This window comes from Janthinobacterium agaricidamnosum NBRC 102515 = DSM 9628 (genome assembly GCF_000723165.1).
Taxonomy (GTDB): Bacteria; Pseudomonadota; Gammaproteobacteria; order Burkholderiales; family Burkholderiaceae_D; genus Janthinobacterium; species Janthinobacterium agaricidamnosum.
Genome location: NZ_HG322949.1, coordinates 5,579,995 through 5,636,999 on the forward strand (window position 1 = coordinate 5,579,995; position 57,005 = coordinate 5,636,999).

Annotated in this window: 53 protein-coding genes and 1 tRNA gene (1 of these 54 running past the window's edge); 28 read left to right on the plus strand and 26 right to left on the minus strand. The window is 62.2% G+C overall.

Annotation, left to right across the window (positions count from 1 at the left end):
* Positions 1-192: 192 nt before the first annotated feature.
* The gene (locus tag GJA_RS24145) at positions 193-1,110 is read right to left on the minus strand and encodes a LysR family transcriptional regulator (protein WP_038497563.1); all 918 of its coding nucleotides are present in this window, start codon (positions 1,108-1,110) and stop codon (positions 193-195) included.
* 147 nt (positions 1,111-1,257) lie between these two features.
* Here GJA_RS24145 and GJA_RS24150 point away from each other — a divergent pair, with 147 nt between their 5' ends.
* From GJA_RS24150 to GJA_RS24165, 4 genes are read left to right on the plus strand one after another with little or no spacing between them, the layout of a single operon-like run.
* Entirely contained in the window at positions 1,258-1,647 is a 390-nt protein-coding gene (locus GJA_RS24150) for a tautomerase family protein (RefSeq protein ID WP_038500983.1), read from the plus strand.
* A gap of 27 nt (positions 1,648-1,674) precedes the next feature.
* Positions 1,675-2,535 carry a fumarylacetoacetate hydrolase family protein gene (locus tag GJA_RS24155; RefSeq protein ID WP_038497565.1) on the plus strand — a complete coding sequence of 287 codons (861 nt, stop codon included), beginning with the start codon at positions 1,675-1,677 and terminating at the stop codon, positions 2,533-2,535.
* A 49-nt stretch (positions 2,536-2,584) separates the two neighbouring features.
* Entirely contained in the window at positions 2,585-3,625 is a 1,041-nt protein-coding gene (locus GJA_RS24160; protein ID WP_422567923.1) for an alpha/beta fold hydrolase, read from the plus strand.
* A gap of 53 nt (positions 3,626-3,678) precedes the next feature.
* Positions 3,679-4,596, plus strand: a complete 918-nt coding sequence (locus tag GJA_RS24165) for a LysR substrate-binding domain-containing protein (protein WP_051781295.1) — start codon at positions 3,679-3,681, stop codon at positions 4,594-4,596.
* A 585-nt stretch (positions 4,597-5,181) separates the two neighbouring features.
* Here GJA_RS24165 and GJA_RS24170 read toward each other — a convergent pair.
* Both GJA_RS24170 and GJA_RS24175 read right to left on the minus strand, forming a co-directional pair.
* Entirely contained in the window at positions 5,182-5,658 is a 477-nt protein-coding gene (locus GJA_RS24170; RefSeq protein ID WP_038497567.1) for an FKBP-type peptidyl-prolyl cis-trans isomerase, read from the minus strand.
* Between the two features lie 130 nt (positions 5,659-5,788).
* A complete protein-coding gene (locus GJA_RS24175; protein WP_038497569.1) occupies positions 5,789-7,666 on the minus strand; it encodes a potassium transporter Kup in 1,878 nt (625 codons plus the stop codon).
* Between the two features lie 295 nt (positions 7,667-7,961).
* Here GJA_RS24175 and rarD point away from each other — a divergent pair, with 295 nt between their 5' ends.
* From rarD to GJA_RS24205, 6 genes are all read left to right on the plus strand, one after another.
* On the plus strand, positions 7,962-8,834 hold the full coding sequence (gene rarD / locus GJA_RS24180; RefSeq protein ID WP_038497571.1) for an EamA family transporter RarD: 873 nt from the start codon (positions 7,962-7,964) through the stop codon (positions 8,832-8,834).
* Positions 8,835-8,917: 83 nt separating this feature from the next.
* A complete protein-coding gene (ettA, locus tag GJA_RS24185; protein ID WP_038497572.1) occupies positions 8,918-10,585 on the plus strand; it encodes an energy-dependent translational throttle protein EttA in 1,668 nt (555 codons plus the stop codon).
* An 82-nt stretch (positions 10,586-10,667) separates the two neighbouring features.
* A complete protein-coding gene (locus GJA_RS26370; protein WP_051781296.1) occupies positions 10,668-11,156 on the plus strand; it encodes a DUF6265 family protein in 489 nt (162 codons plus the stop codon).
* 96 nt (positions 11,157-11,252) lie between these two features.
* Positions 11,253-11,810: a DUF6265 family protein gene (locus tag GJA_RS28030; protein WP_174525965.1), complete on the plus strand. Its 558-nt coding sequence runs from the start codon at positions 11,253-11,255 to the stop codon at positions 11,808-11,810.
* Between the two features lie 79 nt (positions 11,811-11,889).
* Complete coding sequence (relB, locus tag GJA_RS24200; RefSeq protein ID WP_038497574.1) at positions 11,890-12,078, plus strand: type II toxin-antitoxin system RelB family antitoxin; 189 nt, start codon at positions 11,890-11,892, stop codon at positions 12,076-12,078.
* A gap of 66 nt (positions 12,079-12,144) precedes the next feature.
* Entirely contained in the window at positions 12,145-12,420 is a 276-nt protein-coding gene (locus tag GJA_RS24205) for a type II toxin-antitoxin system RelE/ParE family toxin (RefSeq protein WP_038497576.1), read from the plus strand.
* 121 nt (positions 12,421-12,541) lie between these two features.
* Here GJA_RS24205 and GJA_RS24210 read toward each other — a convergent pair whose 3' ends face one another.
* Positions 12,542-13,123 (minus strand): outer membrane beta-barrel protein, encoded by a 582-nt coding sequence (locus GJA_RS24210; protein WP_038500997.1) that lies wholly within the window; start codon positions 13,121-13,123, stop codon positions 12,542-12,544.
* Positions 13,124-13,299: 176 nt separating this feature from the next.
* Between GJA_RS24210 and GJA_RS24215 the strand changes: the two genes are divergently transcribed.
* Entirely contained in the window at positions 13,300-13,881 is a 582-nt protein-coding gene (locus GJA_RS24215; RefSeq protein ID WP_038497578.1) for a putative pterin-binding protein, read from the plus strand.
* A 7-nt stretch (positions 13,882-13,888) separates the two neighbouring features.
* Here GJA_RS24215 and GJA_RS24220 read toward each other — a convergent pair whose 3' ends face one another.
* From GJA_RS24220 to GJA_RS24245, 6 genes are all read right to left on the minus strand, one after another.
* A complete protein-coding gene (locus tag GJA_RS24220; RefSeq protein ID WP_038497580.1) occupies positions 13,889-14,251 on the minus strand; it encodes a hypothetical protein in 363 nt (120 codons plus the stop codon).
* Positions 14,252-14,477: 226 nt separating this feature from the next.
* Entirely contained in the window at positions 14,478-15,323 is an 846-nt protein-coding gene (locus GJA_RS24225) for a Rossmann-like and DUF2520 domain-containing protein (protein ID WP_038497582.1), read from the minus strand.
* Positions 15,323-15,907 carry a DUF924 family protein gene (locus GJA_RS24230; protein WP_038497584.1) on the minus strand — a complete coding sequence of 195 codons (585 nt, stop codon included), beginning with the start codon at positions 15,905-15,907 and terminating at the stop codon, positions 15,323-15,325. Before GJA_RS24230 ends, GJA_RS24225 begins: the two co-directional genes overlap by 1 nt.
* 14 nt (positions 15,908-15,921) lie before the next feature.
* Positions 15,922-16,665 (minus strand): MgtC/SapB family protein, encoded by a 744-nt coding sequence (locus GJA_RS24235; RefSeq protein WP_038497586.1) that lies wholly within the window; start codon positions 16,663-16,665, stop codon positions 15,922-15,924.
* On the minus strand, positions 16,652-16,915 hold the full coding sequence (locus GJA_RS24240) for a hypothetical protein (RefSeq protein WP_038497588.1): 264 nt from the start codon (positions 16,913-16,915) through the stop codon (positions 16,652-16,654). The genes GJA_RS24235 and GJA_RS24240 overlap by 14 nt, the downstream gene beginning before the upstream one ends.
* Before the next feature lies 1 nt (position 16,916).
* Entirely contained in the window at positions 16,917-18,731 is a 1,815-nt protein-coding gene (locus tag GJA_RS24245; protein ID WP_038497590.1) for an aminopeptidase P family protein, read from the minus strand.
* A 542-nt stretch (positions 18,732-19,273) separates the two neighbouring features.
* Here GJA_RS24245 and GJA_RS24250 point away from each other — a divergent pair.
* The 7 genes from GJA_RS24250 to GJA_RS24280 all read left to right on the plus strand — a co-directional run bounded on the left by GJA_RS24250 (position 19,274) and on the right by GJA_RS24280 (position 26,934).
* Positions 19,274-21,208, plus strand: coding sequence for an AMP-dependent synthetase/ligase (locus GJA_RS24250; protein WP_038497592.1), 1,935 nt, complete (start codon positions 19,274-19,276; stop codon positions 21,206-21,208).
* Entirely contained in the window at positions 21,205-22,017 is an 813-nt protein-coding gene (locus GJA_RS24255) for an ABC transporter ATP-binding protein (protein WP_038497594.1), read from the plus strand. The genes GJA_RS24250 and GJA_RS24255 overlap by 4 nt, the downstream gene beginning before the upstream one ends.
* Positions 22,018-22,030: 13 nt before the next feature.
* Positions 22,031-22,933 carry a branched-chain amino acid ABC transporter permease gene (locus tag GJA_RS24260; protein ID WP_038497595.1) on the plus strand — a complete coding sequence of 301 codons (903 nt, stop codon included), beginning with the start codon at positions 22,031-22,033 and terminating at the stop codon, positions 22,931-22,933.
* Between the two features lie 18 nt (positions 22,934-22,951).
* Complete coding sequence (locus GJA_RS24265) at positions 22,952-24,010, plus strand: branched-chain amino acid ABC transporter permease (RefSeq protein ID WP_038497596.1); 1,059 nt, start codon at positions 22,952-22,954, stop codon at positions 24,008-24,010.
* Positions 24,011-24,033: 23 nt separating this feature from the next.
* Positions 24,034-25,353: an ABC transporter substrate-binding protein gene (locus tag GJA_RS24270; RefSeq protein ID WP_038497597.1), complete on the plus strand. Its 1,320-nt coding sequence runs from the start codon at positions 24,034-24,036 to the stop codon at positions 25,351-25,353.
* Positions 25,350-26,168 carry an ABC transporter ATP-binding protein gene (locus GJA_RS24275; RefSeq protein WP_038497598.1) on the plus strand — a complete coding sequence of 273 codons (819 nt, stop codon included), beginning with the start codon at positions 25,350-25,352 and terminating at the stop codon, positions 26,166-26,168. The genes GJA_RS24270 and GJA_RS24275 overlap by 4 nt, the downstream gene beginning before the upstream one ends.
* A gap of 184 nt (positions 26,169-26,352) precedes the next feature.
* Positions 26,353-26,934 (plus strand): hypoxanthine-guanine phosphoribosyltransferase, encoded by a 582-nt coding sequence (locus GJA_RS24280; protein WP_038497599.1) that lies wholly within the window; start codon positions 26,353-26,355, stop codon positions 26,932-26,934.
* Positions 26,935-27,088: 154 nt separating this feature from the next.
* Here the strand turns inward: GJA_RS24280 and GJA_RS24285 are convergent, their stop codons facing one another.
* The 3 genes from GJA_RS24285 to GJA_RS24295 all read right to left on the minus strand — a co-directional run bounded on the left by GJA_RS24285 (position 27,089) and on the right by GJA_RS24295 (position 29,373).
* Entirely contained in the window at positions 27,089-28,042 is a 954-nt protein-coding gene (locus GJA_RS24285; RefSeq protein WP_038497600.1) for an NAD(P)H-dependent flavin oxidoreductase, read from the minus strand.
* Between the two features lie 195 nt (positions 28,043-28,237).
* Positions 28,238-29,152, minus strand: coding sequence for an MBL fold metallo-hydrolase (locus GJA_RS24290; protein ID WP_038497601.1), 915 nt, complete (start codon positions 29,150-29,152; stop codon positions 28,238-28,240).
* On the minus strand, positions 29,149-29,373 hold the full coding sequence (locus GJA_RS24295; protein WP_038497602.1) for a DUF1289 domain-containing protein: 225 nt from the start codon (positions 29,371-29,373) through the stop codon (positions 29,149-29,151). The genes GJA_RS24290 and GJA_RS24295 overlap by 4 nt, the downstream gene beginning before the upstream one ends.
* A gap of 164 nt (positions 29,374-29,537) precedes the next feature.
* Here GJA_RS24295 and GJA_RS24300 point away from each other — a divergent pair, with 164 nt between their 5' ends.
* Together GJA_RS24300 and GJA_RS24305 are read left to right on the plus strand one after the other, a co-directional pair.
* Positions 29,538-29,951, plus strand: a complete 414-nt coding sequence (locus GJA_RS24300; RefSeq protein ID WP_038497603.1) for a CopG family transcriptional regulator — start codon at positions 29,538-29,540, stop codon at positions 29,949-29,951.
* Between the two features lie 61 nt (positions 29,952-30,012).
* Positions 30,013-31,254 (plus strand): extracellular catalytic domain type 1 short-chain-length polyhydroxyalkanoate depolymerase, encoded by a 1,242-nt coding sequence (locus GJA_RS24305; RefSeq protein WP_242404619.1) that lies wholly within the window; start codon positions 30,013-30,015, stop codon positions 31,252-31,254.
* A gap of 3 nt (positions 31,255-31,257) precedes the next feature.
* Here the strand turns inward: GJA_RS24305 and GJA_RS24310 are convergent, their stop codons facing one another.
* From GJA_RS24310 to GJA_RS24325, 5 genes are all read right to left on the minus strand, one after another.
* Positions 31,258-32,403 (minus strand): response regulator, encoded by a 1,146-nt coding sequence (locus GJA_RS24310; RefSeq protein WP_038497604.1) that lies wholly within the window; start codon positions 32,401-32,403, stop codon positions 31,258-31,260.
* Between the two features lie 5 nt (positions 32,404-32,408).
* Entirely contained in the window at positions 32,409-35,513 is a 3,105-nt protein-coding gene (locus tag GJA_RS24315) for a response regulator (protein ID WP_038497605.1), read from the minus strand.
* 284 nt (positions 35,514-35,797) lie between these two features.
* On the minus strand, positions 35,798-35,995 hold the full coding sequence (locus GJA_RS26930; RefSeq protein WP_081905555.1) for a cysteine-rich CWC family protein: 198 nt from the start codon (positions 35,993-35,995) through the stop codon (positions 35,798-35,800).
* The gene (locus GJA_RS24320; RefSeq protein WP_038497606.1) at positions 35,992-36,234 is read right to left on the minus strand and encodes a zf-HC2 domain-containing protein; all 243 of its coding nucleotides are present in this window, start codon (positions 36,232-36,234) and stop codon (positions 35,992-35,994) included. Before GJA_RS24320 ends, GJA_RS26930 begins: the two co-directional genes overlap by 4 nt.
* 22 nt (positions 36,235-36,256) lie before the next feature.
* Positions 36,257-36,829, minus strand: a complete 573-nt coding sequence (locus tag GJA_RS24325) for a sigma-70 family RNA polymerase sigma factor (RefSeq protein ID WP_038497607.1) — start codon at positions 36,827-36,829, stop codon at positions 36,257-36,259.
* 342 nt (positions 36,830-37,171) lie between these two features.
* Between GJA_RS24325 and argB the strand changes: the two genes are divergently transcribed.
* Positions 37,172-38,065 (plus strand): acetylglutamate kinase, encoded by an 894-nt coding sequence (gene argB, locus GJA_RS24330; RefSeq protein ID WP_038497608.1) that lies wholly within the window; start codon positions 37,172-37,174, stop codon positions 38,063-38,065.
* Positions 38,066-38,105: 40 nt separating this feature from the next.
* A tRNA-Thr gene (locus tag GJA_RS24335) sits at positions 38,106-38,180 on the plus strand.
* A 37-nt stretch (positions 38,181-38,217) separates the two neighbouring features.
* Here the strand turns inward: GJA_RS24335 and GJA_RS24340 are convergent.
* Positions 38,218-39,093 (minus strand): TraB/GumN family protein, encoded by an 876-nt coding sequence (locus GJA_RS24340; protein WP_242404620.1) that lies wholly within the window; start codon positions 39,091-39,093, stop codon positions 38,218-38,220.
* A 52-nt stretch (positions 39,094-39,145) separates the two neighbouring features.
* Between GJA_RS24340 and GJA_RS24345 the strand changes: the two genes are divergently transcribed.
* The 3 genes from GJA_RS24345 to pabB are packed head-to-tail and all read left to right on the plus strand — an operon-like array spanning position 39,146 to position 42,366.
* Positions 39,146-39,916, plus strand: coding sequence for a pyrimidine 5'-nucleotidase (locus tag GJA_RS24345; RefSeq protein ID WP_038501002.1), 771 nt, complete (start codon positions 39,146-39,148; stop codon positions 39,914-39,916).
* Positions 39,917-39,926: 10 nt separating this feature from the next.
* Positions 39,927-40,502 (plus strand): nucleoid occlusion factor SlmA, encoded by a 576-nt coding sequence (gene slmA, locus GJA_RS24350; protein WP_038497610.1) that lies wholly within the window; start codon positions 39,927-39,929, stop codon positions 40,500-40,502.
* 43 nt (positions 40,503-40,545) lie between these two features.
* Complete coding sequence (pabB, locus tag GJA_RS24355) at positions 40,546-42,366, plus strand: aminodeoxychorismate synthase component I (protein ID WP_038497611.1); 1,821 nt, start codon at positions 40,546-40,548, stop codon at positions 42,364-42,366.
* A 6-nt stretch (positions 42,367-42,372) separates the two neighbouring features.
* On the opposite strand, the gene GJA_RS24360 is transcribed toward pabB, so the two are convergent.
* Positions 42,373-42,732 (minus strand): DUF1428 domain-containing protein, encoded by a 360-nt coding sequence (locus GJA_RS24360; protein WP_038497612.1) that lies wholly within the window; start codon positions 42,730-42,732, stop codon positions 42,373-42,375.
* A gap of 173 nt (positions 42,733-42,905) precedes the next feature.
* Entirely contained in the window at positions 42,906-43,511 is a 606-nt protein-coding gene (locus GJA_RS24365) for a glutathione peroxidase (RefSeq protein WP_038501005.1), read from the minus strand.
* A 218-nt stretch (positions 43,512-43,729) separates the two neighbouring features.
* Here GJA_RS24365 and GJA_RS24370 point away from each other — a divergent pair, with 218 nt between their 5' ends.
* From GJA_RS24370 to GJA_RS26935, 3 genes are all read left to right on the plus strand, one after another.
* Complete coding sequence (locus tag GJA_RS24370; protein ID WP_051781298.1) at positions 43,730-44,827, plus strand: extracellular catalytic domain type 2 short-chain-length polyhydroxyalkanoate depolymerase; 1,098 nt, start codon at positions 43,730-43,732, stop codon at positions 44,825-44,827.
* Positions 44,828-45,155: 328 nt separating this feature from the next.
* A complete protein-coding gene (locus GJA_RS24375) occupies positions 45,156-46,583 on the plus strand; it encodes an AAA family ATPase (protein ID WP_038497613.1) in 1,428 nt (475 codons plus the stop codon).
* Complete coding sequence (locus tag GJA_RS26935; protein WP_081905556.1) at positions 46,570-47,205, plus strand: retron system putative HNH endonuclease; 636 nt, start codon at positions 46,570-46,572, stop codon at positions 47,203-47,205. Before GJA_RS24375 ends, GJA_RS26935 begins: the two co-directional genes overlap by 14 nt.
* Before the next feature lie 163 nt (positions 47,206-47,368).
* Here GJA_RS26935 and GJA_RS24380 read toward each other — a convergent pair whose 3' ends face one another.
* From GJA_RS24380 to GJA_RS24400, 5 genes are all read right to left on the minus strand, one after another.
* The gene (locus GJA_RS24380; protein WP_038497614.1) at positions 47,369-48,823 is read right to left on the minus strand and encodes an NAD-dependent succinate-semialdehyde dehydrogenase; all 1,455 of its coding nucleotides are present in this window, start codon (positions 48,821-48,823) and stop codon (positions 47,369-47,371) included.
* Between the two features lie 71 nt (positions 48,824-48,894).
* Complete coding sequence (locus GJA_RS24385) at positions 48,895-49,737, minus strand: PPK2 family polyphosphate kinase (protein ID WP_038497615.1); 843 nt, start codon at positions 49,735-49,737, stop codon at positions 48,895-48,897.
* The gene (locus GJA_RS24390; protein ID WP_081905678.1) at positions 49,734-49,979 is read right to left on the minus strand and encodes a CoA-binding protein; all 246 of its coding nucleotides are present in this window, start codon (positions 49,977-49,979) and stop codon (positions 49,734-49,736) included. Before GJA_RS24390 ends, GJA_RS24385 begins: the two co-directional genes overlap by 4 nt.
* Positions 49,980-50,681: 702 nt before the next feature.
* Positions 50,682-51,713 (minus strand): TauD/TfdA family dioxygenase, encoded by a 1,032-nt coding sequence (locus tag GJA_RS24395; RefSeq protein WP_051781299.1) that lies wholly within the window; start codon positions 51,711-51,713, stop codon positions 50,682-50,684.
* Between the two features lie 19 nt (positions 51,714-51,732).
* A protein-coding gene (locus GJA_RS24400; RefSeq protein ID WP_167541145.1) for a non-ribosomal peptide synthetase crosses the window boundary here: on the minus strand, positions 51,733-57,005 show its end. Its footprint extends 10,000 nt past the window's final position; 5,273 of the gene's 15,273 nt are visible here — the last part of the coding sequence; the start codon falls outside the window, past its right edge — the gene reads right to left on this strand; it ends in the stop codon at positions 51,733-51,735.

Sequence of the window (57,005 nt, forward strand, 5' to 3'; positions counted from 1 at the left end):
CTCTTAGCACCGATCCAGATGAAACGCCTGCAAGACATGACCACCGGACTCATGTCGACCACCATGCGCAAGCCCCTGGCTGGCATCGCAGTGCTGGTCGACCAGGTCAAGCGTGGCGGCTGGAGCATGGCGGGTCACGCTGTCGCCGCGCGCTTGCCGCCTAGCCCGCCGCTGAATAAGACACCCGGACACTCAGACGCCGGTCGCCTGCGCATCCTGTGTCGCCAGGCACTCGGTGACCACATCGCAGAGCAAGTCCGCCGCGCGTCTCAGATTGCCCATCTGTAGCGTATGTATCACCCACACATCGAGCTGCATGGCGAAATCCGGCGTGTCGACCACCGTCAGTTGCTCGAGCGATGGACTGCGGTGTAATACGCTACGCGGCACCAGACCGAGTCCCATGCCGGCCGCCACCAATCTCAGCTGAAGCTCGGTGCCGATCGTATCGACCCTGAGGTTGAGCTGCCTGCCCGCGCCGGCCATCGCCCGCTCCAGCGCGGCGCGGTAGCCACATCCGACCGGATTGAGTATCCATTCCTGCTCCGCCAGCTGGGCGATAGCGGTGTCCCTTGCCACCAGCGGCGTTTGCTTGCTCTGCACCACCACCACCGGCAGCGTCGTGATGAGGCGCCCGTCCATGCGCGCCGGCAGTTCGCTGGGAGAGGGCTTCATCACCGCGACCGCGTCCAGCCCCCCGTGCGCGAGCTGCTCCTGCAGCCGCGTGCTCCATTCCGTGTGCAGTTTCAAGTCGAGCGCAGGGAACGCCGACCGTAATCGCCGGGCGACGTCGAACAACATCATTTCTCCCACCGCCTGGGTCAGTCCCACGCGGAAGCTGCCGGCGGGAGCCAGGTCGTCCCGGGAGATGTCCAGCAATCGCCTGGCGTTCAGCATCAGCGGCAACGCCTGCTCGTAGACCCGGCGGGCCAGCGCGGTCGGCTGCGGCGGCCGGCTATTTCGGTCGAATAATTCCGCATCCAGCACCTCTTCCAGATGCTGGATGCGGCGCGAGACGGCGGACTGTGTCAGCGATAGCACCTCGGCGGCGCGTGTGAGGGAGTTGTGATCGATGACGGCGACAAACGCCCTTAAGTCCTCAAATAGCATGCTTTTATCTCATTATAATTATGAAAATTATGCGCTTGCAGCATATAAATTATAGCCCTATTATCGTTTGCATTGCACATCGCGATGTTGTTCACGTTGCCGCTAACACCGGCTCTTCACCCCACTGACAGATTACAGGAGATTTTTATGCCGCTAGCCCGTATCAGCGTTTCCCACGACACCACGGATGCAGCCCTGCGCGCCATCAGCGACACGGTGTACGAGGCGATGATCAGCGTCGCCAACGTTCCACTGAATGACAAATTCCAGATCCTCAGCCGCCATGCCAAGGGGGAGCTGATCTACCCTGAAAACGGATTTCTCGGGGTCACATATAGCGACAACATCGTTTTCATCCAGATTACGTGGAACGCCGGGCGCACGGCGGAGATAAAAAAAGCGTTCTATCGCGCTGTCGTCGATGGCATACACACCAGGAGCGGCCTGCGTAAGGAAGACATCATCATCAACCTGGTCGAGGTTCAGCGTGAAAACTGGTCGTTTGGCAACGGTGAAATGGCGTTCCCGCCAACATAAACGCTGATCCACGATACCGAGACACTGATGAAAATTGCTACCTTTATCCACCGCGGCGCCGAACAGGTCGGATTGATCAACCTGGACACGCAGCGTGTGCATCCGGCCGATGCGCGCGACATGCTGGACCTGATCCAGCGTTATCCCGTTCACGGCAACGGCTCGACCTACACCTACGCCGGCATTGCGCTCAGCGAAGTGCAACTGCTGGCGCCGCTGCCTCGGCCGGAGCGCAATATTTTTTGCGTGGGCAAAAATTACCGTGCGCATGCACAGGAATTCTCGCGCAGCGGATACGAAGCGGGCGCTGTCGCCGGCGCGGAAATTGATGCCTATCCCGCCGTGTTCACCAAACCGGGCGGCAGCGTGGTGGGAACCGAGGCACTGGTCGAACTGCATGCAGGGATTACCTCGGAAGTGGATTATGAGGGCGAGCTGGCGGTGGTTATCGGCCGGCCCGGCCGCGATATCGCCGTCGCCGACGCCATGACCCATGTGTGGGGCTACACCATCATCAACGACGTCACCGCCCGCGACCGGCAAAAAAACCATCGCCAGTGGTTCCTCGGCAAAGGCCTCGACACCTTTTGCCCGATGGGGCCATGGATCGTGACCGCCGATGACCTGGCCGCGCGGAATGTGCGCATCCAGACCTGGGTCAACGGCGAATTGCGCCAGGACGCGAATACGGCGGATTTGTTGTTCGACATTCCAAAGCTGATCAGCGTGATCTCCGCCGGCATGACGCTGCGCCCGGGCGACGTGATCGCCACCGGCACGCCGGCCGGTGTCGGTATCGGGATGACTCCGCCACGCTTCCTCAAGAAGGGCGATAGTGTAGTGGTCGCCATCGAGGGCATCGGCACGCTGCGCAATCATTTCGCTTAACGCCGCCGCGCCCGCCATCATAAGAACATCCACTATTCCGGAGACCATCTTGACAGCTGGAATCAAAACATCCCGCCGCACCTTCCTTCACGCTGCCGCGCTCGGCATGGCCGCCGCGGAACTCTCGCTGCTGACACCGTCCATGGCGCGCGCGCAGACCACCGGCGACGCGGCGACGCCCACCGGCACGCTGGGTGCGCTCAAGACCATCAAGGCGGGCGTCCTCAATGTGGGCTACCATGAAAGCGGCCCCGCCGATGGCGTTCCGGTGGTGCTCTTGCATGGCTTCCCGTTCGACACCAACGCCTATGCCGAGGTAGCGCCGATACTCGCGGCCAAAGGCTGCCGCGTCATCGTTCCTTACTTGCGCGGTTTCGGCGCGACGCGGTTTATCGACGCGGCGACGCCGCGCTCGGCACAGCAAACAGCGCTGGGTGCCGATCTACTTGCGCTGCTTGACGCGTTGTCGATTCCGAAGGCCGTACTGGCCGGCTACGACTGGGGCGGCCGCGCCGCCTGCGCCGTCGCCGCGCTGTTTCCGCAACGCTGCATCGGCCTGGTATCGGTCAACGGCTACGCAGTGCTTGACCTGACCCGTAGCAACATTCCTGCCACACCGGAACGTGAACTGCCGGCCTGGTATCAGTTCTACTTCCTGACCGAGCGTGGCAAGGCGGGTTATACCAAATATCGCCGCGAGACCAATAAGTTGCTATGGAATTTGTGGTCTCCGAAATGGCATTTCGACGACGCGACGTTTGATCGCAGCGCACCGTCGTTCGACAATCCCGACTATATCGAGGTCACGATTCATTCGTACCGGCATCGCTTTAACCAAGCTGCGGGCGATCCTGCTTATGCCCAGCTGGACCAGCGACTCGCGACGCTGCCGGTGATCACGGTGCCGACCATCACCCTGGACGGGGCGGACGATGCGGTGGTACTGCCGACCGACGGTAAATCCTACGCCGCCCGATTTCCGGCGCGCAAAGCTCATCGCATCGTGCCTGGCGCCGGCCACAATCTTCCGCAGGAAGCGCCTCGGGCATTTGCCGACGCGGTGCTGCAGCTGCTGCCGGAAAAGGGCTGATATTGAATCAGCTTGCAGAAAAGCCGCCCAGCAATCGCTGACCGTATCAGCCCATGCGCAACGTAAATCTGGACATCGCCTTGCTGCGTACCTTCGTGCTGACGCATCAGTTGGGCAGCATGGCGCGCACCGCCGATGTCGTCGGGCGCTCGCAATCCGCGGTTAGCCAGCAGATGTCCCGGCTGGAGGAAATCTTCGGACAGCAATTGTTTCTGCGACAGGGACGCTTGACTTCCTTGACTGAAGCGGGCATTGCAGCGCTGCCTTTTGCCGAAGAGATGCTTCGGCTCAACGATGAATTGGTGCGCGTTGCTGCCAAGTCCGATGACGGCAAGGAAATTCGCCTCGGCATGGCGCTCGATTTTTCGGTAGGCATGCTCAATGCGCTGTTGCGGGAGTTTCAGCAAAAAAATCCGGCGGTGCGCCTGTCCATGCTGACGGATCGTCATACCGTACTGTCCGAAAAACTTGCTAATGGAGCGCTCGATCTGGCGCTGATGTTTAGCGAAAACGAACCCCAGGGCGCGCATAGCCTGGGTCGCGTTCAGCAAGTGTGGGTGGGCCAGCGTAGCGTGCTGGAGCGGCCGAGGCCACTCCAGCTTGTCGTGTTCGAGGAACAATGCGGTTTCCGCACCCGGGCCTTGCTTGCGCTCGCCGAAGCCGGCATCGCCGCGCATATCGCTGTCACTTGTTCCAGCCTGGCAGCGCTCTGGGTCGCTGTGGAGTCCGGATACGGCATCGCTTTGAGAACCGCCATCGGCGTGCCCAAACCGCTACTGCTCGATGCCTCGGACAGCTTGCTGCCCTTGCTCCCCCAGGTTCATCTTTGCCTGCATCAGACACCGCACGGCCTGCACACACCGGCGCACCAGCTGCGGCGGCGGATTATGGATGGTCTGCCGCAATTGCTGCCCGCGCTGGCCGCCGACGTGTCCCGTCCGCTGGACGCGCTTCCTGACCATGCGGCCTAATGATGGGCCGCGCCACATTTCATCCGGCGGCGGCCTTTATCTGCACGCTGGCCTTGCATACCGACGGCTTGACGGCACGCCGCTGCGCCGCGTAATAAGCCGAGCGGCTGACGGCGAGGACGCGGCAGCTTTGCTGGACCGGAATGGCTTCCTTTTGCTCTGGAATGCTTGACCTATTCTCGAGAAACAAGTGCAGGACTCAAACGACTCTGGGCTTACACCGTGGAATTTTAAAAGCCCCCTTTCAAGGTGCTAACTACAGACTAGCTATGCACATAAGCAAGGATTCCTGCCTGGCGCTGTAGCGCGCCCGCAACGCCGGCATCGCCGTGACGCTGCTGATCACCGCGATGGATGAAGACGGCGCCCGCCTGCGTTTTGAGCCAGCGGCTGGTCAATGATTTTTGGGCGGCAGGCTTCAATCAAGGCCATCGTGCCCTGCGTCAACGGCAACTACCTGGGCGGCACCACCTATTATTTCCAGCAATGGCGCAGCGCGCCGTAACAGACGCGGGCAAATCCAGGCCCGCAAAGCAAAACGGGCGATACATTGCTGTATCGCCCGTTTTTCGCTGCCGTGCCGGCTTAGCCCGGCTTAGCCACCGACACCAGCTCGATATCGAATACCAGGCCGGCATAGGCCGGGATGGTCGGAGGGCTGCCGGCCACTCCATAACCGAGGGTGTACGGAATGGTCAAGGTACGTTTGCCGCCGACCTTCATGCCCAGCACGCCCTGGTCCCAGCCTGGAATCACCTTGCCGACGCCCAGCACAAAGACGAAGGAGTTGGTGCTGCCATGGTCGGCCGAGCTGTCGAACTTGGTGCCCTTGTTATTGGCCGCGCCGCTGTTGTACAGCCAGCCGGTGTAGCGCACGGTGACCGTATCGCCATTGGCGGCGGCGACGCCGGTGCCGACCACGGTGTCGCTAGCCAGGAAACCCGCCGGCTGGGTGGCCGGATCGATGACAGGTGCATTATTACTCGGCGTGGCGGCGCCGCCGCAGGCGGTCAGGGCAACAGCGCACAACAGTGAGGCGATAAATTTAAAAGTCGATTTCATGGATACCCTTGCAAATAAAGATGGTCGTCAGGCTCGCGCGCACGCGCCGTCAGCGCAGCAGTGTAACAGGTGTCATAGTCACAAAATGTAAGCAGACGTAAGCGCTGACAGATATACAACATTGAGCGCGTCAGATTTCCACCTGCGTGCCCAGTTCGATCACCCGGTTGCTCGGAATCTGATAATAGTCGGCCGCGCCGCGCGCATTGCGCGACATCGCCACGAACAGATGCTCGCGCCATGGCGCCATGCCGGCGCCGGGGGTCGAAATGACGGTCTGGCGCGCGATGAAGAACGAGGTTTCCATCATTTCGAAGCTTTGTCCCTGCTCGGCGCACAAGGCCAGGATGTGCGGAATATCCGGTTCATCCTTGAAGCCGTACAGCACGTTCAACTGGTAGCACTGGTGGCCCAGGTCGATCACCCGCACCTGCTCCGACGGCGGCACCCACGGTTCTTCGACGATGAACACGGTCAGGAACACCACCCGCTCGTGCAGCACCTTGTTGTGCGACAGGTTGTGCAGCAGCGCATGCGGCACGCCGTCGGTTTCGCCGCGCAGGAAAATCGCCGTACCCGGCACCCGGGTCGGCGGCGCGATGAACAGCGAGGACAGGAAATCGTCGAGCGGGATCGCATGTTTTTCCAGGTTCTGGAACACCAGCTGGCGGCCGCGTTTCCAGGTCAGCATGACGATGAACAGGACCGAACCCAGCAGCAGCGGGAACCAGCCGCCGTGGAACAGCTTCAGCGCGCTGGCCGAAAAGAACATCACGTCGATCGCCACGAAAAAGCCGGTCGCGGCCCAGCACAGCACCAGGTTCATCTTCCAGCGGTAGCGGATCACGAAGAAGGTCAGCACGGTGGTCGCCAGCATGGTCGCGGTGACCGCGATGCCGTAGGCCGCTGCCAGGTTTTCCGACGAACCGAAACCGACCACGGCCAGCAGCACGACGATCAATTGCAGCCAGTTGACGGCCGGGATGTAGATCTGGCCGATTTCGCTTTCCGACGTGTGGCGCACGCGCATGCGCGGCAGGAAACCCAGCGCGATCGCTTGCTTGGTCATCGAGAAAGTGCCGGAAATGGTCGCCTGCGACGCGATCACGGTGGCCATGGTCGACAGGATCACCAGCGGATACACGCTCCACGCGCCCAGCTGCTGATAGAACGGATTGGAGATCGCTTCCGGATGCGCCAGCAGCAAGCCGCCCTGGCCCAGGTAATTGAGCGCCAGCGCCGGGAACGCGATCAGGAACCAGGCCATGCGGATCGGCTGCTTGCCGAAGTGGCCCATGTCGGCGTACAGCGCCTCGGCGCCGGTGAACGCCAGCACCACCGCGCCCAGCGCGACGAAGGCGACAAAGCCGTTATTCATCAGGAAGTGCGCGGCGTACCACGGATTGAGCGCGGCCAGCACTTGCGGCGACTTGATGATGTTGAACACGCCCATGCCGGCCAGCGACGCGAACCACAGCAGCATCACCGGCGCGAAAAAGCGGCCGATGCCGGCCGTGCCGTGCGATTGCACCGAATACAGGCCGACCAGCACCAGCATCGTCAGCGGCACCACGTACGGACTGAGCGCCGGGGTGGCCACTTCCAGGCCCTCGATCGCCGACAGCACCGAAATCGCCGGGGTGATCACGCTGTCGCCATAAAACAGCGTGGCGCCGAACACGCCGATCAGCGTCAGCGCGAAATGCCAGCGCGAATGCCTGGCGACCGACGACAGCACCAGCGCCATCAAGGCCATGATGCCGCCCTCGCCGCGGTTGTCGGCGCGCAGCACCAGCGTCACGTATTTGAGGGAGATGATGATCGTCAAGCCCCAGAAGATCAGGGAAACGATGCCGAGCAGGTTATCGTGATTCAACGGCAAGCCGTGCGTTGGATCGAAAATAGTCTTCAGGGTGTACAGCGGACTGGTGCCGATATCGCCGTAGACGATGCCGACGGCGGCCAGCGTCAGGGCGACGAGGCTGCTTTTTTTATGTTGCGACGTCAAGATTGCACCATTTTTTGTTTTATTGCGTCGCACAATAAGATATGTAATATCAAATAGCAAGTGGATTCTGGCATCTGTCCTGGCTCTCCCGACACACGGTTTTTAGCGGCTCTTGGTGGTTTCCAGCATCTGGCATCACAGGCCCGGCCCTGCGTCATAGCGGCGGCCGGTCCGGTTCTGGCCATTCTTTCTTGCCATTCTACTCTCAGCCGGCGGCGCCGGGCACGCGGCATCACCGGTGCCACCAATTTCAGCGATAATGCCAATCTAGCCACTTTTTCGACACCATCTTCTTATGAATCCCGGCATGCTGTACGCCGCCGCGGCATTTTTATGCTGGGGCCTGTTCCCGCTGTATTTCCACGCCATCAATGCAGTGCCGGCGCTGGAAATCCTGGCGCACCGCATGCTGTGGTCGCTGCTCTTCCTCGCCATCGTGCTGGCCGTGCGCCGCCAGTGGGACTGGCTGTACCGGCTGGTGCGCCAGCCGCGCGTGGTGGCCGGTTTCATCGCCAGCGCGTTCTTATTGTCCGCCAACTGGCTGACTTATATCTGGGCCGTCAACCACCAGCACGTGGTCGACGCCAGCCTCGGTTATTTCATCACGCCGCTGATCAACGTGATGCTCGGCTTCCTGCTGCTGCATGAACGGCTGCGTCGCGCGCAGTGGCTGGCGATCGGCCTCGCCGCCTGCGGCGTGGCGTGGCTGGCGTGGCAAACCGGCCACCTGCCCTGGATTTCGCTGGTGCTGGCGGCCACCTTCGGCGGCTATGGCTTGCTGCGCAAGACCGCCGCGCTGGGTGCGCTGGAAGGCTTGTCATTCGAAACCCTGATCCTGTTTCCGCTGGCGTCCGCTTATGTCGTTTGGCTCAGCTGGACCGGCCAGCATACCTTTGTGTCGACCAGTTCGGACAGCACCCGCTGGCTGCTGGTGGCGTCCGGCCCGCTCACCGCGATCCCGCTGCTGCTGTTCGCGGCCGGCGCGCGGCGCTTGCCGATGGCGCTGCTGGGCTTGTTGCAATACATCGCGCCGACGCTGCAACTGCTGGTCGGCGTGTGGATTTTCCACGAATCGTTCACGCCCCAGCGCATGAGCGGTTTCATCGTCATCTGGAGCGCGCTGGCCATCTACGCGGCCGAAGGACTGTGGATGGCGCGCGGCCGCTAGCGGCCGCGGCGGCGTTTCGCGCTGGCCGTAAGCGGGCGTTTATCGTATCCTGTGCGTCTTATATTCAAACCCCGAGATTTTTAATGGCAAATTACGTCTATACCATGAACCGCGTGGGCAAAATCGTCCCGCCCAAACGCCAGATCCTGAAAGATATTTCGCTGTCCTTCTTCCCGGGCGCCAAGATCGGCGTGCTGGGCTTGAACGGTTCCGGCAAATCGACCTTGCTGAAAATTATGGCAGGCATCGACACCGACATCCAGGGCGAAGCCGTGCCGATGCCAGGCCTGAACATCGGCTACCTGCCGCAGGAACCGCAACTCGATCCGGAAAAAACCGTGCGCCAGGAAGTCGAATCCGGCCTGGGCGAAGTGTTTGAAGCGCAAGCCAAGCTGGAAGCCGTGTACGCCGCCTATGCCGAGGAAGACGCCGATTTCGATGCGCTGGCCACCGAACAGGCGCGCCTGGAAGCGATCATCTCGACTTCCGACGGCGGCAACTTGAATCTGCAGCTGGAAATGGCCGCCGACGCACTGCGCCTGCCGGCATGGGACGCCAGGATAGCCGTGCTGTCCGGCGGTGAAAAACGCCGCGTCGCGCTGTGCAAGCTGCTGCTGTCGAAACCGGACATGCTGCTGCTCGACGAACCGACCAACCATCTGGATGCGGAATCGGTCGACTGGCTGGAGCAATTCCTGCTGCGCTTCCCGGGCACCGTCGTCGCGATCACCCATGACCGCTACTTCCTCGACAATGCCGCCGAGTGGATTTTGGAACTGGACCGCGGCCATGGCATTCCATGGAAAGGCAATTACTCGACCTGGCTGGATCAGAAGCAAGCCCGCCTGAAGCAGGAAGAAGCGAGCGAATCGGCGCGCCAGAAAGCGCTGCAAAAAGAGTTGGAATGGTCGCGCCAGAATCCGAAAGCGCGCCAGGCCAAGTCGAAAGCCCGCCTGGCCCGCTTCAATGAGCTGTCCGAACACGAATACCAGAAGCGCAACGAGACCCAGGAGATTTTCATCCCTGTGGCCGAACGCCTGGGCAATGAGGTCATCGAATTCAAGAACGTCTCGAAGGCGTTCGGCGACCGCCTGCTGATCGACAACCTGTCGTTCACCATCCCGGCCGGCGCCATCGTCGGCATCATCGGCCCGAACGGCGCCGGTAAATCGACCTTGTTCAAGATGATCACCGGCAAGGAACAACCGGATAGCGGCGAAGTGGTGATCGGCCAGACCGCGCGCGTCTCGATCGTCGACCAGAACCGCGATACACTGGCCGACAACAAGTCGGTGTTTGAAGACGTGTCCGGCGGCGCCGACATGCTGACCGTGGGCCGCTTCGAAATGCCGTCGCGCGCCTATCTGGGCCGCTTCAACTTCAAGGGTTCCGACCAGCAAAAACTGGTCGGCAACCTGTCGGGCGGCGAACGCGGCCGCCTGCACCTGGCGAAAACCCTGCTGATGGGCGGCAACGTGCTGCTGCTCGACGAACCGTCCAACGACCTGGACGTGGAAACCCTGCGCGCACTGGAAGACGCGTTGCTGGAATTCGCCGGCAGCGTGATGGTCATTTCGCATGACCGCTGGTTCCTGGACCGTATCGCAACCCATATCCTGGCGTTCGAAGGCAATTCGCAAGTCACCTTCTTCGACGGCAACTATCAGGAATATGAAGCCGACAAGAAAAAACGCCTCGGCGAAGAAGGCGCCAAGCCGAAGCGGATTCGCTACAAACCGCTGACCGTGTAATTTCTATCCAATACGTTACACTCGACAGGCACGCCATCGGCGTGCCTTTTTTTATAGCATAGGGATCAAGATGACATTACTCATGACACTCGCCAGTGCCGCGCTCGTCTTCGCGGCCAGCACCAGCCATGCGGCGGTCGCCGCGGCAAGCGAAACCGAATCCGTCGCCAAGTTGTCGTGGCTGGCCGGTTGCTGGCATGCGGCCGGCCCGGCGCCGCGCTACGAGGAAAAATGGACGCCCGCCAGCGACGGCAGCATCAGCGGCACCACCCTCGGCATGCGGGACGGCAAGTACCAGCCGTTTGAATTTGCGCAATTGCGGGTTACCGAACCGGGCCAGCTGGCCTATGTCGCCAAACCGAATGGCGCGCCGCCGGTGGTGTTCAACCTGCTGAGCGGGGGAAAACCGAATGATTTTACCTTTGGCAACTTGGACAACGACTTCCCCAGCCGCATCGTCTACCACCGCGACAACGCAAACAGCTTGCGCGTCAGCATCATCGGTACCTTGAAAGGCAAGTTCACCACCGTGCAGATACCTATGACACGCGGCAAATGTGAGACCAAGTAAGGCCACCGTCTTCGCGCCGCACGGCTGGGCGTGCGATTGATAAATCGGCTACACTTTACAGGCATGCCGATGGCGTGCCTTGTGACGGGAGACGACATGACATTACTCGCGAATACATTCCTTGCTGCGCTATTGGGCCTCGCCGCAACGGCCGCACAGGCCGCCGACAAAGCCCAGCCGGCGCCCGCTACGGCACCCGCTACGGCCCCCGCTACGGCACCCGCTACGGTCGACAAGCTGGCTTGGCTGGCGGGTTGCTGGCATGTCGACGGCGCCGAACCCGGTTCCGGCGAACAATGGAGCACGGCGGCCGGCGGCACCATCCTCGGCACCAGCCGCACCGTAAAAGGCGGCAAGACCACGGCCTTCGAATTCGTGCAAATCCGTATCACCGAACCGGGCCAACTGGCCTACATCGTGCAACCGTCGGGCAAGCCGCCGGTGGTATTCAACTTGCTGCGCCAGGACCAGCCGAATGAATTCATCTTCGCCAACCTGGACAACGATTTCCCCAGCCGCATCATCTACCGCCACGACAGCGAACGCATCCTGCACGCCAGCATAAGCGGCACCTTGAAAGGGAAACTCAGCACCATCGATTTCCCGATGACGCGGGCGCGCTGCGATACCACGTCCAGCGAGCGCTCCAGGTAAGCGGGAGCGCCCCAAAGCCGGCACTCATCAAATTTGCCGCCCTTGCGCGCTGCACGCTAATCTGGTGTAAGCTTGAAACATGAACACCGCCTTGTCCCCGATTGAGTCCGAGTTCGCCACCCCCGAAGAGGCGCAGGCCTACGACCGTTGGTTTCGCGCCCAGGTGCAGGAAGCCATGGACGATCCACTGCCTGGTATGGCGCATGACCAAGTCATGGCCGAAATGCGCGCGATAATCACGGCAAAGAGAAAAAACACCAAGCGATAACAGGGCGAATAGCTGCTCGTGACGCCAGAATAAATACGGCTCTATACTGTATTTTCTGGAGAAGTAATGCTTCCTGTTCAATGGCACCCCAACGCCAGGGCCAAGCTGGCCGCCATCCTCGAGTATATTGCCGAACACAATGACGTTGCCGCTTCCGCGCTGCAGGCCGACATCGAACGTGCCGCCTCCCGGTTGCAGCAGCACCCCTGCCTGTACCGCCGCGGCCGGGTCGCCGGCACGCGGGAAATCGTCGTGCATCCTCATTATGTGCTGGTGTACCGCATCCGGCCGAGTGTGATTGAAATCATCGCGGTCCTGCACTCGCGCCAGCAGTACCCGTGACCTCGCAGCGCCATGCCGAGTCCGCGATAGATAAAAAAACAGCTCCCGAGGGAGCTGTTTTTACAACGTTTTTCCAACATCACGCGGCAGTCCGCGCAGCGATGCCGACACCCGCCATCGCTCAGAAGTTGTAGCGCGCGCCCAGCGACAAGGCCGTCGATTTGTGGCCCTGATCGGCGCTTTGGCCGAAATGTTCGACTTCAGCCGTCAGCGACACGTTTTTGTTGATCGCGTATTGCGCGCCAACCGACGCGTACAGGCCAGTCTTGTTGTCACCGCTGAGGCCGGCGGCGGCGCCGCTGCCGCTGATGCTGTCATGGTTGCGAGCAACACCCAGCTTGCCGAACACGCCTACCTGATCGTTCACCGGCATGGTCGCCTTGCCGGCCACATAAAAGCCGTGCGACGCGGTGCTGACGCTGCCGGTGGCGCCGCCATTCTGGGTAAAGTTGTAGTCGCGGCTGCCGAAGTCTTCGTAACCGCCCTCCACCGCCCAAGTCTGGTTGAAATCGTAACCGGCGAATAATTTACCGGCGGCCTTGGTGCCGCTATGGTCGTCGCCGCTGGCGACGTTCGGCACATCGAATTTATAACGGCTGGCGGTCACGCCGACACCTGCGTAAGCGCCTTCGGCATGGGCCATCGACATACCGGCGGTCAAGGTGGTGGCGGAAGCAATCAATGCAAAAAGAATCTTTTTCATATGCTTGTCTTTCAAAAATGGTGAACTTGCTGGAGTTCGCAGTTCAACGAATTGCGATGGATCCACGATAGCACCTGAAAAACACTACGTCCTGTGCCATTCCGTAAGAAGTGTGACGAGATGTAAGCTAAGATTTCATACTGGAAATTTCAAGATCAACTACTGTGGAGCGATACATGAAAAAACGCCAATTCCTCGGCGGTGCGGCGCTGGCCGGCGCGCTGTTGCCTTCGACGGCACAAGCCGGCCCGCGGCGGGCGCCCGGACCGGCGCTGTTGACCGTCACCGGTGCGATCAGCAAGGCCAATCGCGGGCCGTTCGACCCGGTCGCCGATCAAATGATGCACAAGCAGAAATTAAGCTTTAGCAAGGCGTACGCCTTCGATTTCGACAGCCTGGCCGCCTTGCCAGCCCGGACCATCCAGCCGACGCTGGAATATGACGCCAAGCGGCATGTATTGCGCGGCCCGGCCTTGCTCGACGTGCTGCAGGCGGCCGCTGCGGTCTTGAATGAGCACAGCAAGATCGTGCTGCGCGCGGTCGATGGCTACGCGGCGGAATTGAGCGTGCTCCAGGCGCGCAGCCAGGGCTTCATTATCGCGACCCATCTGGATGACAAGCCGATGGCGCTGGGCGGCCTCGGCCCCTTATGGGCGCTGTATGACGCCGACCGGGTGCCGGAGATGGCGGCCAAGCCGCTGGCCGAGCGCTACAACGCCTGCCCGTGGGCGCTGTATCACATCGCGGTGCAGGGCTGAGGACGGCTCAGGCGTAGGCTTCCGCCAGCGTCATCACGCGCGGCGTGACGCTGATGCCGAGTGCATTGAACAAGGCGTCGATGGCGGCCAGGTTGGCCGTGCATTCCTCGCTGTTCCAGCCTTTGAACAAATCGCTGCCGTCTTTTTGGAAATGCAGGTCCAGCACCTTGCCCTTGTCTTTGTGCAAGTAAGCGGAACTATAGGTATTTTCAAAACCGAGCGCCTTCAGGCCCGCCAGCAATTCGGCGGGCGGATGATCGGGATCGGTGGCTAAAAACACCCCGAAGGTCTTGCCTGGCGGCTTGGCCGCGATATCGACGTCGTAAATGCCGGGCGCTTTGCTAACGGTGGTGCTTTTCAGAAATAACATGACAATCCCCTGCGGCTGGGTGCTGATGCACTGTTTTCTCGGCAATTTTGATTCTCTAGAAAAATTTTCTAGAAAAAACTTCAAGATCCCAGCTTATTGCTAATTTCCAATTTTGGCTATCTTCAGGAACATTTATTTAACGAAACGCAACATAGTGTCGCGCCTGGATTACCTGGAGCGCCTGACAAAATGTTGATGAAAATATAATTCAGCCATCGGCGTGTTGTCAGGCGCTCCTGGCGCCACGCTTGCGCCGGGCCAGGTCGGCGGTCGGCGCCACCAGCGCCCGGTACAACTGGCCGCTGGCCGCATCCCACGCATCGACGGCGCGCTGCTGCTGGCCGACGGTGGCAAAATCGCCGCGCGCGATCGGCCCGCTGAGCGCTTGTGCCGGCCCCAGCCTGAACACATTGGCGACCGCCTCGGTCACCAGCGGCTGCGCCAGCTCGCGCGCCACCGCTTCCGGAATCCCGGCCGCCTGGTAGGCGCGCAACGCCGTGTCGAGCACGGTCACCAGGTAATTGCTGGCGAACACGGCGGCGGCGTGATACACGGTCTTGGCGCTGGCGTCGATGGCCACCGGACGCGCCCCGGCCGCCAGCAAGGCCGGCTGCAATACTTCCAGTGCCTTGGCATCGCCTTCGATACCGCAAAACGTCGCGCTGAAACTGTCGGCCACCAGTGCCGGGTCGGCAAAACTGCGGATCGGATGGACGCTGGCCAGCAGCGCCCCGGCTTGTTTAGCAGGCAACAATTGACTGGATGCCAGCGCGCCGCTGCAATGGAATACGATGTTCCCCGCCAGCGGCATGGCGTCCGCCAATGCCGCGCAGGCGGCCACGATCTGGTCGTCGCCGACCGCCAGCATCGTGATATCGGCTGCACGCAAATGATGGTAAGCACTTACTGCGACGCCAGCGCCGATAAAATCGACGGCGGCCTGCGCCGATGACAGCGAGCGGGTCAGCACATCTTGTACCTGGAACACCCCCGACACGGCGAACACCCGCCCCAGCGCCTTGCCGACATGGCCGGCGCCGACAATATTGAGCGTAAGAATGCGAGCCGGCATTAAAACGACGATCCAGGATGCGTCAGGAATTCCAGCTCTTGCGGCGTGGAACTGCGCCCGAGTATCTGGTTGCGATGCGGGAAACGGCCGAAGCGCTCGATCACCGCGTGGTGGCGTTTGGCGTAATCGAGCATCGGGCCAAAACCGGATGCGGCCGCCGCCAGGCGCGTGAACAGCGCCAGCGAACGGGCCTGTTCGGCCGCGCTTTCCGCATGCTCGAACGGCATGTAGGCAAACGCCCGCTGGCGCGGCGCCAGGGCCAGGTCGCCGTCATGCGCCGTCAGCGCCTGCGCGGCGGCCAGCGCCAGCGTATCGCCGGCGAACGCTTGCGGCGTGCCGCGGTACACATTGCGGGTCAATTGATCCAGCACCAGGATGCGCGCCAACGTGCCTTGCGGGCCGGCCTGGTCCCATTCCGCCAGGCCGCCGTCCAGCGCCTGCCCGATCAGCGCACCAAAACGGCGTCCGATCTGGCGGTCGAAAGCGTCGTCCTTGCGGAACCACTCCGGGCGCGCCGCGCCATAATCGATATGGTCCGGCGTCAAAAACCAGAATTCGAGTACTTCGCGTATCGCAGGCAACATGGTTTTCTCCGTTTTCAATTGCGGGCGTGCGACAGCTGGTAGCTGGCGATGCCGTCGAATTGCGCCAGTTCAGTCGACAGCGCCGACAGGCTGGCGCCGCTATTCTTGCTCAGCGCGATGGCGACGAAGCGCCATTCCTGCATGCCGTCCAGGCTGCCGATGGTCAGCGAGCCGCCGGCGATTTCATAACCGCGCTTGATGGCCATGCCGCGCAGCGTTTCTTCGCTCGGCATGAAGTCTTTCTTGAAGCGCATCATGATGGCCACCGCGTGGCGCGACGGCAGCCAGTTTTCCAGCTTCGACAGGAAGATCATCGACATCGCGCACAGGAAGGCCAGGCCCATCGCCGACAGGTAAAAGCCGATGCCGACCATGATGCCGATCACCGACGAGGCCCAGATCGACGCGGCGGTGGTCAGGCCGCTGATATTAAAACCCTCGCGCATGATCACGCCGGCGCCGAGAAAGCCGATGCCGGTGACGATGCCCTGCACGATGCGGGTCGGGTCGCTGCCCGGCACCACCGCGCCGTGGCCGCCGAACCAGAATTCGGAATAACCGCCCAGCACCGTCAGCGCGGCCGACGCCATGCACACCAGGCCGTAGGTGCGCATGCCGGCGGCGCGGCCGTGATACGAGCGCTCGTAACCGACCAGCAAGCCGAGCAGCAGCGCGCCGATCAGGTTCAGCAAGATCACGCCATTGGTCGCCAGCTCGGCCGGCGACCAATACGAGCGCAGGAACTCAATCGTCGGCATGCGGCGCTTTTTTGGTCAGCTGCTGTTCAAACGCGACATCGAGCTTGCTGGCGCGGCGCGGGGTTTGCGGCCCCAGCTGGTTGACGAAAGCGACAAATTCGTCGAGCTCCAGCGGCGCGCACAGCGGCGGCTTGCCCGGCCCTTCGGTCAGGAAAAACAATTCGCTGCCGGTGCGCGCCATCGAATACTGGCTGTTGCCGCTGCGGACCTTGAGGCGCTCGATGGCGGATGTGGCGCGGGTAGAACGCATGTCAGATGGCTCCGGTTCGGGTGTCCAGCCAGGCCAGCGCGGCGCCCGACAGGTGTGGCGCCAGGCGCGTGCGCACCGTGGCGTGGTAATCGTTGAGCCAGGCCGCCTCGTCATCGCGCAGCAGCGCGCGGTCGATGCAGCGGGTGTCGATCGGGCACAGCGTCAGGGTTTCGAAACGCAGGAAATCGCCGAACTCGGTGCTGTCCGCCGGGCGGTTCAAGACCAGGTTTTCGATCCGGATGCCCCAGCGGCCGGGCCGGTAAATGCCCGGTTCGATCGAGGTGATCATGCCCGGCTCCATCGCCGTGTGCGGTTCCGGCAGCGCCGATTGCGAAATCGATTGCGGACCTTCGTGCACGTTCAGGAAGAATCCCACGCCATGGCCGGTGCCGTGGCCAAAGTCGATGCCCTCGGCCCACAGCGGCGCGCGGGCGATCGCATCGAGCATCGGCGACTTGACGCCGCGCGGGAATTGCGCCGCCGACAGCGCGATCATGCTTTTCAAGACCAGCGTGACATCGCGCCGCTGCGCCGCCGTGATGGTCCCGACCGGCACCACGCGGGTGATGTCGGTGGTGCCGCCCAGATACTGGCCGCCGGAATCGATCAGCAGCAAGCCGTCGCCCTCGATGGTCGCTTCCTGCCCTTCGACGGCGTGGTAATGCATGATCGCGCCATTCGCATTGAAACCGGCGATGGTACCGAAGCTGGGGCTGACAAAGCCGGGACGGCTGGCGCGCGCCGCCGTCAAATGGCGTTCGATGCCGACTTCGGTCAGCATGTCGCGCGCCGGATCGGCCAGCGTCGCTTCCAGCCATGTAAAGAATTCGCACAGCGCCGCACCGTCCTGCTCCATCGTCGCGCGCACATGGTTGGCTTCGGCGTCGCTCTTTTTCGACTTGGCGAACGTGGTCGGATTGACCGCCTCGACCACCTTGACCCTGGCCGGCACGGCCTCGCGCGTGCCGAAGGTGATGCGGCGCGGGTCGAGCAGCAGCACCGCTTCGGGCACCAGCGCGGCCAGCGCGCCGTGCACCTGGCCGTACGGCGCCACGTCGATGCCCTCTTCGGCCAGCTTGGTGCGCAGCTCGGGCGCCAGCTTGCCGTCGGCCACGAACAGCGTGGCGCGGTTCGGACAGATCAGCGCGTGGGCCAGGAATACCGGGTTGTAATTGACGTCGGCGCCGCGCAGGTTGAACAGGTAGGCGATGTCGTCCAGCGTCGACACCACATGGTGGCTGGCGCCGTGCTGCGCCATTGCGCTGCGCAAGTCGGCCAGCTTGCCGATGCGCGACTTCGACGCATACGGCGGCAAGTGTTCAAAGATCGGCGCGGCCGGCAGCGCCGGACGGTCGGACCACACCTGCTCCAGCAAATCGGTATCGGTGCGCAGGGTCACGTCCTTGGCGCCCAGCGCCTGCTGCAGCAGGCGCGCGGTGGCCAGGCCCAGCACCGCGCCGTCGACCGCCACGCTCTGGCCGGGTTTCATGTAGCTAGCCAGCCAGTCGACATACAGCACGCTGGCGCCGGACGGGATCTTCATCAATTGCACCGCGGTGCCGGCCAGTTCGGACTCGGCCTGGGTCCAGTAGCGGCCATCGGTCCAGACGCCGGCAAAGTCGGCGGTGACGATGAAGGTGCCGACCGAACCGCTAAAGCCGCTCAGCCATTGACGCCCCTTCCAGCGCGCCGGCAGGTATTCGGACACATGCGGATCGGCCGACGGCACCAAAAAAGCGTCGATTTTTTGCGTCCGCATCACTTGGCGCAAGTGCGCCAGGCGTGCGGCCAGCGCGGATTTTTCTGGAGTATGCATAAGGTATATCGAATCGGTGGGTCAAATCGCTTATTCAAGCCTGCCGCGAGCGGCAAAAACAAGACTCTATGATACCCCGATTGCGCCTGCCGCTGCGGCGATGCGGACAATCCAGGAATGATAGCCGCCGCTCCAAACAATTGCGCTGGATCAACTAAGCGTCTCCAGTTGGCCTAATGCAAGGATTTTTGGGGCGAATGTCTGTCATCATCATTTTGCGGCGCATCATCAAAAGAAATCTCATTAAAAGGCAATATTGCATGCCAACGCACGTTACTATCGTCCGATAAAATCAAAGCAACGTACGCCGTACGGAATCATCGGATGGCGCTGTCGAAATAAGAACCTATCCCGGTAGGGAGCGTCGTCTGATGGCTGCTCATCAGAAGCGTGGGCAAGACGCGAGGAGGACGCATGGCGAGCCATGCTACGACGAACAACGAAGATCCACGCTGTTGAGGGGCTGTCAGCAGGCGATGTATTCTCTACTGGGATAGGTTCCAAGCAACAGGGAGACACTGGTGCAAACAGACAATACGGTAATGCTGCCTACCTTTCCGCGCCGCTTGATGCGGCACGCCAGGGAACGCGGCGGCCGGCCGGCATTCCGCGAAAAACACCTCGGCATCTGGCAAACCTGGAACTGGGAACAAGCCAGCGACGAAGTGCGCGCCATCGCTTGCGGCCTGGCCGCGCTCGGCTTCCAGCGCGGCATGCACCTGGCCATCGTCGGCGACAACCGGCCGCGCCTGTACTGGGCCATGCTGGCGGCGCAATGCATAGGCGGCGTCGCGGTGCCGCTGTACCAGGATGCGCCGGCGGCCGACATGGCGTATGTGATGCAGGACGCCGAGATCCGCTACGCCATCGTCGAAGACCAGGAACAAGTCGACAAGCTGCTGGAAATGCGGGATATATACCCGCACATCCGCCATATCGCCTACGACGACGCACGCGGCATGCGCCATTACCAGCAGCCGGAATTGCTGTCCTGCGCCAGTCTGCAAGAGCTGGGGCGGAGGTACGACCGCGACCATCCGGGCTTTTTCGAAGCGTCGATCGACGCCGGCAAGGCCGGCGATACGGCGCTGATCCTGTACACCTCGGGCACCACCGGCAAGCCGAAAGGCGTATGCCAGAGCCACGCGGCGCTGCTGGCGGCCGGCGAAGGCGGCGTGCGGTTCGACCGGCTGACCGATAGCGAAGAGATCCTGTCCTACCTGCCGATGGCGTGGGTCGGCGACTGCCTGTTTTCGCTGGCGCAGGCGATGGTGGCCGGTTTCACCGTCAATTGTCCGGAGTCAAGCGACACGCTGCTGACCGACATGCGCGAAATCGGCCCGACCTGTTATTTCGCGCCGCCGCGGGTGTTTGAAAACATGCTGACCAGCGTCATGATACGGATGGAAGACGCCAGCCCGCTCAAGCGCCGCATGTTCCACCATTTCATGGCGCTCGCCAGGCGCTGCGGACCGCAAATTCTGGACCGCAAGCCGGTGCCGCTGGGCCAGCGGCTGCACTATGGCCTCGGCCGGCTGCTGGTCTACGGACCGCTGAAAAACGTGCTGGGCCTGTCGCGCGTGCGGGTCGCCTACACGGCCGGCGCGGCGATCGGCCCCGACCTGTTCCGCTTTTACCGCTCGATCGGCGTCAACCTGAAGCAGCTATATGGTTCAACCGAAACCTGCGCCTATGTCTGTCTGCAGCCGGACGGCCATATCAAGTTCGACAGCGTCGGCTTGCCGGCCCCCGGCGTGGAGGTGAAACTGGCGCCCAACGGCGAGGTCCTGGTCAAGTCCAGGGCCACCATGAGCGGCTATTTCAGGCGTCCGGAAGCGACCGCCGAAGCGATCGACGCCGACGGTTATTTCCATACCGGCGACGCCGGCCTGTTCGACGCCGACGGCCACTTGAAAATCATCGACCGCGCGGCCGACGTCGGCCGGCTGAACAACGGCGCCATCTTCGCGCCGAACTATATCGAAAACAAGCTCAAGTTCTTCCCCTTCATCAAGGAAGCGGTGGTCTTCGGCGATCGCCGCGACCAGGTCTGCGCCTTCATCAATATCGACATCGACGCGGTCGGCAACTGGGCCGAACGGCGCGGCATCGCCTACGCCGGCTACACCGACCTGGCGGCGCAACGGCAAACCTATGAGCTGGTGGCTGGCTGCATCGGCCAGGTCAATGCCGAACTGGCGGCCGATCCGCTGATGGCGTCGACCCAGGTGCGGCGCTTCCTGGTGCTGCACAAGGAGCTCGATCCGGACGACGGCGAATTGACGCGCACGCGCAAGGTCCGGCGCGCCTTCATCGCCGAAAAATACGCGCTGCTGATCGACGCGCTGTACGCCGGCAAGACCTCGCAATACATCAAGACGCAAGTCAGGTTCGAAGACGGCCGCAGCGGTTCCAGCAGCGCCGAGCTGCGGATCTGGGACAGCCAGGCCTTGCCGGTGCTGGAGCAAGCCGCATGATGCGCGACGACAGCATGCGCATGGAACAGCCGGCGCGCCAGGGCGGTCCGGTCATCCTCGACCTGCGGCATATCTCGCTGTCGTTCGGCGGCATCCAGGCGCTGGACGATATTTCCTTCGACATCAGGCAGCATGAAATCCGCGCCATCATCGGCCCCAACGGCGCCGGCAAAAGTTCGATGCTGAACGTGATCAATGGCGTGTACCGGCCGCAGCAGGGTCACATCCTGCATCGCGGCCGGCAGTACCAGGGCATGGATTGCCATACCGCCGCCCAATCCGGCATCGCGCGCACATTCCAGAATATCGCGCTGTTCAAGGGCATGACGGTACTGGACAACATCATGACCGGCCGCCACCTCAAAATGCGCTGCAACTTCCTGCAACAGGCGCTGTACTGGGGCGCGGCGCGGCGCGAGGAAATCGCGCACCGCCAGAAGGCCGAGGAAATCATCGATTTTCTGGAAATCCAGGCAATCCGCAAGACGCCGGCCGGGCGCCTGCCGTACGGCTTGCAAAAGCGGGTGGAACTGGGCCGCGCGCTGGCCGCCGAGCCGGAGATCTTGCTGCTCGACGAACCGATGGCCGGCATGAACGTCGAGGAAAAACAGGATATGTGCCGCTTCATCCTCGATATCAACGACCAGTTCGGCACCACCATCGTGCTGATCGAGCATGACATGGGCGTGGTGATGGATATCTCGGACCGGGTAGTGGTGCTCGACTACGGCAGAAAGATCGGCGACGGCACGCCGGACCAGGTGCGGGCCAACCGGGATGTCATCAACGCCTATCTCGGCGCCCACTGACAGGAGAAAGCGGATGCATCTCAATTTCTTCTTCGAAGTGCTGATCGGCGGCCTGCTGTCGGGCGTCATGTACGCGCTGGTGGCGATCGGCTTCGTGCTGATCTACAAGGCCTCCGGCGTGTTCAATTTCGCCCAGGGCGCGATGGTGTTTTTCGCCGCGCTGACCTGCGTCGGCATGATCGACCAATTCGGCGTGCCGCTGTGGCTGGCGATAGGACTGACCAGCATCGTGATGATCGTCCTGGGATTCGCCATCGAGCGGGTGGTGCTGCGCCCGCTGGTCAACCAGCCGGAAATCACGCTGTTCATGGCCACCATCGGCCTGGCGTTTTTTATCGAGGGACTGGCACAACTGCTGTGGGGCTCGCAAGTGCACCAGCTGAGCTTGCCGGTCGACGACGTGCCGCTGCCCTGGCTGATGGCGCGCTTCAACCTGATCGTGTCGCAATTCGACCTGGTCGCGGCCGGCATTTGCGCACTGCTGGTCGCTACGCTGGCGCTGCTGTTCTCGAAAACCCGGATCGGCCGCGCGCTGCGCGCGGTCGCCGACGACCACCAGGCCGCGCTGGCGGTCGGCATTCCCTTGCAGCGCATCTGGGCGGTGCTGTGGGCGGTGGCCGGGCTGGTCGCGCTGGTGGCGGGCTTGCTGTGGGGCGCCCGCAACGGCGTGCAATTCGCGCTGACCTTCGTCGCATTAAAAGCGTTGCCGGTGCTGATACTGGGCGGCTTCACGTCGATCCCGGGCGCCATCGTCGGCGGCCTGGTCATCGGTGCGTCGGAAAAACTGGCGGAAGTGTACCTGGGACCGCTGGTCGGCGGCGGCATCGAAGGCTGGTTCCCATACGTGCTGGCGCTGCTGTTCCTGCTGGTGCGGCCGGAAGGGCTATTCGGCGAAAAAATCATCCGCAGAATCTAGAGGACAAGGGGACAGACCATGTTTTATCGCGAAGCGGGACAATTCAAGACCAGCTACCAGAGCGACAGCCAGATCTTCCCGATCCGCCAGGACCGGGTGGTGCTGGCCGTCACGCTGGCCGTGGCGCTGCTGGTGCTGCCGTATTTCGGCTCGCCCTACCTGCTGTCGGCGATCATGATCCCGTTCCTGATCTTCGCGCTGGCGGCGCTGGGCCTGAACATCCTGACCGGTTACGCCGGCCAGCTGTCGCTCGGCAGCGCCGCCTTCATGGCGGTCGGCGCCTTCGCCTCGTATAACTTCATGGCCCGCCTGCCCGGCTTGCCGCTGCTGGCCGGGTTCATCCTCGGCGGCCTGTGCGCGGCGCTGGTCGGCATCGTTTTCGGCTTGCCGTCGCTGCGCATCCGGGGTTTTTACCTGGCCGCGTCGACGCTGGCCACGCAATTCTTCGTGCTCTGGTGCCTGACCAAGATTCCCTACCTGACCAATGACAGCGCGTCGGGCGTGATCACGGTGCAAAAGATGCGCATCCTCGGCTACCAGTTCGACACGCCGCACAGCAAATACATTTTGGTGCTGCTGATCGTGGCGGGCATGGCGCTGCTGGCCAAGAACCTGGTGCGCTGTACCGTCGGGCGTTCATGGATGGCGCTGCGCGACATGGACATGGCGGCTGAAGTGATCGGTTTCCGGCCGATGCGCACCAAGCTGCTGGCGTTCGCGGTCAGCTCGTTTTATTGCGGCGTGGCCGGCGCGCTGTACGCCTACGCCTACCTCGGCACCGTCGAGCCGGAAGCCTACAGCCTGGACCTGTCGTTCCGCATCCTGTTCATGATCATCATCGGCGGCGTCGGCTCGATACTCGGCTCCTTCCTCGGCGCGGCCTTCATCGTGCTGCTGCCGATCGCGCTGAACATGCTGGCGCACGCGGCAGGAGTGCCAGGCAGCATCGCGTCGAACCTGGAATTGATGGTGTTCGGCGCGCTGATCATCTTTTTCCTGATCGTCGAGCCCCACGGCCTGGCGCGCTTGTGGCAAATAACAAAGGAAAAACTGCGCTTGTGGCCCTTCCCGCATTAACAAGTAAGCAAGGAGAAGAGAAGATGACATTCATCAAATCGCTATTGCTGGGCGCGGCCTTCGGCAGCGCCGCCTTGACCGTGACCAGCACCGCCCACGCGCAGGCAAAAGACCAGTTCATCGCGCTGCCGTCCTACCGCGTCGGCCCGTACGCGGCCGGCGGTTCCGGCTTTTACGGCGGCATCGTCGATTACTTCAACCTGGTCAACCTGGCCGGCGGGGTCAACGGCGTCAAGATCAGCTGGGAAGAATGCGAAACCGAATACAACCCCTCGCGCGGCATCGAATGTTATGAACGCCTGAAAACCAGGCAAGGCGGCGCCACGCTGGTCGAGACGCTGTCGACCGGGGTCGCCTACGGCATCCTGGACCGGGTCGCGTCAGACAAGGTCCCGATGACGATGATCGGCTACGGCCGCTCGGACGCCGCCAACGGCAAGGTGTTCCCGTATGTGTTTCCGCTGATTTCCAGCTACTGGAGCCAGGCCGCCGCGATGATCAGCTACCTCGGCGACAAGCACGGCGGCATGCAGCAATTGAAGGGCAAGAAAATCGTCGACCTGTACCACGACTCCGCGTTCGGCAAGGAACCGCTGCCGGTGTTCGAAGCGCTGGCGGCGCAATATGGTTTCAGCCTGATCAAGATCCCGGTCGCGCCGCCGGGCAGCGAACAGCAGTCGCAATGGCTGCAAATCCGCCAGGCCAATCCCGACCATGTGATCCTGTGGGGCTGGGGCGTGATGAATTCGGTCGCCATCAAGACCGCCCAGCGCAACGGCTTCCCGCGCGAAAAAATGCTGGGCGTGTGGTGGGCCGGCTCCGAGGAAGACACGGTACCGTCGGGCGACGCCGCCAGGGGCTACAGCGCGATGAGCTTCAACACGCCGGGCAATTACCCGCTGCTCGAGCAGTTGCGCAGCAAGCTGTACGCCGCCGACAGGGGCAACCTGTCCGACCAGTCGCGCATCGGCTCGGTGTACCACATGCGCGGCATCAGCGCCGCCATATTGTGGGTCGAGGCGATGCGCACCGCGCAAGACAAGTTCGGCAAGGGCAAGCCGGTCACCGGAGAACAACTGCGCTGGGGCCTGGAAAACCTGAACGTCGATGCGGCGCGCCAGAAGGAGCTCGGTGCGGCCGGCATGTTCCCGCCGGTGAAAACCAGCTGCGACGACCATGAAGGTTCCGGCGCGGTCAAGGTGCAGCAGTGGGACGGCAAGCGATGGAACGCCGTCACGCCGCACTGGATCGTCGGCGACAAGGCGCTGGTGCGCAGGCTGGTCGATGCATCGTCGGGCAAGTACGCGGCCGAGAAAAAGATCGTGCCGGGCTGTCTGCCATGACTCAGATTCCCAGCGCGCCCGGCCTGTCAGTCAACAATATCGAAGTCATTTACGACCATGTGATCCTGGTCTTGAAGGGCGTGTCGCTGCAGGTGCCGCAGGGGAAAATCGTGGCCCTGCTGGGCGCCAACGGGGCCGGTAAATCGACCACCTTGAAAGCCATTTCGACGCTGCTGCGCGGCGAACGGGGCGACGTCACCAAGGGCGAAATCCGCTTCAACGGCGAACGGGTCGACCAGTTGACGCCGAATCAGCTGGTGCGGCGCGGCCTGTCGCAGGTGATGGAGGGCCGCCACTGTTTCGGCCACCTGAGCATCGAGGAAAACCTGCTCACCGGCGCCTATACGCGCAGCCTGTCGCGGGCCGGCTTGTCCGATGCGCTGGAACAGGTGTACCACTATTTTCCGCGCCTCAAAACGCGCCGCGCCAGCCAGGCCGGCTACACTTCGGGCGGCGAACAGCAGATGTGCGCGATCGGCCGCGCGCTGATGGCCAAGCCGTCGATGATCTTGCTGGACGAACCGTCGATGGGCATCGCGCCGCAAATCGTCGACGAGATTTTCGGCATCGTCAAGGACTTGAACCAGCAGGAAAACGTGTCCTTCCTGCTGGCCGAACAAAACACCAGCATCGCGCTGCGCCACGCCGACTTTGGCTATATCCTGGAAAACGGCAGGGTCGTGATGGAAGGCGAGGCCAGCGAACTGGCCGGCAATGAAGACGTCAAGGAGTTCTACCTCGGCCTGGCCGGCGCCGGCCGCAAGAGCTTTCGCGACATGAAATTCTACCGCCGCCGCAAACGCTGGCTGGCTTGAGTTTGCCGGCCTGAGCAAAAAGCTGCAGCGCGAGATTGCACAAACCGGCACGGCGGCATGACTCTTCATTGCGAAGCCGGACGGCGATCCGTCACGGCCTGCCGGACCATCGGCGATATCCGCGATGACGGCCAGCCCCATTTTGCGGGATAATGTCGGCATTCATCATCAGCCACCAGACATCATGCAAGAGTTTCATCACCAGCGAGCCCGCGCGCTGTTAAAAAATGCGGAATTGATTTTCGATCAACACGACGTGCAAACCGCGGTGACGCGCATGGCCGACGTGCTGAACACGCGCTATAACGCCGACGGCTGCGAAGAGTTCCCGCTGGTGCTGGGCGTGATGGGCGGCGCGGTGGTCTTCACCGGCAGCCTGCTGCCGCAACTGAGCTTCCCGCTGGAATTCGACTACATCCACGTCAGCCGCTACGGCGACGACGACAAGGGCGGCGAAGTGGTGTGGAAAGTGATCCCGCGCTCGAACGTGGCCGGCCGCACCGTCATCGTGCTGGACGACATCCTGGACGAAGGCGAAACGCTGGCGCACGTCAAGCAGCGCCTGCTCGACATGGGCGCGGCGGAAGTGATTTTGGCGGTGTTCGCCGACAAGGCCATCGGAAAATCGAAGCCCGTGCAAGCCGACATCGTCGGCCTGACCATCCCGAACCGCTTCGTGGTCGGTTTCGGCATGGATGCGTATGGCTACTGGCGTAATTTGCCGGGATTATGGGCCATCAGCCCGGAAGACTTGAAGCAGAATTAAGCACCCTGAACAGCCGGCGGCTCTCTCAGGTCGGCCAGCTGTTTGAATCACTGGCGTAGCTTGGATTAGCCCGCGGGGCGTAATCCAACAAGCGCCGCCATCGGCTCAACGTCGGATTACGCTGCGCTAATCCGACCTACACGACTTTTTTACTTTACAGGCTCAGGCGCGCCCGCGCCGCGTCGTATTCCTGCTTCAAACGGGCCACCATGTCGGCCACGCTCGGCACGTCGTTCATCAAGCCCACGCCCTGGCCGGCGCCCCAGATGTCGCGCCACGCCTTGGCGCTGCCGGAGCCGAAATTCATCGAGCTCTTGTCCGCTTCCGGCAACGCGTCCGGGTTCAATCCCGCCGCGATGATCGATTTCTTCAGGTAATTGCCGTGCACGCCGGTGAACAGGTTGGTGTAGACGATGTCCGACGCGGCCGATTCGACGATGGCGTCGCGGTAGCCGTCGCTGACGTTCGATTCCCGGGTCGCCAGCCAGCGCGAGCCGATGTAGGCGAAGTCGGCGCCCATCGCCTGCGCCGCCAGGATGGCGTCGCCGGTGGCAATCGAGCCGGACAGCGCCAGCGGACCGTTGAAGAATTTGCGCACTTCGCCGACCAGCGCGAACGGCGACAGCGTGCCGGCATGGCCGCCGGCGCCGGCCGCCACCAGGATCAGGCCGTCGACGCCGGCTTCCAGCGATTTTTCCGCATGGCGGATCGATACCACGTCGTGCAGCACGATGCCGCCGTAGCCGTGGATCGCATCCAGCATCTCTTTCGGCGGCGCGCGCAGCGACGAAATAATGATGGGCACCTTGTGTTCGACGCACACCGCGACGTCATGCGCCAGGCGGTCGTTCGACTGGTGCACGATCTGGTTGACGGCGATCGGGCCGACCTTGGCGTGCGGATGCGCGGCCTGGTAGGCGGCCAGTTCGGCTTGCAGGTCGGTCAGCCAGGTATCGAGCAATGCGGCCGGCCGCGCATTGAGCGCCGGGAAGGAGCCGACGATGCCGGCCTTGCATTGAGCCGCCACCAAGGCCGGGCCGCTGGCGATGAACAGCGGCGAGCCGATAACGGGAAGGGATAGGTTTTGCAACGCAATTGGCAATGCCATGGCGGACTCGCTGATATGAATTGATCGGAAAGACGTGAACCGATTATAAGACGAAAAAAGTACGAACGTGCGAAATTGGCGCGACAAACGCCCGCTGCTTGTAGAGCCAGGCTTCTATTCCAGTGCTTGCATCCGGGCGCGCCGCGTGCGCACGATGGGGAAATATTAATTTTTACATATCGCCGGCAGCGGCATTTACGCCGGCTCGTTGATCAGGTAAGCGCCGTCGATGCGCGCCGCGCCGGCCTTGATCAATTGCCGCACCGCCCATGCGGCCAGCTCGGCGCGCGGCTGGCGCAGCAGGCGCCGGTTCGATGCGCGCAGTACCGGTATCGCATCGAGCAAGTCCGGCAGTTCGGCCAGTGCGATGCGGCGCCGCTCCAGCAGCAGGAATTTCAGCAGCACCTTGACCGCGTTCTGCGCGTTGCGCAGCGGCTCGGACGACAGATAATCGAGCCGCGAAAAGGCCCGCTTCAATGCCCCATCGACAGCGCCGAACGGCGCGCCGTGGCCCGGTATCGCCAGTTCCGCATCCAGCCCGGCGATCAATTCCAGCGTCGCGCGCGCCTCCGCAAAACCGGATTCGCCGTCGAGTTCCGGGAAGATCACGCCAAAGCCGTTTTCCCACAGCGCGTCGCCCGAAATCAGCAGACGCTCCTGCGGACAGTAAAAAATCAGCGCATGCGGATCGTGGCCGGGCGCGCCCAGCACTTGCCATTCCAGCTCGCCGAGGATCAGCACGTCGCCCGGCGCGATGGTCGCATCGCACACAAAACGCTGGCATTGCTGGCCGGTGGCCTTGAAGCTGAGCGCGTCGGTATCCCAGCAGCGCACCTTGTCCGCCTCGGCCGCCGGGATCGCCGTGCGGCAGCCGTAATGGGCCTGCAAGATGGCGTTGCCGCCGCAATGGTCGGAATGCAGATGGGTGTTGAACAGGCGGTCCAGCGGCCGTCCCTGCAAGGCGGCCTGCACCAGCGCCAGCGTTTGCGGCGCGTGGCTGGCGTAACCGCTGTCGATCAGCGCAGTGTCGCCGCGCCCGCTCAGCAAGATGTTATTCGACGACAGCCAGCCACGCTGGAAGACCTGTAGCGTGGCCGGCAGCGGCTTCATGAATCGAAGTCGATCAGCGCTTCGCGGCCCGGCAACTCGGCCCACACGGCGCGCTTGAAGTCGTCGTCGGCCTTGCTCCACGCGATGATTTCATCGAGCGTGCGCATGCAGCCTTCGCACAGGCCGCTGTCGCGGTTCATCTTGCACAGGCTGACGCAGGGCGACGGCACCGGCGCGGCCAGTTCAGCCGCGGCGCGGGTAGGAATGGTTAGTGCAGGCATTATCAAGCGCTATCGCAAACAGGGTAAAGCTCCATTATGCCGCGAATCGGCGTGACCGGCTGCAACAGGATTGTGCTTGACTTCAGCAGAGACAAGCTTATACTACCATCCATACAGATGGCAAATGGATGCCGCATGGAGTATATGGAGATGATCGGACAGTTATGGCCAAGCAAGAAATCAAACTGAAAGTCAGCGAATCGGAAAAAATCACGATCAACCTGGGCTTGATCGACCTGGGCCAGATCGATTTGCTGGTGCAAGAGGGATTTTATTCAAACCGGACGGATCTGATCCGTACCGCGATACGCAACCAGTTGAATACGCATGCCGACGTGGTCAAACAAACCGTGGCCCGCAAAAGCCTGGTATTGGGCATGCAGCATTATTCCCGCACGGACCTGGAAGCGATCCAGGCCAGCGGAGAGCGCCTGCAAATCCAGGTACTGGGACTGGCCAGCATCGCCAGCGACGTCTCGGTGGAACTGGCGCTGGCGACGATTGAATCGATTTTCGTACTAGGAGCCTTGCATGCAAGCGCGGTCGTCAAAGCCGCCTTGGCAGGACGAATTCACTAGCGCTTTGCAAATAGCGGCACACCTGCCCGCCAAAGCGCGACACTGTTGAAGAAAGATAGCCATGAAACTACCTCCAGACATGTTTGCGCAAATGCGCGAAGCCGCCCGCAACCTGATGGGCAAAGGCCCGGCCGCCACCACCACCGCGATCCAGCAGGCGCTGGGCGGCCTGGGCGCGGCCCAGCCGGCGGCGCCTGCCGCACACGAGAAAACGCTGCACGACACGATGCATGATATAAACCCGCCGCCGCCGACGACGAAAGCAAAAGCCGCGCCGCAGCCGCAAGCTCAATCGGCCGCGCCACAAACGGCGCAGGAAAAAGTCCAGGATTTCATCGCGCGGCTCGGCATGCCCGGCAACCTGGAACAATTAAGCAAGCTGGGCCAGGGTTTCGAGCTGCCCGGCATGAAGGCGCCCGGCGCGGCCACGCCCGCGCCGCCGCTGCCGGAAGGCGCGCAATTCATCAGCGGCTCGTACCAGAATCAGGCCGGCACGCGCGCCTACAAGCTGTACATCCCCAGCAGCTACCATGGCCAGGCGATGCCGCTGGTGGTGATGCTGCACGGCTGCACCCAGAACCCGGACGACTTCGCCGCCGGCACCCAGATGAATGCGCTGGCCGAGGAAAAGCAGTGTTTCGTGGTCTATCCGGCGCAAGCCAAAAGCGCCAATCAAATGCAATGCTGGAACTGGTTCAATGCGCTCGACCAGCAGCGCGGCCAGGGCGAACCGTCTATCATCGCCGGCATCGCCCAGCAAATCATCGAGCAATATCCGGTCAACCAACGGCAGGTGTATGTGGCCGGACTGTCGGCCGGCGGCGCGATGGCGGTGATCGCCGGCACGCTGTATCCGGAACTGTTCGCGGCGGTCGGCGTGCATTCGGGCTTGCCGTTCGCGGCGGCCCAGGATTTGCCGTCGGCGCTGGCGGCGATGAAAAGCGGCGCGGCGGCGCCTGCCCGGAAACTGCCGGGCGGCGGCGTGCCGATCATCGTGTTCCATGGCGACCGCGACAGCACCGTCAGTCCGCGCAACGGCGATGAATTGATGGCCCAGGGTTTGCGCAACCAGGCCGGCGGCAAGCAGGCGGCGGCGGCGGTCGATGCGGGCAGCGTGCCGAATGGCCACAGCTACACGCGCACCACCCACAGCCAGGCCGACGGCACGCCGCTCGGCGAATACTGGGTGATCCACGGCGCCGGCCACGCGTGGTCGGGCGGCAGCGACAGCGGCAGCTACACCGACGGCAAGGGACCGGACGCCAGCCGCGAAATGATGCGCTTCTTTAAGACGGTCAGTTGATGCTCAGTTGAGCGAGGCGTCGATTCTGTCGCGCTGCTGCTGCATTTCCCGGTCGCCGTCGGCGTAGCGTTGGGCGATCGCGACAAATTCATGCTGGATTTGCAGGAAGGCGTCCACCAGGTCGGCGTCGAAATGGGTGCCGCGTCCGGCGGCGATGATGGCCGCCGCCTCGTCGTGCGGCAAGCCGTCCTTGTAGATGCGCCGGCTGATCAGCGCGTCATAGACGTCGGCCAGCGCCATCAGGCGCGCCGATATCGGGATCGCCTCGCCGGCCAGGCCCTGCGGATAACCGCTGCCATCCCATTTTTCATGGTGGCTGTAGGCGATTTCCTTGGCATATTTGAGGAAGCCCACTTCCACGCCCAGTTCATGTTCGGCCGCCAGGATCGCGTCGCGGCCCTTGGTGGTGTGGGTTTTCATGATTTCCATCTCGTGCGGCTCGAAACGGCCCGGCTTGAGCAAGATGTGGTCGGGAATGCCGACTTTGCCGATGTCGTGCAGCGGCGCGGTCTTGAACAGCAGTTCGATATTCTTGTCGGTCAAAAAATCGCTGAAGCGGGGATGGTGGCGCACCTTTTGCGCCAGCGCCCGCACATAATAGGAAGTGCGGCGGATATGGTTGCCGGTTTCGCTGTCGCGCGTTTCGGCCAGCGACGCCATCGCGTGGATCGTCACGTCCTGCAGCGCCGCGACTTCGCGCACGCGGCGTTCGACTTCGCTTTCCAGGAAGTGGTTTTGGTCGCGCAGGAAATCCTGCACCCGTTTCATCGCCAGCTGCGTCTTGATGCGCGCCAGCACGATGGGCGCCGAAATCGGCTTGGTGATGTAATCGACCGCGCCCAGCGCCAGCCCGAGCTGTTCGTCGGCCACCTCGCTCATCGCGGTGACGAAGATCACCGGGATATCGCGGGTGGCCGGATGCGCTTTCAGCGCGCGGCACACGTCGTAGCCGCTCATGCCGGGCATCATAATGTCGAGCAAGATCAAGTCCGGCTGGTCGTCGCCGCTGGCGATCTTCAGCGCCCGCTCGCCATTGACGGCGATCTTGGTGCGGTAATCGTCTTCCAGCACCGCGCGCAACAAATCGATATTGTCGGGCGTGTCGTCGACCACCAGGATGGTCGGCTTGGTTTGATTGATTGGGTTCATGACATTCATGTTCGTCCTTGACTGACATTGTCGATCTGCAGGGCGGTCGCGACGGCGTCCAGCTCGGCCAGCGCGCCTTCAAAATCATACTGCCCCAGCAAGCGCCGCAACTGGCGCGCATGGCCGGCCTGGCCGGCGGCGGCCAGCAGCGGTCCGATATGCTCCAGGTGCCTGACGGCTTCGGCGTCGTCCTGCGCCAGCAACTGCGACAGGCCGCGCAAGCCGCTGCTCAGCGCCGTCAGGTCGAGCGGCTCCAGGGTAGCCGGGGCGGTAGCCGGAGCGGTAGCCGGGGCGGCCGGCTGCGCTTGGATGGCCAGCGCGATTGCCGGCAGCAAGCATTCCAGTTCAGCGGCGACAGCGGCCTTGCCCCGCACCAGGCCATCGGCGGCGCCCACGTCAAGGCTCAGCAACTGCTCCAGCCGCGCCGCGCTGTCGGCCAGCGCGGCGGCGCCGATATTGCCGGCCAGCCCTTTCAAGGTGTGCGCTGCGCGGATCGCGCCGGTCATGTCGCCGCCGGCGATGGCCGCCTCGATCCGCTGCATGACGTCGAACTGGGTGTCGACAAAACGGCCCAGCAATGTGCGCATCAAGCCGACATTGCCGCCGACCCGGCGCAGCGCCGGCGCCATCTGCAGGCCGGCGATGGCCGGCAGGCTGGCCTCCCGCCCCGGCAGCGCAGCGGCAGCGGGGACGGCTGGCGGCGGCGGATGCTTCGACCTGACCCAGCGCGCCAGCGTGGTAAACAATTGCGCCACGTCGATCGGCTTGGCGATGAAATCGTTCATGCCGGCGTCCAGGCATTTTTCCTTGTCGCCGACCATCGCGTTGGCGGTCATGGCGATCACCGGCAAGCTGGAAAAGCGCGTGTCCTGGCGCAGCTTGCGGGTCGCCTGGTAACCGTCCATGACCGGCATCTGGCAATCCATCAGCACGCCGTCGTAATCGTTTTCGGCGATCCTGGCCAGCGCCACCGCGCCATTGGCGGCGATATCGACATGCACCCCGGCGCCGCCGAGGATGTGCTGCGCCACTTCCTGGTTCACCTCATTATCCTCGACCAGCAGCAGGCGCGCGCCGCGCACCGCCTGCTCGGCCGCCTTGTAATCGGTGTGGCGGCGCGCCTTGCGGCCCTGCTTCAAGTCCTTGCCGAATACCGCGGCGATGCTGTCCAGCAGCGACGAGGCGCTGACCGGCTTGTTCAGGATCGCCGCCAGCGGCATGCCCTCGGCCGCTTCCAGCAGCGCCTCGCGGCTGTAGGCGCTGACCATGATGCAGGCCGGCGCGGCCGTTCCAGCTGCGCCAGCGGCGGCGCGGATCGCGGTAAGCGCCTGCAAGCCATCCATGCCGGGCATTTTCCAATCCATCAGCAGCAAGCCGTAAGGCCGGCCTTCGGCAAGCGCGCGCGCCACCGCGGCCACCGCCAGCGAACCGCTGTCGACCGCCTGCGCCGCGATGCCGTGCGCGGCCAGCATGTGCAGCAAGATGTCGCGCGCGCTGGGATTGTCGTCGGCCACCAGCACCCGCAAGCCGGCCATTTCAGGCGCCGCCAGCGCCAAGGTCGAGACCGAGACGTCGCGCGGCACCGCCGCCAGGCCGAAGCGGGCGGTGAAAAAGAAGGTGCTGCCGACGCCCGCTTCGCTTTCCAGGCCGATCTCGCCATCCATCATTTCCACCAGCCGCTTGCTGATCGTCAGTCCCAGCCCGGTGCCGCCATGGTGGCGGGTGGTCGACGTGTCGGCCTGGGTGAAGGCCTGGAACAGCTTGCCGCGCTGGACCGGCGTCAGGCCGATGCCGGTGTCGCGCACCTCGATCCGCAGCCACGCGGCGTTCTGTTCCGGCTGCTGATCCAGCAGCCGGATGCTGAGCACGATCTCGCCTTTTTCCGTGAACTTGATGGCGTTGTTGGTCAGGTTGATCATCACCTGGCCCAGGCGCAGCGGGTCGCCCTGCAAGACGTTCGGCACATCCGGCGCGATATCGAACAGCAGTTCCAGGCCCTTGTCCTGGGCCCGCATCACCGACAGGTCGGCGATTTGCGCCAGCACGTCTTCCAGGTAAAAATCGACCCGTTCGAAGGTCATCTTGCCGGCTTCGATTTTCGAGAAATCGAGGATGTCGTCGATGATGCCGAGCAGGCTTTTCGACGCCGACTCGACCTTTTCGAGGTAATTCCTCTGCTTCGGCGTCAACTCGGTCTGCAGCGCCAGATGGGTCATGCCGATGATGCCGTTCATCGGCGTGCGGATCTCGTGCGACATATTGGCCAGGAAGTCGGACTTCATCTTGGTCGCGTCTTCGGCCACCTCGACCGCGTGGCGCAAGTCCTGCTCCACCGACAGGCTGGTGCTCATGTTTTTCAGCGCCTGCATCAATTCCCCCGTTTCATCGCGCGAATTGACTTCGATTACCGAGCTGAGGTCGCCCTTGGCCACCCGCGTGGCGATCGCGATGGCCTGGTCGAGCGGACGGGTGATCGAGCGTGCCGAGACCGCGAACGCGATGCCGATCAGCACCGCGGCCACGCCGATGCAGCTCATCAGCACCAGCGATGCGCCGATGTCGGCGCGCGCGCCGGCCGAACTGGCCAGCATCTGGCGCTGCTGCGCGTCGTCGAGCCGCCAGATCCGTTCCAGCAGCAGGTCCAGCGCCGGCAAGGCCAGCGTGATCATTTTTTGTTCGGCGCTATCGCGCTGGCCGGCTTCGGCCAGTCCCGCCACCGCACCGATGGCGGCGTAATAATCGTCGCGCGCCTGCTCCAGTTGCTCGACCAGTGCCCGCGCCGGCGGCGCCACGTCGAGCACATGCAGTTTATTCAGCTCGCTATCGATGCCGCGCTTGATGATGTCGATGCGCGCCAGGCTGGCGGCGCGCTCGGCCGGCTGGTGCTGGATCAGCATCGCCAGCGCCCGCGTGGCCGCTTCGCGCGACTGGCTGCCGATGCTGTTGATCGCGGCGGACGCGCTCCAGTCGTGCCGCAGTATGTAATCGCTTTCGGCGCGGATCGCGTACATCCGGCTCACCGCCACCAGGATCACCGCCATCATCAGCATGATCAGGATGGCGTAACTGGCGTTGATACGCACGCTGATACGGATATCCCTAATGCGCATAATGATTCCTATCTGTAACTCAAGACAGGAGTCTTATCTAAAAAAGCAATATTGCCAAGAATTTTCTGGCATTAGCGGATGGTTGACGATAAAGCGTGCTGTTCAGCAATAGGGCTGCGCAGCAGGTTTTTCGAGCTGCCCAATAAGAGCCTGTCCCAGTAGTGAGCGTCTTGTTCTGGCCGCGCATCGGGAGCGCGGACCAGGCGTGAGGAGCAAGCGTGGCGAGCCACGCGACGACGATCAACGCAGTCCCCGTTCCTGAGGGGCGCCAGAAGAGGGCGTATTCATCTACTGGGATAGGCTCTAAATAGACGCAAACAGGCGGCACACCAGCAAGCGCCTCCGAGGGTAGCGGTTGACGCGGCCGGCGGCGCGGCCAGCCGCGGCAGCGCCATGCACCAGCATTCGGCGGGGCTGGCCACATCGGCCGGCTCGACGACGCCGCAACTGAACGGCGCCCCGCAGCGGCTGCACAGGCTCATCGCGGGTCAGTATCCTTGCCTGGTTCGTGCCGAGGCGGCGCCGGCTGATCCGTCGGGAAAGTATGCATCGCGCGGCGCAGCAGCCACATCTGGCCGTTAAAACGGGTGCAGGCGCCGCACACCACCAGGTGCAGGCGCATGCGAATTTGCTCGACCACCGACAAATCGCGGTCCATGCCTTCGGATACCAGCCGGTGCACTTCGCGGCAAGTCGGCTTCAATCCATCTTTGTGTTCCATATGACTCAACTCCCATCGATGACTATCCCGGCTGGCGGTTGCCAAACCAGTTCAAGTCGAGGCACTCGCGCAATCGTATGCGTGCACGATAAAGCAGCACCCAGGCATTAGACGTCGTAATTGCCAATTCCTTACAAATTTCTTCAGTGTCCAGTTCCAGCCACTCGCGCATCATGAAAATGCGCGCGGTCTTGGCCGGCAAATTTTCCAGGCACGTTTCCAGCACCCGGAAGAAATCGCGCTGCTCCAGCGTGCGGTCCGGGTCGCCCCATTGGCGCGGCATGTCGATAGTATGCCCGTCCGCCGCGAACAGCGCATCGATCGCATCGTCTTCCGACTGGTCGTCATGGGCGTCGATTTGCCGTTCCCGCGTGGAAGCGCGCAAATTGTCGATGATCTTGAACTTCAGGATGCCGGTGACATACGTGCGCAAGCTGGATTGGCCCTGGAAACTGTCCGGCTTTTCCAGCACCGCAATCAGGGCGTCTTGCACGGCGTCTTCAGCCAGGGATTGATTGCGTAATTGCAATAGCGCGAAACGCACAAGCAATGGCCGCATTTCTTCCAGCTGGCGGTGCAAGGAATTGGGTTGCATGGAGTGTTCCTGAGTTTCAGTAAAAATATACAGAGTATCCACCAAAGCACACTCAAAATCCTGACGCACAATTCAATTAAACGTGATACTTATTTATCAATATTAATTGCTTGGCAGCCTAGCCGGCGCGGCTCTGGCGGTCGCGGAAGTGTCTGACAACGTTCCCTGACCGGGCGCGGCAACGGCGCCATGGTGGTTTTGTGGCGGACTCTAAATGATGTCCACTGAAAATACAACAAGATGGCCCTATAATGCGCCCTAAGATTTATATCTTCCCTGTAAAATCGCAGAAATCTATTTTCCGGACTCGCCATGACTCAAATTCCTAACTTGAACCTGGACATGACTGACGACTTGACCGCGGTGGCGCCGCAGATCAAGGCGCAGATTCTGGCCGAGGCCCTGCCATACATTCGTAATTTTCATGGCAAAACCATCGTCATCAAATACGGCGGCAACGCGATGATCGACGAGCGCCTGAAGCACGGCTTCGCGCGCGACGTGATCTTGCTCAAGCTGGTGGGCATGAACCCGGTGGTGGTGCATGGCGGCGGACCGCAAATCGACAATGCGCTGAAAAAGATCGGCAAACAGGGCTCCTTCGTGCAGGGCATGCGCATCACCGATGAAGAAACCATGGAAGTGGTGGAGTGGGTGCTGGGCGGCGAGGTCCAGCAAGACATCGTCATGCTGATCAACCATTACGGCGGCCAGGCCGTCGGCCTGACCGGCAAGGATGGCGGCTTGATCCGCGCGCGCAAGATGCAGATGCCGGACCGCGAACATCCGGGCGAACTGCTCGACATCGGCTTCGTCGGCCAGATCGAGGCGATCAACCCGGCGGTGGTCAAGGCGCTGCAGGACGACGCCTTCATTCCGATCATTTCGCCGATCGGCTTTGGCCAGGACGGCCAGGCGTACAACATCAACGCCGACGTCGTCGCGGGCAAGATCGCGGAAATCCTGAAAGCCGAAAAGCTGATCATGATGACCAATATCGCCGGCGTGCAGGATAAGCAGGGCAACCTGGTGACCGACTTGTCGGCCCGCGAAATCGACGAGATGTTCGCCGACGGTACGATTTCGGGCGGCATGCTGCCGAAAATCTCGTCCGCGCTGGACGCCGCCAAGTCGGGCGTGAACACGGTTCACATCATCGATGGACGAATTGAGCACTCATTATTGCTTGAAGTGTTGACCGAACAAGCTTTTGGCACTATGATCCGTTCGCACTAAAACAAACGCGGCGTTATTCACCATGCGGCGCCGCATGCATGCCCTTGTAGCTCAGTGGTAGAGCACTCCCTTGGTAAGGGAGAGGCCACGTGTTCAATCCACGTCAAGGGCACCATCGATCTTCCCCGCTCTCCCCGTATCGCCAGCCTGCTTCAATACACCCGCTCGACTTTCAGCCCGCGCTTGCGCAGCAAATCCGGCACGCTGTTGGCGCCGATCAGGTGCAGCACGCCGATCGCGGCCAGGCTGTTGTTTTCGCGCCCCAGTAATTTGGCGATGCCATCGGCCAGGCCCGGATTGCGGCCTTCCAACAACACTTGCTGCATGAATTTTCCCGAGAAGGTCTTGTCGTCGGTCGCTTCCTGCGCCACCTTGTCCAGCGCGGCCGCGTCGGCGCTGCCCCATGCCTGCGCCATCTCGCGCGCCTGGCGCACCTGGTCCTGGTCTTCCAGCCCGTCCAGCCCCTCTTCCAGGAAGCGGCACTGGTCGGCCATCGACATATTACCGAACAATCCCATCTGGCTTTCCATCGATTCCAGTTCCAGCACCGGGATCTTGCGCGCGTGCGCCTGGCGCGACAGATAGGAGTCGACCGCCAGCTCGGACTTGTAACCCTGCGCGCTGAATTCGCCGATCGCCAGCACGCTGGCCAGCAGCCACGGCTTCATCGGCGCCGCCGATTCGGGCGCGATGGCAAATTTTTTCAACAACGGCGCCAGTCGCGGCAGCAGCGCCGGGCGGCAATCGTTTTCCAGCACCTGGCCGGGGCTATCCATGCCGTACTTCACCAGGCTGCTCACCACGTTTTTCTGGTCGCCGTTCGGGTCGACTTCCAGCGCCAGCACGCTGGCGCGCTTCAACGCTTGCGTGACACGCGGCTCGAGCGGGAAAAAACCCGGCTCGCCGACGTGGATGGTGCCGAACAAATACAGCGTATGGCCGCCCTGCTCGACCTTGAACAGCGCGCCCCGGTTCGGCGCCTTGGCCGGCGGCGCGGCCGGGGCCGCCCATGCCGCAGGCAGGGCCATGCAGAATAAACTACAAAACATCACTATAATCTGGCGTCGCATGTTTTCCTTGATGGTTACTCTAAAGACTTCCGTGCCAAATTCTACCCGCTCCGATCCGGTCTGGCTGTTCGACCTCGATAACACCCTGCATAACGCATCGCACGCGATCTTCCCGGCGATCACGGCCAATATGAATACCTACATCGCGCGCGTGCTGGGCGACGGCGCGACGCCGGCCGGCGCCGACATCGTCAATGCGGTGCGCAGCGAGTACTGGCGGCGCTATGGCGCGACGCTGCTCGGCATGATGCGCCACCACCAGGTGGAGCCGGCCGACTTCCTGCACCAGACCCATTTGCTGGGCGACCTGAAAGGCATGGTGCGCGCCGAACGCGGCCTGGGTCAGTTGCTGAAACGCCTGCCGGGCCGTAAAATCCTGCTGACCAACGCGCCGCGCCGTTATTCGCGCGACGTGCTGCGCCACCTGCGCCTGCAGCGCCACTTTTCGCATCACATCGCGATCGAGGCGATGCAGGTGCACCGCCAGTTGCGCCCCAAACCTTCCCGGCTGATGTTGCGAAAATTGATGCGCAAGCAAGGTCTGCGGCCGGGCCGTTGTATTTTGGTTGAAGATACGCTGGCCAATCTGAAAACCGCAAAAGAGCTTGGTTTACATACTGCGTGGGTCACGCAATACCTGGAAATGGCCGATCCGATCGGCGCGGCGGCCTTGCCAAAAGCGTTAAATCGCCCCGCTTACGTCGATGTCAAAGTAAAATCTGTCCGGCATTTAGTCCGCCGTCTTCACTGCCTCCGGCAGGCATCCTTTTTTTCTAACTAAACGAGATAACATGGCAAGCACACCGCCGGGCCAACGCAGGCTGCAGATTCTTCAGGCCCTCGCCGCAATTCTGGAACAACCGAAAGGCGAAAAAATCACCACCGCCGCGCTGGCGGGCAAACTGGCTGTTTCCGAAGCGGCGCTGTACCGCCACTTCGCCAGCAAGGCGCAAATGTTCGAAGGGCTGATCGAGTTCATCGAGACCAGCGTGTTCGGCCTGATCAACCAGATCTCCGACAAGCACGACGACGGTGTGGCGCAAACGCGCGACATCATCGGCATGCTGCTCAATTTCGCCAGCAGCAATCCGGGCATGACCCGGGTACTGATCGGCGACGCGCTGGTCAACGAGGACGAGCGCCTGCAACTGCGCATGAACCAGTTTTACGACCGCGTCGAACTGGCGCTGAAACAGGCGCTGCGGGTGGCCGCCGCCGAAGGCCGCGGCAATGAAACCGAAGTCGGCGTGCGCGCCGGCATGCTGGTCAGCTTCGTGGTCGGACGCTGGCACCGCTACGCCAAGAGCGGCTTCAAACTGAACCCGGCGCAAGACGCCGCGCAGCAAATCGCCATGCTGCTGGGCTGACCGGAAGCAGTATCAACGAGCGCAATCGCAGGCTGTCCAAAAAATGAGCACCGACGTATTTGCCTTGCTGGACGACGCCAGCGCGGATGGCGAGGGATTGGCCAATTCGCGCCTGTACACCGGCCATGCCGGCACGCTGGTGTGCCGCGACATCCAGGCCTGGCCGCAACTGCTGGACCAGATGCAGGCGGCGCTGGAGCGCGGCCAGTTCGCGGTGACCTTGTGCAGCTACGAATTGGGCGGCCATTTGCTGGGGCTGGGCCCCCGCCACCAAAGCGCGCCGCTGGCGCAAGTACTGCTGTTCGATGCGTGCCAGTCGCTGTCGCCCGGCCAGGTGCAGGCATGGCTGTCCGCGCGCGCCGACACGCAACGGCCGGCCGGCATCGCCCGCCTGCGCGACGATATCGGCGCGGACGATTTTGCCCACGCGCTGGGCCGCATCCACGACTACATCGAAGCCGGCGACACCTACCAGGTGAACTACACCTACCGGCTGCGCTTCGACGCCTTCGGTACGCCATCGGACCTGTATGCGCGGCTGCGCCGGCGCCAGCCGGTGCCATACGGCGCGCTGGTGGCCCTGCCCGATGGCGGCGCGCTGCTGTCGCTGTCGCCGGAACTGTTCGTGCGCCACGCGCAAGGCGAATTGACGGCGCGGCCGATGAAAGGCACGGCGCCGGCCGCCCCGGCTGACCAGGCCGACGAAAACGCCCGGCGCGCCAGCGCACTGTCGCTCGATGCCAAGAACCGCGCCGAAAACCTGATGATCGTCGACTTGCTGCGCAACGATATCGGCCGCATCGCCGTCACCGGCAGCGTCAAGGTGCCGGCGCTGTTCGAGGTGCGCCGCTACAGCGGCGTGCTGCAAATGACGTCGACCGTGCAAGCCGCTTTGCGGCCAAATGCCCGCTTGCACGACATCTTCCAGGCGCTGTACCCCTGCGGTTCGATCACCGGCGCACCGAAATTGCGGGCCATGGAAATCATCGATGAACTGGAAGCCAATCCGCGCGGCATCTACACCGGCGCGATCGGCTGGTTCGATCCGCCGGCCCATGGCCACCAGGTCGGCGACTTTTGCATGTCGGTGCCGATCCGCACGCTGACCCTGCAAGCGCCGCGCGATGGCGTTCGCAGCGGCGAAATGGGCGTCGGCGCCGGCATCGTCCACGACAGCGACACGCCGGAAGAATTTGCCGAATGCCGGCTCAAGGGACGCTTCCTGACCGGCCTGGGCAACGACTTCGAACTATTTGAAACCATGCGCGGCAGCCACGATGGCGTGCAGCACCTGGAACGCCATCTGCGGCGCCTGTCGGCATCGGCCGCGTATTTCGGTTTTCCATCGGATGAGGCGGCCGCGCGCGCCTGCCTGATGGAGGCCTGCGCCGCGTTCACGCCCGGCGTCGCGCATCGCTTGCGGCTGTCGCTGGACCAGTCCGGCGCGTACGCGGTGCGCAGCGGATTGCTGGCCCCATTGGCCGAGCCGGTGCGGGCAATGCTGGCCGAGGAGGCGACCAGCGCCAGCGACCTGTTCCTGCGCCACAAGACCAGCGTGCGCACGCGCTACGACGACGCCTGGCGCGCCGCCGAGGCGCAAGGCTGCTTCGACATGCTGTTCTTTAATGAACGGGGCGAACTGACCGAGGGCGGACGTTGCAATGTCTTCATCAAGCTGGATGGCCGCTGGCTGACGCCGCCGCTGTCATGCGGCCTGCTGCCGGGCATACAGCGCGCCGTGCTGCTCGACGATCCGGCCTGGCATGCGAGCGAACGCATCATCACCCGGGCGATGCTGGATCAGGCGCAGGAAATCGTGCTGTGCAATTCCCTGCGCGGCGTGCTGCGGGTGCAATTGCTTTAAATGGGATTAAACGTCCACCAGCATAATAAAACCGCCGTAGATCATGCGCTTGCCATCGAACGGCATCGCTTCCGGCTTCATCATGTCGGCCATGCGCGGGTCTTTCATGACCTTGTCGTTGATTTCATCGCGCTGCGCGCGCGATTCATAGACGATCCACGAAAACACCACCACTTCCTCATCTTCCAGGTTGACGCTTTGCGGGAATGACGTCAGCTTGCCCGGCTTGACGTCGTCGGCCACGCATTCGCGAAATTCCAGCGCACCCAGCTCGCGCCAGATCGCGCCGCACTTGCGCGACATTTGCTGGTAAACATCGAGATTTTTTTTCGGGACGGGAACAACAAAACCATCAACATACGCCATGAGAGTCTCCTTGATAAGTCTGTGAATGACAAATCAGGCAGCTTAGGCAGGGAATCACGTTGAAACAAGCTGAACAAAAGACAAACCGACGGTCAGTTTGACCAGGCTCAGACGACTTCAATAAAACGAGACGGGAGCGGCCAGCTGAGTCGGCCGCCCCGGATTTCAATGGCTTACATCGCCAACGCTTTTTCGACGGCGCCAACCAGTTTTTTGTCGTCCGGCGTGACCTTGCTCGGGAAGCTTTCGAGGACCTTGCCGTTGCGGTCGATCAGGTATTTATGGAAGTTCCAGGCCGGGGTCTTGCCGGTGATCTTGATCAAATCGGCATACAGCGGATTCGGATGCGGGCCCGATACCACCGACTTGGCAAACATCGGAAATTTCACGCCATAGGTGTTATAGCAAAAATCGGCGATTTCCTTGCTGGTGCCCGGTTCCTGCTTGCCAAAATCGTTGGAGGGGAAGCCCAGCACGACCAGGCCCTTGCTGCCGTATTTGGCGTACATCGCTTCCAGTCCTTCGTACTGGGTGGTGAAGCCGCAATAACTGGCGGTATTCACCACCAGCACGACCTTGCCGGCGTACTGGCACAGGTTTTGCGGCGCTTCGTCTTGCAGGCGGTTGAAGGTTTGCTTCAGGATCGCCGGGCAGGCGGTCGCTTCCGTTGCGGGCGCCGCGGCGGCCCCGGCAACGGCTGGGCCGGCGGCGAATGCCGGCGCCGTGCCCAGCACGGACAGCGAGGAAAGGATGAACAGCGTGGCAAGGGTCTTGGACATGATGGCGGCCATATGGGTAAAAGGGAAAAGAAAAATCATTCTATGCCAAACGCCGCCATCACGCAGGGATATCGCGGTTTGAGCAAGCTCAGCCACACTTTTGATCAATCTCAAGACTTGGGCAGTACACGGCCAGCGCCGGGATTTTTTGTTTAAGCTCGATTTTCGATCAAAAACCCCGCGCCGCAGGTGCCCTATTCCCCCAGGAGGCCCATACCATGCATACACTTCCGTTGAAAACCGCTTGTTTCATCGTGCTCGGCCAGATTGCGCTGGCCAGCCACGCCGCCAATCCGGCCGCGCTGCCCGCCTACCAGGCCGACATCAGCCAGACCTCGGTGTCCGGCCTGTCGTCGGGGGCCTTCATGGCGGCGCAATTCGCGGTGGCCTATTCCGGCACCGTGATCGGCGCCGGCATCGTCGCCGGCGGCCCGTTTTACTGCGCCGGCGCACCCAGCATCGGCTACTACACGCCCTACCTGATCAACGCCATGACCACTTGCATGGACCCGGCGTCGAAAAACTTGCCGCCGCCGGTGCCCAGCGTGTTGTGGAGCGCCGCGCAAAACTTCGAGCGCAGCGGCGACATCGATCCGACCAGCAATATCAAACAGCAAAAAGTGTATATCTTCAGCGGCAGCAAGGATGAAACCGTGATCACCCAGGTGGTCAACCAGACCAAGGCGTTTTACCAGCTGGCCGGCACGCCGGACAGCCAGATCCGCTACGTCACCAATGTCGCCGCCGGCCACGCCATCCTCACCGACAGCAGCCAGGACAAGGCGTGCGCGGTGACCAAGTCGCCCTACATCAACGATTGCGACTTCGTGCAGGCGCGCGACATCCTGCAGCAGATCTATGCGCCGCTCAATCCGCCGGCCACCAAGTTGAGCGGCAAGATCATCGCCTTCAACCAGAGCAGCTTCGTGCGCAGCACGCTGTCGAGCATGAGCCACACCGCCTACGCGTATATCCCGCAAGCGTGCAACAGCCAAAGCTGCAAGGTCCATGTGGCGTTCCACGGCTGCCAGCAAGGCGCGGAAACCATCGGCGACCATTTTTACGCCCGCACCGGTTATAACCAAGTGGCCGATACCAACAACATCATCGTGCTGTATCCGCAAGCAAACCCCAGCCCTTACGTTCCGTACAATCCGAATGGCTGCTGGGATTTCTGGGGCTACACCAGCGCCAATGCGCTGATGCCGAACTTTTACACCAAGACCAGCGTGCAAATGGCGGCGGTCAAGGCCATGCTCGACCGCCTGGCCGCGCCGCGCGGTTCGAAGCTGGCGGTGGCCAACTTGCCGCAGTGATTGAGGATGCTATAACATAACGAAGCGGCCTGACACAGGCCGCTTCTGACATATGATCATGCATCAAGGAAGCGTATAGACCTTGAACAATCAAAAAAATGGACTTTGTGGAAGGAACGTAAGATAGATGATGTGGACGTTTTCACGCCGAAGGTTTCTTATTTGTCCGCGAGAAAAACTACGTCTACTTGTCAGCTGCTCGTTACCTGAATGATAAAATCCACCTTCGGTTCAACAAGCGTACAGAACAGGTAAGGCACCGCGTGGAAGTTGCCTACCAGCAAGTGATGCTCTCATTTTCCGTTGCTGCGACTTAAAGAAAGACACCATGCAACTCAAGCAACTTAGCCTCTCTAACTTGGGCCGTTTTAAAACGCTAGACCTGTCACTGGCCCCAACCAATTCAGTTCCATCCAATGTAACGATCCTCATTGGACAGAATGGAGGTGGTAAAACCACCATCTTGAAGGCTTTGGCGACATCACTCAGTTGGCTGGGAGCTCGCATTCGTAGCGACAAAGGCAGCGGTAATCCTATTTCGGAAGAAGCCATCCTGAACGGAGCTTCATCGGCAGCGATCACACTTTCCTTATCCGACCAGGAAGAGTTCAATTGGGTAGTGGCCAAAAGTCGGTCGGGTAGGAAAGGAGAGCATGCATCACAACTTATTGACGTTTCCCGTCTTTCAGACAAGTATCGAAGCTTACTTTCTGTCAACGAAAAGACTAGCCTGCCCTTGATCGCTTTTTATCCCGTAGAGCGTTCTGTACTGGATATTCCGCTCAAAATTAAGGGAAAACACTCTTTTTCTCAGCTGGATGGCTACGAAAATTCATTGAACCAAGGAGTGGATTTCCGACGCTTCTTCGAGTGGTTCCGCGACAGAGAAGATATGGAAAACGAAGTTGGCAAGGAGAACGCCCTATCGGAATTGCTCATTAACGAACCTGAACGGATCACTGGAATTTTTGATCTCATAGACGGATCGCAGGAACGCTTGGACAAGCTCGAATTTTCCGATTGGAAAGGGCTAAAAAAAGAGTTTAAAATATTAAATGATGTTTTGAGAATTGTGAAAGAAGTTGAGGAATTATCCAAAGATCCTCAATTGACAGCGGTCCGTAATGCCATCACCAGTTTCATGCCGGACTTTAGCGATCTGAAGGTACGTCGCAAACCCAGACTGCATATGTCGATTGATAAATCTGGCGAAACACTCAATGTCGCACAATTATCTCAGGGTGAAAAATCGCTCATGGCTTTGGTGGGTGATATTGCACGTCGATTAGCAATGTTAAATCCGGAAATGGAAAACCCGCTGCACGGTGACGGAGTGGTGTTAATTGATGAAGTTGACATGCATTTGCATCCACAATGGGCGCGCACGATCATCGAGCGTCTGACGAGCACGTTCCCGAACTGCCAGTTTGTTCTCACCACGCATTCTCCCTTGGTAATCAGTGACTGCAAAGACATCCTTGTTTACGCACTGAACGATGGAGATTTAACACACGTTCCCTCGCAATACGGACAAGACGCGAATACCGTCCTCCTGGATGTCATGAATACCCATATCCGCAACGCAACCGTCACGAAACGGCTCAATGACTTGTTGGACCTCATTCAAGATGGAAAATTGGATGAAGCAAAAGCTTTGATGGCTCAGATGGAAACGGAATTACCGTCTCAAAATCTTGAACTGGCCAAAGCCAGATTATTACTGCGCAAGGAGGTCATACGACGTGCGGCGAATTGACAAGGGAAAAGAATGTATCGAGCTCACACACTGGAAAAGAAAAAATCCCAACGGCCGTTATATTCAAATTGATGATCCAACCAGACGCGCCATACGGCAATCCCTGCTGGATGAGCAACACGGATTATGTGCATTTTGTTGCCAACAGCTTCCGAGTATTGATGAATGTCACAACGAACATTTACAGGCACAGGCAACTCATAATACCAAGACTCTTGATCATGATAATCTGGTAGCCAGTTGCAATACCAAGAAGCAATGTGGTGATGCCCATGGCTCGCAATCATTACCGTTGACGCCACTGATGCACGAGTGTGAAACTGAATTACATTTCAAGTTAAGTGGCCGGGTGGAGGGTAGTACAGACCGTGCCAAGGAAGCTATTCGCGTATTAAATCTGGGAGACTCCGAGGATAAAAACAAAGCTCTGATTTCCAGACGAAAACAGCTATGTGATGCATTGATGTGGAATCATTATGGTAATAATTTTGAAAATTTACAGCCAGAAGACGACGAAGTTATCGAATTACTCATCAATGAAATATCACAACCTGAAAATGGATACCTTGAGCCATTTTCGCCTGTCTTAGTCAGCATGCTGCGTAAGCAGTTGAGAACATAAAACTTCCCGCCGACACGGTTATAATGTATTTAACCACCCCGACCTTTTTGGAACCTTTTTTTGCGGATTTTTCTAAAAACCTATCTCAGTAAGGAATGCGTCGTTTTCTGAGATAGGCACTGAAAGAACGTCAAGCAAGCCGTAACTGCAAGTATTCCCGTATTTAAATCCCGCCCATGCAGATGTACTTGATGACCAGATAATCGTCGATGCCGTACTTCGACCCTTCGCGCCCGAGGCCGGATTGCTTGACTCCGCCGAACGGCGCGATTTCATTGGAAATCAAGCCGGTATTGACGCCGACCATGCCGGTTTCCAGGCCTTCCGCGACGCGCCAGATGCGGCCGATATCGCGCGAATAAAAATACGAGGCCAGGCCGAATTCGGTGTCGTTGGCCAGCGCGACCACTTCCTCGTCGGTCTGGAAGCGGAACAGCGCCGCCAGCGGGCCGAAGATTTCTTCGGTCGCCACGCGCATGTCGTGCGTCATGTCGGCGATCACGGTCGGCTCGAAAAAGCTGTGGCCCAGCGCGTGGCGCTTGCCGCCGGCCAGCAGGCGGCCGCCCTTGGCCAGCGCGTCGGCCACATAGGACTCGACTTTTTGCACCGCCTTGTCGTCGATCAGCGGACCTTGGGTGGTGCCCGCCTCGGCGCCATTGCCAACCTTCAGCGTGGCGACCGCGGCCACCAGTTTTTCGGCGAACGCCTGGTACACGCCGTCTTGCACATAGATGCGGTTGGCGCAAATGCAGGTCTGGCCGACATTGCGGTATTTCGACGCCATCACGCCTTCGATGGCGGCGTCCAGGTCGGCGTCGTCGAACACGATGAAGGCCGCGTTGCCGCCCAGTTCCAGCGACAGTTTCTTGACGGTCGGCGCGGATTGCTGCATCAGCAAACGCCCGACCTGGGTCGAACCGGTGAAGCTTAATTTACGCACGATCGGATTGCCGGTCATTTCGGCGCCGATGTCCTTCGGCGCCCCCGTGACGATGCTGAATACGCCGGCCGGCACGCCGGCGCGCTCGGCCAGCACAGCCAGCGCCAGCGCCGAGAACGGCGTCGCTTCGGCCGGTTTCAACACCATCGGGCATCCCGCGGCCAGCGCCGGGCCGACCTTGCGGGTGATCATCGCGGACGGAAAATTCCACGGCGTGATCGCGGCGCACACACCGATCGGCTCCTTGGCGACGACGATGCGGCGGTCCGGCCACGGCGATTGCAGCGTGTCGCCGGCAATCCGCTTGGCTTCCTCGGCGAACCATTCGATGAAGGCGGAACCGAACTGGATTTCACCCTTGGCTTCGGCCAGCGGCTTGCCCTGTTCGGTGGTCATGATCAGCGCCAGGTCGTCGCTGTTTTCAACGATCAGCTCATACCAGCGGCGCAGCACGGCGCCGCGCTCCTTGGCGGTTTTCTTGCGCCAGGCCGGCCAGGCGGCGTTGGCCGCCTCGATCGCCCGGCGGGTTTCGGCGGCGCCCATCAGCGGCACGCTGCCGATGATGTCGCCGCTGGCGGGATTGCTCACGTCAAACGTCTGGCCACTGTCGGCGTCAACCCAGGCGCCGTTCAGGTAAGCCTGCTGGCGCAGCAAGGAAGCATCTTTCAATTGCAGCATGTATATCTCCGGTCTGTTTGCATATCGACGGGGGATACTATGCCACAGCCCGGCCTTTGCTGCAGTCTGCGTCAACTGACTTTAAAAGACGACAATTTCGGGTCCGGCGGCGGGTAATCGAGCTTCAGCGCCTGCAAGGTTTCAAGCAGTAGCGACGCGACCACCAGGTTGCGCTGGGTCTTCGAGTTGGACGGCACCACGTACCACGGCGCGTGGTCTGCATCGGTTTCGGCGATCGCCGCTTCATACGCGCGCTGGTAGCCGTCCCACAGCTTGCGCTGGGCGATGTCGTTCGGATCGAATTTCCACTGCCGATTCGGATCGTCGAGCCGCTCCTGCAAGCGGCCGCGCTGTTCATCCTTCGAGATATGCAGGAAGACCTTGACGATGATGGTGCCGGTTTCGCTCAGCATGCGCTCGAAATCGCGGATATGGCCATAGCGGCGCTGGCATTCCTTCCTGTCGATCAAGTTTTGCACCCGCGTGATCAGCACGTCTTCGTAATGGCTGCGGTTGAAGATCGCGATCTCGCCCTTGACCGGCACATGCTGGTGCACCCGCCACAGGTAATCGTGGGCCAGCTCGATATCGGTCGGTCCCTTGAACGCCACCGCGCGGATGCCCATCGGATTGATATGGCTGAACATCGCCTTCACCGTGCCATCCTTGCCGGACGTATCCATGCCCTGCAAGACCAGCAGCACTTTTTGGCGGCGCTGCGCGTACAGCATGTCCTGGCATGCGGCGATCTGCGCCGTCAGCGCGGCGATTTCCTCGCGGTCCAGCGCCTTGCACTGGGCCTTGGTCAATTTCTTGTTGGCGGCCTTGGTGGCGGCGCCCAGCAAGATCGCACCGGCCTGTTCGTCGCTCAGCCTGAGCTGCCTGGCGGCGCGGAATCTGTCGCGTACTTTCATGCTGCCTCCAGCCTGGCGTGCTCGATTTTAAGGCAATGGTCCATCACTACATCGAGCCCGGCGGCGGCCAGCGTGGCGTAACAGCGCTGGCCGAGAATATCCCGGCCGGCATACGAGGGATTGACGGGGAGGATACGGTAGCCGTGGGCCAGCAGGTAGGCGGCCACCTGGTGGCCGGCCACCGCGATGATGCGGCTTGCGGCGAGAAGATCGACGATAGTGCGATGGGCGATAGTGCTCATGATGACGACCATGGAAACGTGCGACGGTGCGCTTGCAGCGTAGCAGATTATGGCAGGCAGGCGGCGCCGCTTATCCAGGCGCCGGGTATTTTTACAGCGCCGCGCGCAAATCGGCCAGCAAATCGTCCTGGTCTTCGATGCCCGCGTGCAGCCGCAGCGGCTATTAACGGGCTTGAACAGCTTGAGGCGGCTGGCCAAGCGTTCTAAGAGCCTATCCCAGTAGATGAATACGTCCCCTGCTGGCGCCCCTCAGCAGCGGGGACTGCGTTGATCGTCGTCGCGTGGCCCGCCACGCTTCCTCCTCACGCCTGGTCCGCGCTGCTGATGCGCTGCCAGCAGAAGACGCTCACTACTGGGATAGGCTCTAAGAACCAGGTTTTTCAAGGCGCTAAGCATTTGATTTCATTGATTTTCATAGGAAACGCTGCTATTTTTCGCTGATTTTTAACGATCTGTTTCAGTAAAAAATCTCATCAATAAGCACTTCTCCAGAGGAGAACGGACGAAATGCAAAGACCTTGAAAAACCTGGCTCTTAGCGGCGCCAGGCAACGACGGAGCATTCCGCAACGCCGCCACAGAGACCACTGGAGCGCTGCATGCTTGTGCTTCGGCGCGCCCCTGGCCCACTGATGGAAGTTAATGGTGACGCGCCTTTCCTCTGCAAGGCGGCGCAACGCTTCACATCGCCTGGCAACCCCGCCTACGCCGGCTCCGGCCGCCACACCGCCGAACGCTCAACCATCTCGCCCATCGCCACCACGATCTGCCGCGGCGGAACATAGGGATCGCGCGCATGGGCCACCAGCATATTGTCCAGCATGATCACGTCGCCCTGCTGCCAGTTGAAACGCACTGCGGATTCTTCGTACAGGCGTCCGAGCAAGTCCATGACCTCGTCTTCGATCGGCGTACCGTCGCCGTAACAGACATTACGCGGCAAGCCGTCGATGCCAAACACGTCGATCAAATCGTCGCGCGCTTCGCTGCCCAGGCTATGGGGATGATGCAACTGCACTTGGTTGAAAAAGGCGCGTTCGCCAGTCAGCGGATGGCGTATCACCGCCGGACATATACTACGCGTCTGCAAAATATCGCCAGCCAGCCAGCGGTAGGCGATGCCCGCCGTCCGGCAGCGCTGCTCGACCTCACCGCGCTGATCGGTCTTGAAAAATTCCCGCCACGACAAATCAAGCCCTTGCTGGAAAGTCCGGACATAACTCAAGCCTTGCTGCTCGAACCTGTCGGCCAGGCCGGCCGGCAAGCGCGACAACATGTGCCGGATATCGACCAGCGGCGTCGCACCGCCTTCGCGGGACGCCTGCTCGCAATAAAATAATTGCTTGCGCGGCCATTTTTCCAGATGCGCGCTTTCATTGTGAAAGAGGATCATCTCTTGCTCGGGATAAGGAGTGGAACGATATACCCGCTCGCCGCCCTCTTTTTTCGGCAAGTCGCCGTATTCCCCGTACAGGCCTGGCGACAGCGCTTCAGCGAACGACTCGAATTGGCGCACGGAAGACAAGCCGAAATCGCGGAACAAAATCGCGCCATGCCGACACAGGGCCGCTTCAATGGCGGCGCGGCGCGGCGCCGGCCAGGCGAACGGATCGAGGCCGCCGTGTGCAGGCTGTATCAGCAGCGGCAGGTTCTGGCCGCCGCGCAGCAGCGAAAGCTTGACCGACGCGTCAAATCCGTAAGCGTCGGGATCGGTAAAAAAGTCTGAGGAATGCATAAAAGTACCTTGTCCTTGGTTAAATGTCATCGCTGGCCGACAATCCGGAAAGACCGGCGATGGCGGCATTGAGCGCGCGCGCCAGGCCGTCGATATGCGGCATTTGTATCATTGAGTGATGGTCGCCCGCCACTTGCACGATGGTCAGCGCTCCCGGCGCCAGCAGCCGGCGCCAGCCATCGGCCAGATCGTTCATCCTGTGCCGCGCATCGGGCTTGTCGCCGGCCGCGAACAGATGCGGCCGCAACGCCGCCGGCCGAGCGGCATGGTCTATCCCTGCATGGCCGGTCGCGGCGGCGCCGGGCGGCGCCATGCCAGCCGGCGCTGCATACCCGCTGATCGCCGCGCTGGCGTCCAGCAAGCCGAGAAATTCGACCGCCTGCCCCGCCGCCAGCAACTGGACGCCCATTTCATACGCCAGCAAGCCGCCGAACGACCAGCCGGCGATGCGGTACGGCCCTTCAGGCTGCACCGCGCGCAGCATGCCGATCATATTGCGCGCCGCCGCCGCGAAGAAACCGTCCGGCGCGGCGTCGACCGGCAGCGCCGGCAAGCCATATACCGGTAGTCCGGCATCCAGCAACGGCGCCAGCATGTGCGCATACAACAGCAAGCCCATGCCGTCGTGCAACAGGAACAGCGGCCGCTGCGCATGTCCAGCGGCGGCCGGCCGCAGCAGCAGCGCCGACCGTTCCGGCCCGGCGCCGGCATCGCTCCGCAAGGCGATCCGCGCAGCCAGGCCGGCGATGGTCGGCGCCTCGAACAGGTCGGCCAGCGCCAGCGGCACGCCAAGTCTTGCGGCGCGGTCGACCAGGCGTATGGCCAGCAGCGAATGGCCGCCCAGCGCAAAGAAATTATCGTCGCGGCCGACCTGGCCGACGCCGATCAGTTCTTGCCACAGGCTGGCCAGCGCGCCCTCGACAGCGCCTTCGGGCGCAGCGTGATGCTGGCGCTGGTACGCTTGCTGCTGCGGCGCCGGCAGCGCCGCGCGGTCCAGCTTGCCGTTGACCGTCAGCGGCAGGGCCGGCAACGCCACATAGGCGGCCGGCACCATGTATTGCGGCAGCACCGCCTGCAAATGCAGGCGCAGTTGCGCCACCTCGGGCGCTGGATCGTGCGCCACCTCCGCCACGTAATACGCCACCAGTCGCTTGTCGCCCGGCGTATCTTCGCGCGCCACCACGGCGGCCTCGCGCACGCCGGGATACGAGGCCAGCCGGCTTTCTATTTCGCCCGCTTCGATACGGAAACCGCGCAGCTTGAGCTGGCCATCGGCGCGTCCGGCAAAATCGATGTCGCCCTGCGCCGTCCAGCGCCCCAGGTCGCCGCTGCGGTACATCCTGGCGGCGGGATCGGCGACAAATGGATCGCGCATGAAGCGTTCGGCCGTCAATTCGGGACGGTTCAGGTAGCCGCGCGCGATGCCGACGCCGCCGATATAAATCTCGCCGGTCGCGCCGATCGGCGCCGGTTCGCCGCCAGCATCCAGGATGTAGATGCGTTTATTGGCGACCGGCTTGCCGATCGGCGGTTCGCCCTGCCCGCCGGGGTCGATATCGTGCAGCGTCGCGCACACGGTGGCCTCGGTCGGTCCGTAACCGTTGATCAGGCGGCGCCCCTGGCTCCAGCGGCGCGCGATTTCGGGCGGCAGCCGGTCGCCCGACAGGATCAGCACGCGGATGGTTTCCAGCCGCGCTTGCGGCGCCAGCGCCGCCACCACCGTCGGCGGCAGGACCGCATGCGTGATGCGGTGCTGCGCGACAAATTGGACCAGCGCGTCGCCGGCCAGGATCTCGCGCTGTCCATGCAGGTACAGCGCGGCCCCGTTGCACAGCGCCATCACCACTTCGAAAATGCAGCCGTCGAAGCTGAACGACGCAAACTGCAGGATACGGCTGGCCGCATCGACTTCCAGCTGCGCCGCCTGCATCGCGCCCAGGTTGGCCAGGCCGCCATGCTCGACGGCGACGCCTTTCGGCGCGCCGCTGGAGCCCGACGTATAGATCACGTAGGCCAGGCTGGCGGGGCCGGCGCCGCATGCGCCGCGCCCCAGGTCATCTGGCGGCGCTGCCGCCCACAGCGGCGCATCGGCGTCGAGCGCCAGCAGCGGCAGCGCCGGCGCGGCGTCGCCGGCCAGGCTGGCCAGCCGGCCGCGCAGCGCATCGTGCGTCAGCAGCAGTACCGGCGCGCTGTCGCCGAGCATATAGGCCAGCCGCTGGTCGGGATAGGCCGGGTCCAGCGGCACATAGGCCGCGCCCGCCTTCAGGATGGCGAGCAGGGCGATGATCATGTCCGGGCCACGCTCGATACAGAGTGCGACGCGCTGGTCGGCCGCCAGTCCCAGCCGGCGCAAATAATGCGCCAGCCGGTTGGCCTGCGCATTCAGCGCGCGGTAACTGAGGCTGCCGTCTTGATGCACCAGCGCCGACGCGTCGGGCGCGCGCGCGGCTTGTTGCTCGAACAATTCATGCATGCAGAACTGGGCCGGGAACGGCGCCGCCGTCGCATTCCAGGCCTGCAGCAGCGCGCGTTCCTCCTCTCCCAGCATCGGCAAGCGCAGCACCGGCGTGGACGGCGCAAGCTCGCCGGCCATCGCTTCCAGCAGGCGCCGCAGATAGCCGGCGTGCCGTTCGATGGTCGTCGCGTCGAACAGCGCGCTCGCGTATTCCAGTTCGCCGACAATTTGTCCATCCGATTCCTGTAGCGCCAGCGTCAGGTCGAACTTGGCCATGCGCGTCGCCGGCGCCACCGGCTCGGCATGCAGGCCGGCCAGCGCCAGCGTTTCCTGGGCCCCGTTTTGCCACGCGAACATAACCTGGAACAAGGGACTATATCCGAGGCTGCGTTCGGGCCGCATCAATTCCACCACTTGCTCGAAGGGTAAATCCTGGTGCGCCTGACCGGCCAGCACGCTGGTTTTGGTACGCTGCAGCACATCCTCCAACGCAACCTCGCCGGATAGATCGATGCGCAGCGCCAGCGTGTTGACGAAGAATCCGATCAAGTCTTGCACCTCGGCGCGCGGGCGATTCGCCACCGGCGTGCCGATCACCACCTCGGACTGGCCCGACAAACGGGCCAGCACAACAGCCCAGCCAGCCAGCAGCGTCATATGCAGCGTGGTGCCGTGGCGTCGGCTCAACGCTTTTAATGCCGCCGTCAGGCGCGCATCGAATGCCAGCGCCAGCGTGGCGCCGGCATAATCCTGGCGCGCCGGACGCGGCCGGTTCAGCGGCAGCTCCAGCAGCACCGGCGCGCCGGCCAGCGTTTGCCGCCAATAGGCGGCCTGGCGCTGCAGCACGGGACCGGCCAGCCACTGGTGCTGCCACAGCGCATAATCGGCGTATTGGACCGGCAAGGCCGGCAAGGGGTCGTCCGCGCCGCGCGCAAAGGCGTGGTACAAGCTGGCCAGTTCATGCGCCAGCAGGCCGGCCGACCAGCCATCCGACACGATGTGGTGCATGGTGATCAGCAGCGTATGGTCTTGTTCCGACACGCGCAGCAGGCGCGCACGCAACAGCGGCCCGCGCGCCAGGTCGAACGGCAGCGCCGCTTCCTGTTCGACCTGGCGGCGCACTTCATGCTGCGCATCGGCCGCTCCGGCCAGGTCCATCTGCGGCAGATCGAAGTCATTCGCCAGCACGCGCTGCTGCGGCTTGCCATCGACCGCGGCAAACACCGTGCGCAGCGCCTCGTGGCGCGCCACGATCTGGCGCAGCGCGCGGGCCAGCGCTGGCTTATCGAGCGCGCCCACCAAGCGCCAGCCGGAAGGAACATGATACGCGTGGCCGGCGCCGTCGAGCTGGGCCAGGAACCACAGGCGCTGCTGGGCGAACGACAGCGGCAGCGCTTGCGTGGCCTCGCGCGGCAGCGCGACGACAGGCGGGGCCTGGTCCGTGCCGGCGCCCGCCAGCGCGGCGGCGAACGCCGACAATACCGGCTGGGCAAACAGGTCGGCCACCGTGACCTCCACCTGGCACGCCTTGCGCACGCGGGCCACCGCCTGGATCGCCAGCAACGAATGGCCGCCGAGCGCGAAAAAGTGGTCGTTGCGGCCGACTTGCGGGCGCTTGAGCAGCTTGGCCCAGATCTGCGCCACCGCCTGCTCCAGTTCCCCTTGTGGCGCGGCATACGTCTCCACCGCATATGCCGCGGCGGCGTCCGGCGCCGGCAGCGCCTTGCGGTCCAGCTTGCCGTTCGGTGTCAGCGGCAGGCGTTCCAGCCTGACATAGGCAGCCGGCACCATATAGTCCGGCAACAGTGCCTGCAGGTGAGCGCGCAACAGGTGCGCATCGGCCGCCGGCGCGCCGGCGCGCGGCGTGAAATACGCCTCCAGCCGCATGTCGCCGGATACTTCCTCGCGCGCCAGCACTGCGGCTTCGCGCACACCGGGATGTAGCAGTAGCTGCGCTTCGATCTCGCCCGGTTCGATACGGTAGCCACGCAGCTTGACCTGAGCATCGTTGCGTCCCAGAAATTCAATATTCCCGTCCGGCAGGTAACGCGCCAGGTCGCCGCTGCGGTACATGCGCGATCCGGCGGCGCCGAACGGATTGTCCAGGAAACGCTGGGCGTTCAATTCCGGACGGTTCAGATAACCCCGCGCCACGCTGTCGCCGGCGATGTACAGTTCGCCTGCAACGCCGGGCGGCACCGGTTCGCCATACGCATCCAGCAGATAGATTTGCGTATTGGCGATCGGCTTGCCGATCGGGATGGCCAGGTTCGGCATCAGCGCCGGCACGCGATAGGTGCACACGCCCACCGTGGTTTCGGTCGGGCCATAGTGATTGATCAATACCGCTTGCGGGAACAATTGCCGCCACGCGTGGACAAGGTCGCGCGTCAGCGGCTCGCCGCCGGTGACGGTCACCAGGCGTCCCGCGGCGCTGCCTTTGCCCATGCCGATCAATGCCTTCAAATGGCTGGGGGTGAGTTTGACCAGGCGCCCGGGGTGCTGCTCCAGCTCTTGTCCAAGGCGCTCGATTTCGCGCTCCCGCGCATCGAGCAAGGTCACGCAGCGCCCCGACAGCAGCGGCGGATAAAAGCTCGTATTGGTCAAATCGAAGCTGACCGCCGCGTGTACCGTGGCATCCAGTTCGGCATCGGGCAAAAAGCCGCGCGCGCCGCACAGATAATTCATCAGGTTGCGGTGCTCCACCATGACGCCCTTCGGCTGCCCGGTCGATCCCGAGGTATAGATGATGTAGACCAGGTGCGCCGGCGTCACGCCGCTGACCGGCGGGCTGGCCGGATAATCGAGCAGCGCCGCGTCGTTCGGCTCCAGCTTCT

Bases quoted from the DNA above. Each gene is read 5' to 3' on its own strand.
- ettA (WP_038497572.1), top strand. From the start codon at position 8,918: ATGGCAAATTACGTCTATACCATGAACCGCGTGGGCAAAATCGTCCCG.
- GJA_RS24230 (WP_038497584.1), bottom strand. From the start codon at position 15,907: ATGTTGCCTGCGATACGCGAAGTACTCGAATTCTGGTTTTTGACGCCG.
- GJA_RS24280 (WP_038497599.1), top strand. From the start codon at position 26,353: ATGCAAGAGTTTCATCACCAGCGAGCCCGCGCGCTGTTAAAAAATGCG.
- GJA_RS24260 (WP_038497595.1), top strand. From the start codon at position 22,031: ATGCATCTCAATTTCTTCTTCGAAGTGCTGATCGGCGGCCTGCTGTCG.
- GJA_RS24370 (WP_051781298.1), top strand. From the start codon at position 43,730: ATGCATACACTTCCGTTGAAAACCGCTTGTTTCATCGTGCTCGGCCAG.
- GJA_RS26370 (WP_051781296.1), top strand. From the start codon at position 10,668: ATGACACTCGCCAGTGCCGCGCTCGTCTTCGCGGCCAGCACCAGCCAT.
- slmA (WP_038497610.1), top strand. From the start codon at position 39,927: ATGGCAAGCACACCGCCGGGCCAACGCAGGCTGCAGATTCTTCAGGCC.
- GJA_RS24315 (WP_038497605.1), bottom strand. From the start codon at position 35,513: ATGCGCATTAGGGATATCCGTATCAGCGTGCGTATCAACGCCAGTTAC.
- rarD (WP_038497571.1), top strand. From the start codon at position 7,962: ATGAATCCCGGCATGCTGTACGCCGCCGCGGCATTTTTATGCTGGGGC.
- GJA_RS24285 (WP_038497600.1), bottom strand. From the start codon at position 28,042: ATGGCATTGCCAATTGCGTTGCAAAACCTATCCCTTCCCGTTATCGGC.
- GJA_RS24390 (WP_081905678.1), bottom strand. From the start codon at position 49,979: ATGAGCACTATCGCCCATCGCACTATCGTCGATCTTCTCGCCGCAAGC.
- pabB (WP_038497611.1), top strand. From the start codon at position 40,546: ATGAGCACCGACGTATTTGCCTTGCTGGACGACGCCAGCGCGGATGGC.
- GJA_RS24155 (WP_038497565.1), top strand. From the start codon at position 1,675: ATGAAAATTGCTACCTTTATCCACCGCGGCGCCGAACAGGTCGGATTG.
- GJA_RS24170 (WP_038497567.1), bottom strand. From the start codon at position 5,658: ATGAAATCGACTTTTAAATTTATCGCCTCACTGTTGTGCGCTGTTGCC.
- GJA_RS24385 (WP_038497615.1), bottom strand. From the start codon at position 49,737: ATGAAAGTACGCGACAGATTCCGCGCCGCCAGGCAGCTCAGGCTGAGC.
- GJA_RS24145 (WP_038497563.1), bottom strand. From the start codon at position 1,110: ATGCTATTTGAGGACTTAAGGGCGTTTGTCGCCGTCATCGATCACAAC.
- GJA_RS24300 (WP_038497603.1), top strand. From the start codon at position 29,538: ATGGCCAAGCAAGAAATCAAACTGAAAGTCAGCGAATCGGAAAAAATC.
- GJA_RS24150 (WP_038500983.1), top strand. From the start codon at position 1,258: ATGCCGCTAGCCCGTATCAGCGTTTCCCACGACACCACGGATGCAGCC.
- GJA_RS24205 (WP_038497576.1), top strand. From the start codon at position 12,145: ATGCTTCCTGTTCAATGGCACCCCAACGCCAGGGCCAAGCTGGCCGCC.
- GJA_RS24265 (WP_038497596.1), top strand. From the start codon at position 22,952: ATGTTTTATCGCGAAGCGGGACAATTCAAGACCAGCTACCAGAGCGAC.
- GJA_RS24305 (WP_242404619.1), top strand. From the start codon at position 30,013: ATGAAACTACCTCCAGACATGTTTGCGCAAATGCGCGAAGCCGCCCGC.
- GJA_RS24290 (WP_038497601.1), bottom strand. From the start codon at position 29,152: ATGAAGCCGCTGCCGGCCACGCTACAGGTCTTCCAGCGTGGCTGGCTG.
- GJA_RS24220 (WP_038497580.1), bottom strand. From the start codon at position 14,251: ATGTTATTTCTGAAAAGCACCACCGTTAGCAAAGCGCCCGGCATTTAC.
- GJA_RS24270 (WP_038497597.1), top strand. From the start codon at position 24,034: ATGACATTCATCAAATCGCTATTGCTGGGCGCGGCCTTCGGCAGCGCC.
- GJA_RS24240 (WP_038497588.1), bottom strand. From the start codon at position 16,915: ATGCGTTCTACCCGCGCCACATCCGCCATCGAGCGCCTCAAGGTCCGC.
- GJA_RS24395 (WP_051781299.1), bottom strand. From the start codon at position 51,713: ATGCATTCCTCAGACTTTTTTACCGATCCCGACGCTTACGGATTTGAC.
- GJA_RS24375 (WP_038497613.1), top strand. From the start codon at position 45,156: ATGCAACTCAAGCAACTTAGCCTCTCTAACTTGGGCCGTTTTAAAACG.
- GJA_RS24255 (WP_038497594.1), top strand. From the start codon at position 21,205: ATGATGCGCGACGACAGCATGCGCATGGAACAGCCGGCGCGCCAGGGC.
- relB (WP_038497574.1), top strand. From the start codon at position 11,890: ATGAACACCGCCTTGTCCCCGATTGAGTCCGAGTTCGCCACCCCCGAA.
- GJA_RS24165 (WP_051781295.1), top strand. From the start codon at position 3,679: ATGCGCAACGTAAATCTGGACATCGCCTTGCTGCGTACCTTCGTGCTG.
- GJA_RS28030 (WP_174525965.1), top strand. From the start codon at position 11,253: ATGACATTACTCGCGAATACATTCCTTGCTGCGCTATTGGGCCTCGCC.
- GJA_RS24320 (WP_038497606.1), bottom strand. From the start codon at position 36,234: ATGGAACACAAAGATGGATTGAAGCCGACTTGCCGCGAAGTGCACCGG.
- GJA_RS24310 (WP_038497604.1), bottom strand. From the start codon at position 32,403: ATGAACCCAATCAATCAAACCAAGCCGACCATCCTGGTGGTCGACGAC.
- argB (WP_038497608.1), top strand. From the start codon at position 37,172: ATGACTGACGACTTGACCGCGGTGGCGCCGCAGATCAAGGCGCAGATT.
- GJA_RS24325 (WP_038497607.1), bottom strand. From the start codon at position 36,829: ATGCAACCCAATTCCTTGCACCGCCAGCTGGAAGAAATGCGGCCATTG.
- GJA_RS24340 (WP_242404620.1), bottom strand. From the start codon at position 39,093: ATGGCCCTGCCTGCGGCATGGGCGGCCCCGGCCGCGCCGCCGGCCAAG.
- GJA_RS24225 (WP_038497582.1), bottom strand. From the start codon at position 15,323: ATGCCGGCTCGCATTCTTACGCTCAATATTGTCGGCGCCGGCCATGTC.
- GJA_RS24380 (WP_038497614.1), bottom strand. From the start codon at position 48,823: ATGCTGCAATTGAAAGATGCTTCCTTGCTGCGCCAGCAGGCTTACCTG.
- GJA_RS24345 (WP_038501002.1), top strand. From the start codon at position 39,146: ATGGTTACTCTAAAGACTTCCGTGCCAAATTCTACCCGCTCCGATCCG.
- GJA_RS26930 (WP_081905555.1), bottom strand. From the start codon at position 35,995: ATGAGCCTGTGCAGCCGCTGCGGGGCGCCGTTCAGTTGCGGCGTCGTC.
- GJA_RS24250 (WP_038497592.1), top strand. From the start codon at position 19,274: ATGCTGCCTACCTTTCCGCGCCGCTTGATGCGGCACGCCAGGGAACGC.
- GJA_RS24365 (WP_038501005.1), bottom strand. From the start codon at position 43,511: ATGTCCAAGACCCTTGCCACGCTGTTCATCCTTTCCTCGCTGTCCGTG.
- GJA_RS24275 (WP_038497598.1), top strand. From the start codon at position 25,350: ATGACTCAGATTCCCAGCGCGCCCGGCCTGTCAGTCAACAATATCGAA.
- GJA_RS24210 (WP_038500997.1), bottom strand. From the start codon at position 13,123: ATGAAAAAGATTCTTTTTGCATTGATTGCTTCCGCCACCACCTTGACC.
- GJA_RS24245 (WP_038497590.1), bottom strand. From the start codon at position 18,731: ATGCATACTCCAGAAAAATCCGCGCTGGCCGCACGCCTGGCGCACTTG.
- GJA_RS24295 (WP_038497602.1), bottom strand. From the start codon at position 29,373: ATGCCTGCACTAACCATTCCTACCCGCGCCGCGGCTGAACTGGCCGCG.
- GJA_RS24215 (WP_038497578.1), top strand. From the start codon at position 13,300: ATGAAAAAACGCCAATTCCTCGGCGGTGCGGCGCTGGCCGGCGCGCTG.
- GJA_RS24235 (WP_038497586.1), bottom strand. From the start codon at position 16,665: ATGCCGACGATTGAGTTCCTGCGCTCGTATTGGTCGCCGGCCGAGCTG.
- GJA_RS24360 (WP_038497612.1), bottom strand. From the start codon at position 42,732: ATGGCGTATGTTGATGGTTTTGTTGTTCCCGTCCCGAAAAAAAATCTC.